The organism is Sulfuriferula plumbiphila, from assembly GCF_009938015.1.
Classification (GTDB): domain Bacteria; phylum Pseudomonadota; class Gammaproteobacteria; order Burkholderiales; family Sulfuriferulaceae; genus Sulfuriferula; species Sulfuriferula plumbiphila.
The window spans coordinates 2,565,165-2,622,835 of sequence record NZ_AP021884.1 but is presented as its reverse complement, the minus strand read 5'-3'; the positions used below and the strand labels follow the sequence as shown (position 1 = coordinate 2,622,835).

The 57,671-nt window shown below is 60.7% G+C and carries 44 protein-coding genes, 2 pseudogenes and 1 riboswitch (2 of these 47 cut by a window edge); of the genes and pseudogenes, 43 read left to right on the top strand and 3 right to left on the bottom strand.

Annotation, left to right across the window (positions count from 1 at the left end; all coding sequences use genetic code 11):
- The 4 genes and pseudogenes from GZH91_RS13520 to GZH91_RS13510 all read left to right on the top strand — a co-directional run.
- Positions 1-602: the 3' portion of a thioredoxin family protein gene (locus GZH91_RS13520; protein ID WP_147072244.1), read on the top strand. 256 nt of this gene lie to the left of the window's left edge; the window shows 602 of its 858 coding nt (coding positions 257-858); the start codon falls outside the window, past its left edge; it ends in the stop codon at positions 600-602.
- 157 nt (positions 603-759) lie between these two features.
- Positions 760-912: a hypothetical protein gene (locus GZH91_RS18125; RefSeq protein WP_161984229.1), complete on the top strand. Its 153-nt coding sequence runs from the start codon at positions 760-762 to the stop codon at positions 910-912.
- Positions 881-1,390 (top strand): annotated as a pseudogene (locus tag GZH91_RS13515) (IS110 family RNA-guided transposase); the annotation flags it as partial. The gene GZH91_RS18125 and the pseudogene GZH91_RS13515, both read left to right, overlap by 32 nt.
- A gap of 289 nt (positions 1,391-1,679) precedes the next feature.
- Positions 1,680-2,426 (top strand): GAF domain-containing protein, encoded by a 747-nt coding sequence (locus GZH91_RS13510; RefSeq protein WP_161984276.1) that lies wholly within the window; start codon positions 1,680-1,682, stop codon positions 2,424-2,426.
- A gap of 145 nt (positions 2,427-2,571) precedes the next feature.
- Here GZH91_RS13510 and GZH91_RS13505 read toward each other — a convergent pair whose 3' ends face one another.
- Complete coding sequence (locus tag GZH91_RS13505) at positions 2,572-3,279, bottom strand: Crp/Fnr family transcriptional regulator (protein ID WP_147074065.1); 708 nt, start codon at positions 3,277-3,279, stop codon at positions 2,572-2,574.
- 220 nt (positions 3,280-3,499) lie between these two features.
- On the bottom strand, positions 3,500-3,820 hold the full coding sequence (locus GZH91_RS13500) for a collagen-like protein (RefSeq protein WP_147074067.1): 321 nt from the start codon (positions 3,818-3,820) through the stop codon (positions 3,500-3,502).
- Between the two features lie 501 nt (positions 3,821-4,321).
- On the opposite strand from GZH91_RS13500, the gene GZH91_RS13495 reads away from it, so the two are divergent.
- The 38 genes from GZH91_RS13495 (at position 4,322) to GZH91_RS18510 (ending at position 54,023) form a co-directional block, all read left to right on the top strand.
- Complete coding sequence (locus tag GZH91_RS13495; protein WP_147074068.1) at positions 4,322-5,185, top strand: YihY/virulence factor BrkB family protein; 864 nt, start codon at positions 4,322-4,324, stop codon at positions 5,183-5,185.
- Positions 5,186-5,476: 291 nt separating this feature from the next.
- On the top strand, positions 5,477-14,386 hold the full coding sequence (locus tag GZH91_RS13490) for a GH36-type glycosyl hydrolase domain-containing protein (protein WP_147074070.1): 8,910 nt from the start codon (positions 5,477-5,479) through the stop codon (positions 14,384-14,386).
- A 68-nt stretch (positions 14,387-14,454) separates the two neighbouring features.
- A complete protein-coding gene (locus GZH91_RS13485; RefSeq protein WP_161984275.1) occupies positions 14,455-14,679 on the top strand; it encodes a hypothetical protein in 225 nt (74 codons plus the stop codon).
- 22 nt (positions 14,680-14,701) lie between these two features.
- Positions 14,702-14,878 (top strand): hypothetical protein, encoded by a 177-nt coding sequence (locus tag GZH91_RS13480; RefSeq protein ID WP_161984274.1) that lies wholly within the window; start codon positions 14,702-14,704, stop codon positions 14,876-14,878.
- On the top strand, positions 14,871-16,331 hold the full coding sequence (locus tag GZH91_RS13475; RefSeq protein WP_147074074.1) for an ATPase domain-containing protein: 1,461 nt from the start codon (positions 14,871-14,873) through the stop codon (positions 16,329-16,331). The genes GZH91_RS13480 and GZH91_RS13475 overlap by 8 nt, the downstream gene beginning before the upstream one ends.
- Positions 16,332-16,356: 25 nt before the next feature.
- Positions 16,357-18,120: a putative bifunctional diguanylate cyclase/phosphodiesterase gene (locus GZH91_RS13470; RefSeq protein WP_147074076.1), complete on the top strand. Its 1,764-nt coding sequence runs from the start codon at positions 16,357-16,359 to the stop codon at positions 18,118-18,120.
- A 459-nt stretch (positions 18,121-18,579) separates the two neighbouring features.
- The gene (locus tag GZH91_RS13465) at positions 18,580-20,661 is read left to right on the top strand and encodes a PAS domain-containing hybrid sensor histidine kinase/response regulator (RefSeq protein WP_147074078.1); all 2,082 of its coding nucleotides are present in this window, start codon (positions 18,580-18,582) and stop codon (positions 20,659-20,661) included.
- A 16-nt stretch (positions 20,662-20,677) separates the two neighbouring features.
- Positions 20,678-22,612 carry a GGDEF/EAL domain-containing response regulator gene (locus GZH91_RS13460; protein ID WP_147074080.1) on the top strand — a complete coding sequence of 645 codons (1,935 nt, stop codon included), beginning with the start codon at positions 20,678-20,680 and terminating at the stop codon, positions 22,610-22,612.
- A gap of 434 nt (positions 22,613-23,046) precedes the next feature.
- Entirely contained in the window at positions 23,047-23,259 is a 213-nt protein-coding gene (locus GZH91_RS13455) for a CsbD family protein (protein WP_198415317.1), read from the top strand.
- A 22-nt stretch (positions 23,260-23,281) separates the two neighbouring features.
- On the top strand, positions 23,282-24,583 hold the full coding sequence (locus GZH91_RS13450) for an NRAMP family divalent metal transporter (protein WP_147074084.1): 1,302 nt from the start codon (positions 23,282-23,284) through the stop codon (positions 24,581-24,583).
- 81 nt (positions 24,584-24,664) lie between these two features.
- Positions 24,665-25,699 (top strand): nicotinate-nucleotide--dimethylbenzimidazole phosphoribosyltransferase, encoded by a 1,035-nt coding sequence (cobT, locus tag GZH91_RS13445; protein WP_147074086.1) that lies wholly within the window; start codon positions 24,665-24,667, stop codon positions 25,697-25,699.
- Positions 25,700-25,757: 58 nt separating this feature from the next.
- Complete coding sequence (locus GZH91_RS13440; RefSeq protein ID WP_223264588.1) at positions 25,758-26,525, top strand: adenosylcobinamide-GDP ribazoletransferase; 768 nt, start codon at positions 25,758-25,760, stop codon at positions 26,523-26,525.
- Between the two features lie 10 nt (positions 26,526-26,535).
- Positions 26,536-27,090 carry a histidine phosphatase family protein gene (locus GZH91_RS13435; RefSeq protein ID WP_147074091.1) on the top strand — a complete coding sequence of 185 codons (555 nt, stop codon included), beginning with the start codon at positions 26,536-26,538 and terminating at the stop codon, positions 27,088-27,090.
- Between the two features lie 69 nt (positions 27,091-27,159).
- Positions 27,160-27,391, top strand: a riboswitch (cobalamin riboswitch).
- A gap of 76 nt (positions 27,392-27,467) precedes the next feature.
- Positions 27,468-27,761: a CbtB domain-containing protein gene (locus GZH91_RS13430; protein ID WP_198415316.1), complete on the top strand. Its 294-nt coding sequence runs from the start codon at positions 27,468-27,470 to the stop codon at positions 27,759-27,761.
- Between the two features lie 5 nt (positions 27,762-27,766).
- Positions 27,767-28,474: a CbtA family protein gene (locus GZH91_RS13425; protein WP_198415315.1), complete on the top strand. Its 708-nt coding sequence runs from the start codon at positions 27,767-27,769 to the stop codon at positions 28,472-28,474.
- Between the two features lie 102 nt (positions 28,475-28,576).
- A complete protein-coding gene (locus GZH91_RS13420; RefSeq protein WP_147074093.1) occupies positions 28,577-28,915 on the top strand; it encodes a (2Fe-2S) ferredoxin domain-containing protein in 339 nt (112 codons plus the stop codon).
- Positions 28,908-32,882, top strand: coding sequence for a cobaltochelatase subunit CobN (locus GZH91_RS13415; protein WP_147074095.1), 3,975 nt, complete (start codon positions 28,908-28,910; stop codon positions 32,880-32,882). The genes GZH91_RS13420 and GZH91_RS13415 overlap by 8 nt, the downstream gene beginning before the upstream one ends.
- Positions 32,883-32,892: 10 nt before the next feature.
- Positions 32,893-34,797, top strand: coding sequence for a putative cobaltochelatase (locus GZH91_RS13410; protein WP_174861860.1), 1,905 nt, complete (start codon positions 32,893-32,895; stop codon positions 34,795-34,797).
- A gap of 7 nt (positions 34,798-34,804) precedes the next feature.
- The gene (gene cobA / locus GZH91_RS13405; RefSeq protein WP_147074099.1) at positions 34,805-35,563 is read left to right on the top strand and encodes a uroporphyrinogen-III C-methyltransferase; all 759 of its coding nucleotides are present in this window, start codon (positions 34,805-34,807) and stop codon (positions 35,561-35,563) included.
- Complete coding sequence (locus tag GZH91_RS13400) at positions 35,560-36,264, top strand: cobalt-precorrin-7 (C(5))-methyltransferase (RefSeq protein WP_147074100.1); 705 nt, start codon at positions 35,560-35,562, stop codon at positions 36,262-36,264. Before cobA ends, GZH91_RS13400 begins: the two co-directional genes overlap by 4 nt.
- Positions 36,261-37,847, top strand: coding sequence for a precorrin-8X methylmutase (locus GZH91_RS13395; protein WP_147074102.1), 1,587 nt, complete (start codon positions 36,261-36,263; stop codon positions 37,845-37,847). The genes GZH91_RS13400 and GZH91_RS13395 overlap by 4 nt, the downstream gene beginning before the upstream one ends.
- Positions 37,834-38,982, top strand: coding sequence for a cobalt-precorrin-5B (C(1))-methyltransferase CbiD (gene cbiD, locus GZH91_RS13390; protein ID WP_174861861.1), 1,149 nt, complete (start codon positions 37,834-37,836; stop codon positions 38,980-38,982). The genes GZH91_RS13395 and cbiD overlap by 14 nt, the downstream gene beginning before the upstream one ends.
- Complete coding sequence (gene cobI / locus GZH91_RS13385; protein ID WP_223264589.1) at positions 38,979-39,722, top strand: precorrin-2 C(20)-methyltransferase; 744 nt, start codon at positions 38,979-38,981, stop codon at positions 39,720-39,722. The genes cbiD and cobI overlap by 4 nt, the downstream gene beginning before the upstream one ends.
- A complete protein-coding gene (cobM, locus tag GZH91_RS13380; protein WP_147074108.1) occupies positions 39,719-40,519 on the top strand; it encodes a precorrin-4 C(11)-methyltransferase in 801 nt (266 codons plus the stop codon). The genes cobI and cobM overlap by 4 nt, the downstream gene beginning before the upstream one ends.
- Positions 40,516-41,271 carry a cobalamin biosynthesis protein gene (locus tag GZH91_RS13375; protein WP_147074110.1) on the top strand — a complete coding sequence of 252 codons (756 nt, stop codon included), beginning with the start codon at positions 40,516-40,518 and terminating at the stop codon, positions 41,269-41,271. Before cobM ends, GZH91_RS13375 begins: the two co-directional genes overlap by 4 nt.
- Complete coding sequence (gene cobJ / locus GZH91_RS13370; protein WP_147074112.1) at positions 41,268-42,827, top strand: precorrin-3B C(17)-methyltransferase; 1,560 nt, start codon at positions 41,268-41,270, stop codon at positions 42,825-42,827. The genes GZH91_RS13375 and cobJ overlap by 4 nt, the downstream gene beginning before the upstream one ends.
- On the top strand, positions 42,824-43,930 hold the full coding sequence (locus GZH91_RS13365) for a CobW family GTP-binding protein (protein ID WP_147074114.1): 1,107 nt from the start codon (positions 42,824-42,826) through the stop codon (positions 43,928-43,930). The genes cobJ and GZH91_RS13365 overlap by 4 nt, the downstream gene beginning before the upstream one ends.
- A 1-nt stretch (position 43,931) precedes the next feature.
- Entirely contained in the window at positions 43,932-44,534 is a 603-nt protein-coding gene (gene cobO / locus GZH91_RS13360) for a cob(I)yrinic acid a,c-diamide adenosyltransferase (protein ID WP_147074115.1), read from the top strand.
- A 1-nt stretch (position 44,535) separates the two neighbouring features.
- Positions 44,536-45,828 (top strand): cobyrinate a,c-diamide synthase, encoded by a 1,293-nt coding sequence (locus GZH91_RS13355; RefSeq protein WP_147074117.1) that lies wholly within the window; start codon positions 44,536-44,538, stop codon positions 45,826-45,828.
- On the top strand, positions 45,825-46,490 hold the full coding sequence (gene bluB, locus GZH91_RS13350; protein ID WP_147074119.1) for a 5,6-dimethylbenzimidazole synthase: 666 nt from the start codon (positions 45,825-45,827) through the stop codon (positions 46,488-46,490). The genes GZH91_RS13355 and bluB overlap by 4 nt, the downstream gene beginning before the upstream one ends.
- A gap of 91 nt (positions 46,491-46,581) precedes the next feature.
- Complete coding sequence (gene cobU, locus GZH91_RS13345; protein WP_147074121.1) at positions 46,582-47,130, top strand: bifunctional adenosylcobinamide kinase/adenosylcobinamide-phosphate guanylyltransferase; 549 nt, start codon at positions 46,582-46,584, stop codon at positions 47,128-47,130.
- Positions 47,131-47,132: 2 nt separating this feature from the next.
- Positions 47,133-48,083 carry an adenosylcobinamide-phosphate synthase CbiB gene (gene cbiB, locus GZH91_RS13340; RefSeq protein ID WP_147074123.1) on the top strand — a complete coding sequence of 317 codons (951 nt, stop codon included), beginning with the start codon at positions 47,133-47,135 and terminating at the stop codon, positions 48,081-48,083.
- 3 nt (positions 48,084-48,086) lie between these two features.
- Entirely contained in the window at positions 48,087-49,130 is a 1,044-nt protein-coding gene (gene cobD, locus GZH91_RS13335) for a threonine-phosphate decarboxylase CobD (RefSeq protein WP_147074124.1), read from the top strand.
- 20 nt (positions 49,131-49,150) lie between these two features.
- Complete coding sequence (locus GZH91_RS13330) at positions 49,151-50,632, top strand: cobyric acid synthase (RefSeq protein WP_198415493.1); 1,482 nt, start codon at positions 49,151-49,153, stop codon at positions 50,630-50,632.
- 151 nt (positions 50,633-50,783) lie between these two features.
- A complete protein-coding gene (locus GZH91_RS13325) occupies positions 50,784-51,155 on the top strand; it encodes an IS30 family transposase (protein WP_147074128.1) in 372 nt (123 codons plus the stop codon).
- Positions 51,156-51,404: 249 nt separating this feature from the next.
- Positions 51,405-52,343, top strand: coding sequence for a LysR family transcriptional regulator (locus tag GZH91_RS13320; protein WP_147074130.1), 939 nt, complete (start codon positions 51,405-51,407; stop codon positions 52,341-52,343).
- A 140-nt stretch (positions 52,344-52,483) separates the two neighbouring features.
- A complete protein-coding gene (locus GZH91_RS13315; RefSeq protein ID WP_147074132.1) occupies positions 52,484-53,683 on the top strand; it encodes an NAD-dependent formate dehydrogenase in 1,200 nt (399 codons plus the stop codon).
- Positions 53,684-53,804: 121 nt separating this feature from the next.
- Positions 53,805-54,023, top strand: a complete 219-nt coding sequence (locus GZH91_RS18510; protein ID WP_147074153.1) for an HPP family protein — start codon at positions 53,805-53,807, stop codon at positions 54,021-54,023.
- A gap of 19 nt (positions 54,024-54,042) precedes the next feature.
- On the opposite strand, the pseudogene GZH91_RS13305 reads toward GZH91_RS18510, so the two are convergent.
- Positions 54,043-54,328 (bottom strand): annotated as a pseudogene (locus GZH91_RS13305) (integrase core domain-containing protein); the annotation flags it as partial.
- 732 nt (positions 54,329-55,060) lie between these two features.
- On the opposite strand from GZH91_RS13305, the gene GZH91_RS13300 reads away from it, so the two are divergent.
- Positions 55,061-57,671, top strand: the 5' portion of a protein-coding gene (locus tag GZH91_RS13300; RefSeq protein WP_161984273.1) for a bifunctional diguanylate cyclase/phosphodiesterase. The gene runs 323 nt beyond the window's last position; only the first 2,611 of its 2,934 coding nucleotides appear in the window; its start codon is at positions 55,061-55,063; its stop codon lies off the right edge, out of view.

Genomic DNA, 57,671 nt, shown 5'->3' with positions numbered 1-57,671 from the left:
GCGGGGAAATGGTGGACGAGTTCTCCGGCGCCATCCCCGAGCCTGCCGCGCGCGAATTCATCGAGCGCCTGCTGCCTTCCCCGGCGGACGATGCACGGCTGGCGGCGATGCGGGTATTCGCCGACGGCGACGCCGCGCGTGCACTGCAAATGCTGGCCGAGGCGAGCAAGCTCGACCCGCAGAACGAGCGTGTGCGACTGGATGCGGCCGAGGTCATGCTTGCGCTCAATGAATTGGACGAAGTGGGCAGGCTGCTCGAGTCGCTTTCTGCGCAAACGGCAGGTGAAGCGCGTGCCATGCAGCTCATGGCGCGCCTCCAGTTCGCGCGTCAGGCGGAAAACGGCGACGACGAGGCCAGCCTGGTCGCCGCCATCACCGCCAGCCCCAAAGACCAGGCAGCGCGTCTCAAGCTGGCGAACCTGCTGGTCGCCCAGCAGCGTTACCCGGAGGCGATGGACGAACTGCTGGAAATGATGCAGCGTGACAAAACCTGGCAGGACGGCATCGCCCGCAAAACCATGCTCAACATCTTCAATTTGCTGGGCGGTAGCGGCGAACTGGTCACCGCCTACCGGCGCAAAATGGCCACGGCGCTCAATTAGCGCTTCCCTGGGAGAATGGTATGGACGCTTGCCCCCGGCGACGGGCTACTGAGGTGGCGTAGGGTGGGGCGAAGGTGGATCCTCATGGGCCGACGGCATCTAAGTGCCAAATCGGGAGGAACATGAAGTTCTTCACAGGCAAACCCGAGGATCCATCATGAAGCATGGCGTAGTCGGCATTGATATTGCAAAACGGGTATTTCAACTGCATTGGGTTGATATTGAGACGGGAGAGATCGTGAGTTTGCAGCTCAAACGCGAGAAGTTTCTGGAGCATTTTGCCAGGCATCGTGATCGAAGCCCTGCGTGATCAGTGGCAGCGCATTACGGAGCTGGATATGCAAATCGCGGGAATTGAGCTCAAGCTTAAAAGCTGGTTAAAGGTGGACAAGGCGGCCCGCGCCATTGCTGACATTCCCGGTGTGGGCCTGTTGACCGCCACCGCTGCGGTGGCCACGATGGGCGATGCCAAAGCCTTCAAGTCAGGCCGTGAGTTTGCGGCTTGGGTGGGCTTGGTGCCTGGGCAAACCGGCACGGGCGGGAAGACGAGGCTACTGGGCATCAGCAAGCGTGGTGACACCTATTTGCGAACCCTGCTCATCCACGGCGCCCGCTCGGTATTGGTACACGCCAAGCAACCTGGGGCGTGGGTTGACGAATTAGGCAAGCGCAGGCCATCCAATGTGGTGGTGGTCGCGCTGGCCAACAAGATGGCGCGAATGATCTGGGCGATGCTGGCCCATGACCGGGCGTACCAGGGCGACTGGGTCAGCATCAGGCCAGCATAGGGCCATGCACTGGGCAGTCAAAGAATAACGAACACAGGAGTGAATGCTGAAAGGTTGCGATAGGTAATTGTGTGTGATGGCAAGCAGGTCAGACCGTGGCTTGCTAAACCTGAATGATGAGCTGGACATCAATAGTCCGCCAGGAGAATGAGGGGCAAGTCAGCGAATTCCATCGGGGCCCGCAGGGAAATAGCCTGCAACAAGGCCGGATATAGAACTGCAGCCTTGTCTTGTTTACCAAAACACAGCAAAAACCCTTGGCAATCGGGAAGCGTCCATATAGCCCATCATGATCGGCAACCCGCTCGACAAGCTGCACGGCCTGGCCGGATTTCTTGAAGCGCAGGGCAGCCTGGAACACAGCCTGGCGCAGCTTGCCACGCTTGCCGCCGATACGCTGGATGCGGCGCGTTGTTCCATCATGTTGTTTATCGAAGGTGACGGCGAGGCGATGCGATTGCGGGTGTGTGCCGCGCATGGCGCGCTGCCGGAGGCTGCCTTTACGCAGACCGTAGCGCGCGGTGAAGGCATCGCCGGGCACGTGGCTGCCAGCGGCGTGGCGCTGCTGGTCGAGGATATTGAGCAGTCGGATTTTGCCAGCTGCGCGCGCCGCCCGGGAGTGGGCACGCACAGCCTGATGACAGCGCCGATCAGCGTCAACCGCAAGCCCATTGGGGTCATCAACCTGTCCGAGCCAAACAGCGCTACGCCATTTACTCAGGCCGATCTCGCCTTGCTGGAGATCGTGGCATTGTTTGTTGGAAAATCCATCCAGGCGGTGCAATTGCAGAACCTGCTCAACTCGCGTTTTGCCCAGATCGCGCTGGTACAGGATGCGGAAAAAGCCATTGGCGGGGTGATGTTGTCCAGCGCTTACGATACCGACAAGATGGCGAAGATTGTGGCGAAATCGTTTTTCCGTGAAATGACCCAGGCGGGTTTTGGCTCCAGCCAGATTATCCAGGCCGCTTCGGAGATTATCTCGCAGCTGTCCAGCAGTTTGCACAAGCACAGCAAGCGTCTGGATAAATCATAATCCTGAAAAAGGTACTCACCACGGGCACGGAGAACACGGGGAAAAATAAGAAGGCAAAAGGCAAAAGGCAAAAGGCAAGACCCTTCCATGGGCTTGATTTTTGCCTTAATTATTTTCCCCGTGGTTAACTGTTTTTTTCAGAACGTTAGCCCAGAACACGCTCGTACATGGATCGTTCTGCCGCGTAGCATTCGCATGAAGCCGCCTCCAGACCGTTACGGTCAAGAATCGTAATGTCGCCCCGGCTGTAGCTGATCAGATTTTGCCTGTGCAGCGCAGTTGCTGCCTTGGTAACGCCCACACGGCGCACGCCCAGCATGTGTGCCATGGCTTCATGGGTCAGATGGAAATGATTGGCGCGTGCGCGATCCTGGATCATCAACAGCAACCGGGCAAGTCGCTGTTCCACCACATGGAAGCGGGTGCAGGCGGCCATGCGCGCGAACTGGTTCTTCAACACATAGGTATAGCCCTGCAGCCGTTTATGCAACGCAGCGCTATGTTCGAGTTCGCGGGAGAAGGCCGCAGTAGCTATGCGCAGCGCGGACCCTGCGCCTTGCACTACTGCGTAAAACGACGCAACCTTGATGCCAAACATGAGGGGTGTTCCCAACATGCCCTCGCAGCCGATTAATCCAACCTCCAGGCGCGAGTGGTCATCGATCACCATCACCAGGGAAATGAAACTGTCGGTGGGGAAATAAACATGCTCGATAGGCATCCCCGGCGCGCCCAGCTCATCCGCAACGGTCAGGTGCACGGATTCGCAGCGCGCCAGAAAATGTTCGAGATCCTTGCGCGGCAGCCTGGCGAGCAGGTGATTTTCTGAAGTGATGGGTTGCGTGGATGGCATTGAAATGCTCCGCTGACGTTGGGGAAACCCGACCCGCGGCACAAGGAGAGTTGATAATGCAATCCTGATCCCGGAAGGCGGCATGCGATAACCAGAAATGCGCCTGCATACAACTGCAACGCCTTCCGCGCAGACGCCTGTCCAGCATCAGGATCAAGGTTTAACCCGCTTGTGCGGGAGCATGGCCACCTGTACGAGGCCATGCCTCACTCCATCTGGACTAATTCGTCCCGGCTGGGGCAGGAGGCGGAACAATCACCGTGGTGTAGCCGCCAGCCGCGCCTGTGTCACCGGTCGCGCCCTTGGCACCGTCATAGCCCGCAGCGCCTTGCGAGCCGGCAGCACCTGGATCGCCGGTGGCCCCTTGTGTGCCGGCAGCCCCCGAACTGCCAGTGGCGCCCTGAGGACCGGCAGGACCCGGAACGACAACGGTCGGTCCGGGGGTTTGAGCGGGCGGAGGGTTAACGACTACGGGCTGTTTTTCGCAAGCGCTCAGTGCAAAGGCTGCGACGAGTGCGGCAGATAGCAATGAATATTTCATGATCTTATTTCCTCTGTGTGTGGAAAAACCAGATGTTTCCTGTATGCATTTGAAAAATTGAAATCAGTTCCGATAACAATTGCGGTAAGCCAATCAGGGGGCCGGCTCCCGGGATCAGGATATCTGTGCCTCAAACAACCGTAAAACAGCCCGTGGACGGATACGCAGTTCCCTGAAATCGATGCGCCTGAATTGCCTTGCCTCGGAGCAGAATAGGCTCAGGCACGGGTTAGTTCTGTGCGTTAGCGAACGTAGCGCAAAATTTCTGCCGTTTCGAAAGCGTAGCCGGATTGAGCCGGCGTGCCCGGGGTGAAACGGGAATAGCTTATGTACGATATCGCACAGACCGGCCAGTCAAATTGACTTAATCTGAACGGATGCGGTAAGGCGAAGCGGGCAGCGGCATGCAGGGTGAACCAGCGCAACAACCCGCGTTGCTGTAATCGCAGCGTTCCGGCAGTCGGAAGAAAAATGCGACGCACATTACGATGAAATCGTTAGATGAAGAGAATACTGCTCGAATCACTGAAGGCCTGGATTGATCACCGCGCCGCCAGCAAAGGTGCGGCGCTTGCATTTTACACGTTGTTTTCCATGACCCCCATCCTGATGCTGGCCATCGCGGTCGCTGGTTATTTCTTTGGTGTGCAAGCGGCACAGGGCGAGATTATTGGCCAGATCCAGGGCCTGGTTGGGCCGAATGGTGCACAGGCGATTCAGGCATTGCTGGCCGCCGCGCGCAATCCCGTCTCCGGGCTGATGGCAACTATCAGCGCCATTGTCCTGCTGCTGGTTGGTGCGACCAGCGTATTTGCCGAGTTAAAAGATAGCCTGGATGAAATGTGGGGCGTAGCGCGGCCCCGGCATTCCGCTTTTCTTATCCTGCTTAGAACCCGGTTCCTGTCTTTCAGCCTGGTACTGGTTCTTGCATTCCTGCTACTCATTTCCCTGGTCATTAGTGCTGCGCTTGCCGTGCTGGAACATTATGCAGGCAATATATGGAGCAGCTCGCTGGTGGTTCTCTCCAGTGTTTCCTCAATCATTTCGTTCGGCGTCATCGCCTGTCTGTTCGCGGTAATCTACAAGATGCTGCCAGATGCGCCATTGTCATGGCGCGATGTCTGGATCGGTGCCGTGTTCACGGCAATATTATTCAGCCTGGGAAAATATGTGATCGGCCTGTATCTGGGTAACAGCGGTGTGGCGTCCAGCTTTGGTGCCGCCGGGTCGATGATTGCATTGCTGCTCTGGGTTTATTACTCGGCGCAGATTTTCTTTCTCGGAGCCGAGTTCACCCGCCAGTACGCACTGTGGTACGGCAGCCTTCAGTACCAGAGGGAACGCCTGCTGGGGCAGGCGGAATAAAAACCCTCGCACTGATGGAATCCCCGATAGGTTAAGCGTAACGGCGCCCCCGGATCTGAAGACAGGCGTCCCGGCAGCGTCTGTGCGACAGCGCACAGACGCTGCCGGGCTTTGCAGCTATCATCGCGCTACCCTTTCATCCTGAGCGTGAAGCCTCGGGCTGATCTTGCCCATCAGGAGTATCGACTCATCCTGGGTCAAAACCTGCTCCGAAAACTGGGGGGCTTATAACGCTGTACCCTCTACCGAGAGGCATTGGGTTCTGCTGCAAAAATCAAGGGTATTCCAAAATTGAAGACAAGTAGCAGTGTTCTCTCCGGTGTCCTGCTTCAAATAAAGACGCTTCTGGGCGAACGTGACACGCCACGAACCTATCCCAACGAGGAACCCCCGCTGCGCTCGGAATTGTTCAGCGCCGATCAGCTGGAGCAGCATGGCAAAAATCTTGCAGCTACGCACCAGCTGACGTCGGCACGTGCCCCGAACCCATTGCTGACACGACTCGCAGCGAACGAAGAGGTGCTGGTCAGCGTGAGCCATCTGCTGACAGCGGCGGTCGCGGCGCAGCGCCGCATTACGCCCGCCGGGGAATGGCTGCTGGATAACTTTTATTTGATCGAAGAACAGATCCGCACGGCCAAGCGACATTTGCCAAAGGGCTACAGCCGGGAACTGCCGCGTCTGGTCCAAGGCGCGGCAACCGGGCTGCCGCGCGTATATGCCATCGCGCTGGAGGCGATTGCGCACGGCGATGGCCGGGTAGACAGGGGAGGCTTCAGCCGTTTTGTAGCCGCTTACCAGACGGTCGCGCCACTTAACCTGGGTGAGTTGTGGGCAATTCCGATCATGCTGAGGCTGGCGTTGATCGAGAATTTGCGGCGCGTCGCCGTGCGCATCGCCGCCGGCAGGGTCGAGCGCAATCTGGCCGACGCCTGGGTAGACCAGATGATGGTGATTGCGGAGACGGATCCCAAAAGCCTCATTCTGCTGACTGCCGACATGGCGCGATCCGATCCGCCCATGACCACGCCGTTCGTTTCGGAATTTGCACGCCGCCTGCAGGGTCAGGGTGCCGCGCTGGCGTTGCCGCTGACCTGGATTGAGCAGCGACTGGCTGAATCGAATCTGACCATAGAACAGCTCATCCAGTCGGGGAACCAGCAACAGGCCGCTGACCAGGTGTCGATCAGTAACAGCATCGGCAGCCTGCGCTTCCTCGGCGCAGCGGACTGGCGCACGTTTGTCGAATCGATGAGCGTGGTTGAGCAGACACTGTGCACCGATCCGGGCGCGGCGTACGCCGGGATGGATTTCGCGACCCGCGACCGCTATCGCCATCAGGTCGAGAAAATCGCCAGGCGCTGCGCCCTGTCCGAGGGCGAGGTGGCACAGCAGGCGATCCGGTTGGCAGCAGCAGCGGCAAGCAAAGGCAGCGATGATCGTGGCGCGCATGTGGGGTTTTACCTGATCGACCAGGGCTGTGCAGAACTCGAGGGGAAGATAGCGCTGCGCCCTTCCACATTGGAGCTGCTGCGCAGAATTGGACGACGTTTCCCGTTGCCCCTGTATCTCGGGTCAATCGCACTGATCTCGCTGCTGCTCGCCGGGGGGCTGGCGCTGGTAGCCTACGCCAGCGGCATGCCCGCATGGCTGCTGGTGCTGGTTAATATCGCGGCGCTGATATCCGCCAGCCAGATGGCGGTGGCGCTGGTGAACTGGATGGCGACCTTGCTGGCGTCGCCCGCGCCATTGCCCAGAATGGATTTTTCCACGGGTATCCCCCCTGCATTCCGCACCCTGGTCATCGTTCCCACGCTGCTTACCAGCGAGCATAACATCGAGGCTTTAATCGAAGCGCTGGAAGTCCGCTTCCTGGCCAATCGGGACGGTAACCTGCAGTTTGGTCTGCTGACCGATTTTCGCGATGCGCAGCGGGAAACCTTGCCGGAAGATGCGCCGCTGCTGCAGCGGGCGCAGACAAGAATTGACGAACTGAATCAAAAATACGGCAGCGCAGCGGATGAATCGGGCGCTGACACGTTCTACCTGTTCCACCGTCCGCGCCGCTGGAATCCCCAGGAGAAGCTGTGGATGGGCTATGAGCGCAAGCGCGGCAAACTGGCGGAACTGAATGCGCTGCTGCGCGGGGGGGCTGCGGATTGCTTTGCGCTTGTCGTCGGTCAGCTAGCAGCCCTGTCTGATGTGCGTTATGTCATCACCCTGGACACGGATACGGAACTCCCGCGCGATGCCGCCCGCCAGTTGGTGGGCGCCATGGCGCACCCGCTGAATCGCCCGCGTTACGATGAACGCAAACAGCGCGTCACAACGGGATACGGCATTATGCAGCCGCGTGTGAGCGTGAGCCTGCCGGGTGCGAACCGCTCGCGCTATGCCCGCTTGCATGGTGGTGAAGCAGGCATCGACCCTTATACGCGCGCGGTTTCCGACGTTTACCAGGATGTGTTCCACGAGGGGTCTTTCATCGGCAAGGGAATTTACGATGTGGATGCCTTCGAGCGCTCACTGAGTGGCCGCTTCCCGGAAAACAGGATACTCAGCCACGACCTGCTGGAAGGATGCTACGCGCGCTCCGGGCTGTTGAGCGATGTGCAGTTGTACGAGGACTACCCGGCGCGCTACAGCGCGGATATGGAGCGCCGTCATCGCTGGATTCGCGGCGACTGGCAGCTGCTTGAGTGGCTGTTGCCGAGCGTGCCGGGAGTTGGCGCACGTCGCCAGAAAAATCCGCTGTCCTGGCTGTCGCAGTGGAAGCTGTTCGACAACCTGCGGCGCAGTCTCGCGCCTGCCGCATTGACCCTGTTGCTGCTGCTCGGCTGGACGCTTGTTGCACCGGCCTGGTTATGGACCGTGGCGGTGATCGGCATCCTCCTCATTCCGTCCCTGAGCGCTGCCATTGTGGAGATGTTTCGCAAGCCGGCGGACGTGTTGCTGGGGCAACATCTCAGGGCCGCAAGTCGTTCCATGAGTGGACATCTGGTTCAGGCGCTGTTTACCCTCGCCTGGCTGCCGTATGAGGCGTTTATAAGTCTTGATGCGATCATACGCACGCTCTGGCGCATGCTGGTGACGCAGCGGCGGCGTCTCGAATGGACGCCGTCTGGCGATCCGGCGTGCGCTGGTCGCACGGACTTGGCTACCCAATACCGTGCGATGTGGGTTGCTCCGCTGCTTGCCGCTGCTGGCGCGACCTGGCTGGCGCTGGTGTCACCGGACGTGCTGGTTGTTGCGGGACCGATCCTGTTGCTGTGGTTTGCTTCGCCAGCGATCGCCTGGTGGATCAGCACGCCACTTGCGCGTCGCGAAGCGAGACTGACGGCCGAGCAGACGCGCTTTCTCAAGAAAATAGCGCGCAAGACCTGGGCGTTCTTCGAGACCTTTGTCGGGCCGGAAGACCATTGGCTGCCGCCGGATAACTATCAGGAGTATCGCGGTGCCGCGGTGGCGCATCGCACCTCGCCGACCAACATGGGGCTGGCACTGCTGGCGAATCTGACGGCGTACGACTTCGGCTACCTCCCGGCCGGAATGCTCATCGAGCGCACGGCGAACACGCTGCGCACCATGCAGGGCATGGAACGGCACCGCGGGCATTTCTATAACTGGTACGACACGCTGTCGCTGCACCCGCTGCACCCCATCTACATTTCGACGGTGGACAGCGGCAATCTTGCCGGTCATCTAATGACCTTGCGACCGGGTCTGCTCGCGCTCCCTGACGAAAGGATAGTGGGAACGCGCTGGTTTGACGGGCTCCACGACACGCTGGGGATTCTGGTGGATGCTGCGCGCGGCGTTACTTCGGCCGCGCTCGCCCGGTTTCAGGCCGATATCGAGTCTGCATGCGATTCCCGGCCAGCCACGCTGGCAGCAGTGCAGTCGCGCCTTGAGGGGCTGGTGGCAAGTGCCGAGTCGGTTGTCGCCAGCTCCGATGCCGACTTGTCTCAAAATGATGGCCAGGTGGCAGCAGCCGCGGCACGGTGGCGCGCAGGAACGGGCGTGTACATAGAAGCACTGGAGAGTTCCGTGCACTACCCCGCCCTGGATCACGCCAGCGCAGTCATTTCCGAGACGGATTCAGAAAGCGATGCGAATTGGTGGGCATGCACGCTGGTCCGGCAATGCCGCGCCGCCCTCGATGAATTGACGTTTCTTGCCCCCTGGTTATTACAGCCTGCTGCGCCGGGTGGGCTCAGCGACTTGCCCGGTATCAGCGGGATACCCACGCTGCGAGAGCTGTCAGGACTCAAGCAGCGCTTGCAGCCGGTCATTGAGCAACGGCTCAGTGCCGCTGCCACGGCCGGGGAACGCGAGTGGTTGGAAGCGCTGCGCCGCAGTATTACACAAGCCGGTCAGCGCGCCGATGAGCGGATTGCGGCCGTCGAGCGCCTGGCACTGCAATCCGGTGAACTCGCGCGCATGGAGTATGACTTCCTGTATGACAGGCCGCGCCGTTTGCTGGCCATCGGCTACAACGTGGATGAATTGCGGCGCGACACGAGTTACTACGATCTGCTGGCATCGGAAGCGCGCTTGTGTAATTTCGTCGCGATTGCGCAGGGACAACTGCCGCAGGAAAGCTGGTTTGCGCTGGGGCGCCTGCTCACCACCGCCGGTGGCGAACCGATTCTGCTGTCGTGGAGCGGCTCGATGTTCGAGTATCTGATGCCGCTGCTGGTGATGCCCACCTTTGATAACACGCTGATCGATCAGACCTATAAGGCCGCAGTGGAGAGACAGATCGATTACGGGAGGCAGCGCGGGGTGCCGTGGGGTATGTCGGAGTCCGGCTACAACACGGTCGACGTTCATCTCAATTACCAGTACCGCGTATTTGGTGTGCCCGGTCTGGGGCTCAAACGCGGACTCGCCGCGGATCTGGTGGTGGCGCCGTATGCCTCGGCACTCGCGTTGATGGTGGCGCCGGAAGCGGCGTGCCTGAATCTGCAGCGGCTCGCAGCAGCCGGGCTGGAAGGAAAATTCGGCTTTTATGAAGCCATCGACTACACCGCATCCCGTCAGCGGCGCGGAGAATCAAGCGCGCTGGTGCGGTCGTTCATGGCGCATCACCAGGGAATGAGCTTTTTGTCTCTGGCCTATCTGCTGCTGAACCGTCCGATGCAGCGCCGATTCGAATCTGATCCGCTGTTCCAGGCGACCATGCTGTTGCTGCAGGAGCGTATTCCAAAGGAAACGGCCCTCTTTTCCCACGCCGGGCTGCTCTCCGACGTCCCCACGGCTGTCAAGGAACTGGAGATGCCGATGCGTGTTCTCGGCACCCCGGATACGCCGATACCGGAAGTACAGCTGTTGTCCAATGGCCGCTACCACGTCATGGTCACCAATGCCGGTGCGGGCTCCAGCCGCTGGAAGGATCTCGCGGTCACGCGCTGGCGCGAGGACAGCACGCGCGATAACTGGGGTAGCTTCTGCTACATCCGCGATGTGGAAAGCGGTGATTTATGGTCAGCAGCCCATCAGCCGACACTCAAGCCTGCGCAAAAATATGAAGCGATCTTCTCCGAAGGTCGCGCCGAATTTCGCCGCCGCGACCAGGGGATCGATACGCATACGGAAATCGCGGTTTCGCCGGAAGACGATATCGAACTGCGCCGCGTCAGCATTACCAACCGCTCGCGCATCCGCAGAACGATCGAGGTGACCAGCTATGCGGAAGTGGTGCTGGCCGCGCCCGCTGCGGATGCGACGCATCCGGCGTTCAGCAATCTGTTTGTGCAGACCGAAATACTCGCCGAGCGCAGGGCAATCCTGTGCACGCGCCGTGCGCGTTCCCGCGATGAGCAAGTGCCCTGGATGTTGCACTTGATGAAAGTGCACGGCGCCGTCAGCGGAGCCGTTTCTTATGAAACGGATCGCATGCGCTTCATCGGCCGCGGCAATACGGTGGTCAATCCTCAATCCCTGGGCGGCCCGGATGCAACAAATGGGCAGGTGGCGGATCTGTCGGGCAGTTGCGGCTCCGTGCTGGATCCGATTGTCGCCATCCGCTGTCGTATCACGCTTGATCCGGATCAGACGGCGGCCATCGATATCGTGTCCGGTGTCGGTGAAAGCCATGCAACGGCAGTCGGCCTGATCGAGAAATACCAGGACCGGCGGCTCGCCGATCGTGCTTTCGATCTGGCCTGGACCCATAGCCAGGTCGTGCTGCGCCAGATCAATGCCAGCGAGGCAGACGCGCAACTGTATGGCCGTCTTGCCAGTTCGGTGATTTATGCCAATGCCGCGTTGCGCGCCGACGCGAATGTGTTGCTGAGGAACCACCGCGGCCAATCCGGCCTGTGGGGTTATGCCATTTCCGGTGATTTCCCCATCGTCCTGCTGCAGATCGCTGATGCGGCCAATATCGATCTGGTTCGACAACTGGTTCAGGCGCATGCGTACTGGCGCCTGAAGGGACTGGTGGTGGATCTGGTGATCTGGAACGAAGATCGCGCCGGTTACCGGCAATTGCTGCAGGACCAAATCATGGGGCTGGTGGCCGCGGGCATCGAAGCCCACGTCATGGATCGGCCGGGCGGCATCTTTGTGCGTTCCGCAGACCAGATATCGGACGAGGATCGCATCCTGTTCCAGTCGGTTGCGCGTGCCATTATCAGTGATGGCCGGGGAACGCTCGAGAATCAGCTCAATCGTCTTGCGGTCAAGGAAACCTATGTTCCACGCCTTGTTCCCAGCAAAACTCATCGACCGGCGGTATCCATGGCGGACTTGCCGCAACGCGATTTGATCCTGTTCAACGGACTGGGCGGGTTCACCCCCGATGGCAGGGAATATGTCATCACCACCACGCGCGAGCGCGTGACGCCGGCGCCATGGGTAAACGTGCTGGCGAATCCCGGTTTCGGCACGGTCATTTCTGAAAACGGCATGGCCTACACCTGGGGCGAGAATGCCCACGAGTTTCGTCTCACACCCTGGCAAAATGATCCGGTGAGCGATGCCAGCGGCGAAGCCTTCTATCTGCGTGACGAGGAAAGCGGCCACTTCTGGTCGCCAACACCGCTGCCCGCCCGCGGCACGGGTTCCTACGTCAGCCGTCACGGATTCGGTTACAGCGTGTTCGAGTATGTCGAGGATGGTATTTATTCAGAGCTCACGGTCTATGTGGCGCTGGATGCGTCGGTCAAGTTCTCCGTGCTGAAACTGCACAACCAGTCGGGGCGGTCACGCCGGCTGTCGGCGACGGGTTATGCGGAGTGGGTGCTGGGCGACCTGCGGGCGAAGTCGGTGATGCACGTAACCACTGAAATTGCCCGCAATAACGGTGCGCTATACGCCAGAAACCCGTACAACACGGAGTTCCCCGACCGGGTCGCGTTTTTCGATGTGGATGCGGACGGCGCGAGCCTGACGCTCAGCGGCGACCGTGCCGAGTTCCTCGGGCGCAATGGCACGCTGGCAAGTCCGGCTGCGATGGAGCGCGCGCGCCTGTCCGGCAAGGTCGGCGCTGGCCTCGATCCGTGCGCAGCCATTCAGGTTCAATTCGAGCTGGGTGACGGGCAAACGCGCGAGATGGTGTTCAGGCTGGGGGTTGCGCCCAATACCGATGATGCCCATGCGCTGGTGTCCCGCTTCCGTGGTGCCAGCGCGGTGCGGGCAGCGCGTGAAGCCATGCAGCAGCACTGGCAGCACACCCTCGGCGCGGTGCAGATCGAGACGCCGGATCAATCTCTCGACGTGCTCACCAACGGCTGGCTTTTGTATCAGACCATCGCCTGTCGCCTGTGGGCGCGTACCGGCTACTACCAGTCCGGCGGCGCCTTTGGTTTCCGCGACCAGTTGCAGGATGTCATGGCGTTGATCCACACCCGGCCGCAACTGGTGCGCGAGCAGCTGCTGTTATGTGGATCACGCCAGTTCCCGGAAGGCGATGTGCAGCATTGGTGGCATCCGCCCGTGGGCCGGGGCGTGCGCACGCATTGTTCGGATGATTACCTGTGGTTGCCCCTGGTCACGTGTCGTTACGTTCTGGGTACCGGCGATGCTGCAGTGCTGGATGAGTCGCTGCATTTCCTCGAAGGCCGGCCGGTGAACCCCGGCGACGACTCCTACTACGATCTGCCCGGCCAATCCGCAGACGCCGCCAGTCTGTACCAGCATTGCGTGCGTGCCATTCGGCACGGGCTCAGATTCGGCGATCGCGGCCTGCCGCTGATGGGCTCCGGTGACTGGAACGACGGCATGAACCTGGTCGGGCTGCAAGGCAAGGGCCAAAGCGTCTGGCTGGGATTTTTCCTGTGCGATGTACTGAAACAGTTTGCCAGGGTCGCGCGCCTGTACGGCGACCCCGACTTCGCCGCGCTGTGCGACGCAGAGGGCAGCAAGCTCAGCCAGAACATCGAGGAAAATGCCTGGGATGGCGAGTGGTATCGCCGCGCCTACTTCGACGATGGCACGCCGCTGGGTTCGGCCAGCAATGCCGAGTGCCAGATTGATTCCATCTCGCAAAGCTGGGCCGTGCTGTCCGGTGCAGGCGATGCCAGGCGCTCGCGCACCGCCATGGATGCGGTGTTCGAGCGCCTGGTGCGGCGCGACCATGGCTTGATCCAGTTGCTGGATCCGCCCTTCGATAATTCCGAACTGGACCCCGGCTATATCAGAGGCTACGTGCCGGGCGTGCGCGAAAACGGCGGCCAGTATACCCATGGCGCGATCTGGACTGCAATGGCGTTTGCTGCGCTGGGCGACAGCAGCCGGGCATGGGCGCTGGCCACCATGATCAACCCCCTGAACCACGCCCGGGATGCGGCTGGGGTGGCGACCTACAAGGTTGAACCCTATGTGATCGCAGCCGACGTTTACTCGGTGTCGCCCCATGTCGGCCGCGGTGGATGGAGCTGGTACACGGGATCGGCGGGATGGATGTACCGGCTGATCGTGGAATCGCTGCTGGGCCTGAGGCTGGCCGTGGACAAGCTGTATTTCGCCCCGTGCCTGCCTGCGGCGTGGCAGACGTTCAAGATGCACTACCGCTATCGTGAAACGGTCTACCACATCGAAGTCTTGCAAACGCGCGACGGGATGGGCGCAATGAGCGTGACGGTGGATGGCGTCATGCAACACGACAGTGCCGTCCCGCTGATCGACGATCACCAGGAACACAGGGTCGAAGTGAAAGTATATGCCGTGCCTGATCAGGCGAATGCCCTATACTGATAGCGGATTGAAACAGCGGCTGTCTTCCGTCAACGTCGTTATATCGACCGATTATTGAGATATTTCTTATGGAAACCAGGGACTTGCTGCGGCACCAGATAATTAAAAGTCGCATGGCACAGCACACTGAAAAAGTTGCGGATGCCGCGATTAACTTATGGGAACAGATGGCGATCCAAATCATTTCTATCGTCGGTGAAGGGGGATTCAATTCACTTTACGCGAGAAGTGTCTTCACTTACCCAGTCAAGCTTTCCCTGGCTTGCGGCCAGCTCACCGTCAGCCCGCACTGATCACCGGTTCGCGGAATTAAAAATGAGCCTTGCAGGGCAAACGCCTGGGCAGGCCAGCACAGCAAACAGTCTGCTACTGATCACTTTCACCGACATTCTGGCCGGGTTAATCGGCGAGCAGTTAACGACCCGTATTTTACGTTCGGCTTGGGGCAATGATGCTTCGGATAGGGCCGGCAAGGAGTTCAAAAATGAGTAACAAGGTAAGCATACGTCGTCTGACAACGGGCGTACCTGGTCTGGACAACCTGTTGGGCGGAGGCCTGCCGGAATTCTCGTTTAACCTGATTGCGGGCACGCCGGGAAGCGGAAAAACAACGCTCGCCCACCAGATCATGTTCGCGCTGGCAAACCCGTATAACCGGGCACTGTTCTTCACGGTACTCGGGGAACCCGCTTTGAAGATGCTCCGTTATCAGCAGCAATTTCCGTTTTTTGATATCAATAAAGTCAATCAATCGATCCGCTTCGTCAACCTGTCTGAAGACCTGCTGGAGGGAGATTTTGACCGCGTATTGTCACGCATTGCCGAAGAAGTGAAAGACTATGCGCCCAGCCTGGTATTTGTTGATTCGTTTCGATCAGTCGTGCAGTCAGCGAGGCAGGAGGAACAGGGGGCGTCCGAGCTGCAGCGCTTCGTGCAGCAACTGGGCATGCAAATGACGAGCTGGCAGGCAACCACATTCTTGATCGGTGAATATCTGCTGCCGGAATCAGAGTCCAGCCCTGTCTTTACAGTGGCGGATGGCATCCTGTGGCTTTCGCAAAATTTGCAGCGCAACTCCATGGTGCGCAAGATGCAAGTGGTCAAAATGCGTGGCCAGGCCCAGGCACCCGGTTTGCATACGTTCCGTATTAATGATGAAGGCATTCAGGTTTTCCCGCGTGCGATTATCCAACAGGGCACAGCGGTTGAGTCCGCAATCAAGGTAGCCAGGGGAGAGGAACGTGTTCCGATGGGAATACCTGGCCTGGATGAAATGCTGGGCGGCGGCTTGCCGGTTGGCTATTCGCTGCTCGTGGTCGGGCCATCCGGTTCCGGAAAAACCATATTGGCGACGGAATTTCTCGCCGAAGGTGTACGCAGGGGCGAACCCGGTGTGATTGCGGCGTTTGAGAAGAGCCCCAGCCAGCTGCTCAGCAATAAGCTGTATGCGCTGGTCAAGGCTGGACAAGTGGGGGTGGTCGACACGCGTTCCCTGGATTTGTCGATTGATGAAACCTTGCATGATTTGATCGAAATGATTCATCGAATGCAGGCAAAGCGCCTCGTCATTGACTCCCTGTCTGGATTTGAGCTGGCACTGGCACCCGAGTTCAGCGAAGATTTTCGCGGATCGCTGTACCGGATGATTGCCGAGCTGACCGCCATGGGCGTGACCATATTGATGACCTCGGAACTGGAAGACCGCTACACCGATTTGCGCTTCAGCCCGTTTGGAAGTGCTTTTCTCGCTGACGCAATTATTGTGCAGCGCTATATCGAAATCGTGGGCCAGTTCAAACGCGTCTTCTCGGTCGTCAAGGTACGTGGCAGTGAGCACAGCAAGGACATTCGACTGTTTGACATTAACGACGATGGCATCATTGTTGGCGAGACCTTGTCGGAGTATGCCGGAATCATGTCGGGCCGGCCCACGGTCACCCCGTAGCCAGCCCGGATGATGGAGGGCGGTAATGACCAGAAATGACAATGACGGCGCTGCTGATACCGATGACCCAAGTCAACCGGGCGTGTCAAGCCGGCACAAAGACCGCTTGCCAGCTGTCCTCGAAAAAGATGTCACGCGCAGGGAAAGCGCCGTCATTGACGATGAAGCGGCCGTTCTAAGCCGCGAGAAATCGGCCGCGGCACGAGAAGATGCCGCGCATTTGCGTGAAAATGCTGCCGACTTGCGTGAAAATGCTGCCCATCTGCGCGAGGGGGCGGCGCAGGCACGGGAAGGAGAAGCCCATGTGCGCGAAGGGGCGGCCACCTCGCGCGAGCGGGAAATTCGCGCGGCAGAGACGATACAGGCAGCGTCCGACGATCATATGATTATGTTGCAGCAAGCCAATGCACACCTGGTCATCGCTACCATTGAAGCACACAAACTGGCCGAACAAGTCCAAACGGCTAAAGATCAGCTGGATCATTTGGCCCATCACGATGTGCTCACCGGTTTGCCGAATCGAATACTGCTGCAAGACCGGCTTGGCCAGGCGATTGAGTTGGCCCGTCGTCAAGGCAGGCAACTTGCGGTGATGTTTATGGACCTGGATCGGTTCAAACACATCAACGACTCCCTGGGGCATGCGGTTGGCGACCAGCTGCTGCAGTCGGTAGCCCAACGCCTGGTGGGTTGTGTGCGTCACTCGGACACCATCAGCCGCCAGGGCGGGGATGAATTCGTGCTGCTGCTTCCCCATATCGAGCACGCAGAAGACGCGGCGCTGTCTGCGCAAAAGATGCTCGCGGCGCTTGCGCTGTCTCACCGCATCGACCGGCACGATCTCCATATCAGCGTGAGTATCGGTATCAGCGTCTACCCCGACGATGGTCAGGATGCGGAAACCCTGATCAAGAATGCGGACACCGCGATGTACCATGCCAAGGAAAACGGGCGCAACAATTACAAATTCTTCGAACAGAGCATGAATGTCCGGGCGGTCCAGCGGCAGTCTGTCGAAGCCAGCCTGCGCCGCGCGCTGGAACGGCACGAATTCGTGTTGCACTATCAGCCGAAAATAAACCTTCACAGCGGCACGATCGTCGGCGTCGAGGCGCTGATCCGCTGGCAGCATCCGCAACGCGGGCTGCTGGCGCCGGCGCAGTTCGTGACCATCGCCGAAGACTGTGGCCTGATCCTGCCGATTGGCCGCTGGGTGCTGCGCGAAGCCTGTCTCCAGGCCCGGGCCTGGAGACAGGCTGGCTTGCCGCCGATCACCGTCGCCGTCAACACTTCCGCGCTCGAGTTCCGCGCCAAGGATTTTCTCGAAAATATACGCGCGACCCTCGCGGATACGCGTTTGGAGCCGCGTTATCTGGAACTCGAACTGACCGAAAGCGTGCTCATGCGGGATGCCGCCTCTACCGATTCCGTGCTGCATGCGCTCGCAGACCTGGGCGTAAAGCTTGCAGTCGATGACTTCGGCACCGGCTATTCCAGCCTGAGTTATCTGAGGCAGTTTCCGATCGATACCCTGAAGATCGACCAGTCGTTCGTGAACCAGATGACCAGCAACCCGGACGACGCCACCATCGTCAGTGCCGTGATCAGCATGGGTAAAAGCCTCAAGCAACGCGTCATTGCGGAGGGCGTGGAAACACCAGAGCAGTACGCATTTCTTCTGGCCCAGCATTGCGACGAGGGCCAGGGCTACTATTTCGGCCGTCCGGTGGTGGCAGGGGCGCTCGCCACCTTGCTGCAAACTGGCGTATCACCCACCCTTCCCCATTGATGCCCCCGGCTTTCCCATGCCGACCGGATTGCGGCGTGCAGTGTTCCTGGCATGCCATCCTGCGGAATCTTGGCCATAAAGACCTGACGACACGGCGCATGATGCAGGGTATCCTTGCCCATCGAAGGCAAATGGGTCGACGCGGCAGCGGAGCCGTTTGCATGGCTTCCCGGTGTTTCGATAATCCTGAAAAGAGTCGCAGCCACAGGGAATACACTGGCCATGGAGTGGGCGCGAGTTGTGGGGGGAACTGTTTTTTCTGCTGATGGGCGAGCCTGGAAAAGCCGCCAATACCCTGTTTCCACTCTGTGCTCTCTGTGGCCAGGGCCGTTTTCAGGGTGATAGTGCTGGAGATTATGTAATTCCTTGTATGTACCCAGGCACTGCCCAGGCAGGTTTGGGTTACACCACTTCGGAAAGCCGCCGGTCTTAATGTGCCGCTGATAAGCAGGTAAGCCCATGTCTGAAAAACCACTCGATTCACTCATTCCCAACGGCCAAGCTGCCACGACGGATGGCATCACCGAGCGCCGCCGCCAAGAGGCGCTGCTTAAAACCGGGGCGTTGCAGAACGCGATATTCAACAGCGCCAACTTTTCGAGTATTGCCACCGACGAGAAGGGCGTCATTCAATTGTTCAACGTCGGCGCTGAGCACATGCTGGGCTACGCGGCGGCCGAAGTGGTGAACAGGATCACCCCGGCCGACATTTCCGATCCGCAGGAGCTGATCGCGCGCGCCATCGCGTTGGGGCTGGAGCTCGCCACCCCCATTACCCCGGGCTTCGAGGCGCTGGCCTTCAAGGCCTCGCGCGGGATTGCGGATATCTATGAATTGACCTACATCCGCAAGGACGGCAGCCGTTTTCCGGCGGTGGTGTCGGTCACGGCGCTGCGCAACGATCTGGATGGAATCATCGGCTATCTGTTGATCGGCACCGACAACACCGCGCGCAAACTGGTGGAAGAGAAACTGCGCTGGACCGAGGAGAGCTTCCGCCTGATGGTAGAGAGCGTGACCGACTACGCCATTGTCATGCTTGATCCGGAGGGGCGCGTGGTGAGCTGGAATGCCGGGGCGGAGCGGATCAAGGGCTACCATGAGGAAGATATCGTCGGCCAGCACTTCTCGCGGTTTTATCTTGGGGAAGACGTCAACAACGGCAAGCCCCGGCGTGACCTGGAGGCGGTGATGGCCAACGGCCGCTTCGAGGACGAAGGCTGGCGGGTGCGCAAGGACGGGTCGCGCTTCTGGGCCAACGTGGTGTACACGGCGATTCGGGATCAACTCGGCAATCTGCGCGGTTTCGCCAAATTAACCCGTGACCTGACCGAACGCAGGCAGGTTGAGGCCGCGCTGACCGACGCCAAGTCCGCTGCGGAAAAGGCCAACCTGGCGAAATCGGATTTCCTGTCCAGCATGAGCCATGAGCTGCGCAGCCCGCTCAATGCGATCCTTGGTTTCGCCCAGTTGATGGAGTCCGATTCGCCGCCGCCAACATCCTCGCAGCAGGCGAGCATAGAGCAGATTCTCAAGGGAGGCTGGTATCTGCTGGAGCTGATCAACGAAATCCTCGATCTCGCGGTGATCGAGTCCGGCAGGCTGTCGCTGTCGCTGGAACCGGTGTTGCTGGCCGAAGTCATGCTCGAATGCCAGGCCATGATCGAACCGCAGGGGCAAAAACGGGGCATCCGGATGAGCTTCCCCCGGTTCGACATCCCTTGCTTTGTCAAGGCCGACCGAACCCGGGTCAAGCAGGTTCTCATTAACCTGCTTTCCAATGCGATCAAATACAACCAGGCAGGCGGAACCGTCGTCGTGGCGTGCAGCGCAAGCGCGCCGGAGCGCATTCGTATCAGCGTCGCCGACACCGGCGCGGGCTTGCCTGCGGAAAAGCTGGCGCAACTGTTCCAGCCGTTCAACCGTCTCGGCCAGGAAGCCAGTGCCGAGGAAGGCACCGGCATCGGCCTGGTGGTGACCAAGCGGCTGGTCGAACTGATGGGGGGCGTAATCGGCGTGGAAAGCACCATCGGGATGGGGAGCGTGTTCTGGATCGAACTGATCGCGGCCGCCACACCCCAAATTGTGGCTGGCATCGCCGAATCCACGCCAGTTGCCCAGGCGCAAGTTCACAACGCCGCAGCGTTGCGCACGCTGCTCTATGTAGAGGACAACCAGGCCAACCTGAAGCTGGTCGAGCAACTGATTGCGCGCCGCTCCGATCTGCGCCTGTTGAGTGCAGCGGACGGACATCTCGGCATCGAAATTGCCCGTGCCTTTCAGCCGGAGGTGATCCTGATGGATATCAATCTGCCCGGCATCAACGGTATCGAAGCACTGAAAATACTGCGCGAAGATCCGGCGACGGCGCACATCCCCGTGGTGGCCCTGAGTGCCAACGCTATTCCGCGCGACATCGTAAAGGGCCTGGAGGCGGGATTCTTCCGCTATCTCACCAAACCGATCAAGGTCAATGGGTTCCTGGACACGCTGGACGAAGCGCTGGAGTTTGCAGAAAAAGGGATCAGTCAGTGCAAATAAGGCAGTACAAATAATTATGCTCAGTGCGTCCGACATTTTTAACGCCAGCATCCTGATCATTGACGACAAGGAGGCCAATGTCCTTCTGCTCGAGCGTATGCTGCACGGTGCCGGCTACACTTCCATCACGTCTACGATGGATCCGCATGCGGTGTATGAGCTGCATCGCAAAAATCGTTACGACCTCATCCTGCTTGATCTGCAGATGCCTGTAATGGATGGATTCCAGGTGATGGAAGGCCTGAAGGAAATCGAACTGGGCGGTTACCTTCCGGTACTGGTGATCACCGCCCAACCGGAACACAAGCTGCGCGCACTGCAAGTCGGTGCAAAAGATTTCATCACCAAGCCGTTTGATCGGGTCGAAGTGCTGACGCGCATCCACAACATGCTGGAAGTACGCCTGTTGCACAGGGAATCGAAGCGCAACAGCCTGGTGCTGGAACAGACGGTGCAGGAGCTGCGCGAAGCAGAGTCTGGATTCCGCACCACTGAAGTGGCGTTGTCCAAAGAGAAGGCTGCGCTCGACGATCACGTACTTCAATTGCAGCAGGCGAACGAACGCCTGGTCGTCGCTACGATTGAAGCACACGAACTGGCCGAAGAAATCGACAAGGCTAAAGTCCGGATGGCCCATCTGGCCCAACACGACCCTCTCACCGATTTGCCTAACCGCATTCTGCTGAACGACCGGCTTGCCCAGGCGATTGCACTGGCGCGCCGTCAGGGCAAGCAGCTCGCGGTGATGTTTCTGGATCTGGACCGCTTTAAACACATCAACGACTCGCTCGGGCATGCGGTTGGCGACCAACTGCTGCAATCGGTGGCGAAACGCTTGACGGCGGGTGTGCGCAGTTCGGACACCGTATGCCGCCAGGGTGGGGATGAATTCGTCATACTGCTTGCCGATGTCGAGCACGCAAAAGATACCGCGCTCAGTGCACAAAAAATACTTGCTGTGCTAACTGTTCCATACCGCATCGATCAGCTCGAACTCCACGTCACCGTGAGCATCGGCATCAGTATCTACCCTGAGGATGGCCATGACGCGGATACCCTGATCAAAAGTGCGGATACCGCGATGTACCACGCCAAGGAAAACGGGCGCAATAATTACCAGTTCTTCGAGCAGGACATGAACGTCCTGGCCGTCGAGCGGCACTCCATCGAGGGTGGGCTGCGCCGCGCCCTGGAACGGCAGGAATTCATGCTGCATTACCAGCCGAAGATCAATCTTGAAACCGGAACCATCTCTGGCGTCGAGGCACTGGTACGCTGGCAGCATCCGCAGCGCGGACTGATCCTGCCCGAGCAGTTTGTCTGGATCGCCGAAGACTGCGGCCTCATCGTACCCATGGGCGCGTGGGTGCTGCGCGAAGCCTGCCGGCAAGCCCAGGCCTGGCAGGATGCGGGCTTGCCGCCCATACCGGTGGCGGTCAACATCTCTGCCATGCAGTTCAGGCACAAGGATTTTCTGGAAAGTCTGACGGGTATCCTGAAAGATACCGGTCTGGCGCCGCGCTATCTCGAACTCGAGCTGACCGAAAGCGTGCTCATGCATGATGCAGACTCTACTGCCTGCATACTCAAGGTGCTCAAAGCCATGGGCGTGCGGCTTGCCATTGATGACTTCGGTACCGGTTATTCCAGCTTGAGCTATCTGAAACGTTTTCCGATTGACACCCTGAAGATCGACCAGTCGTTCATGCGTGACATCACACACGCCACGGCCGATTCGGACGATGCCGCGATCGTAGCCGCAGTCGTCAGCATGGGAAAAAGCCTCAATCAGCGCGTCATCGCCGAGGGCGTGGAGACACGCGAACAGCTGGCATTCCTGCAGGCCCAGGGTTGTGGCGAAGGGCAGGGCTTTTATTTCAGCCGGCCGGTGACCGCAGAGGAGTTGGTCACCTTGCTTCGAACGGGCATCGCTGCAAGCATTTTCATTTAATGAGTCGTCGCTCAGGCTTGAGCTGGCAGACAGGGTCTGACCAGCCCGGCGCGCATGCCATCCTGACGGCCTTGGCCACAGAGAGCACAGAAAACAAGGTGCTGGCGGCTTTTCCAGACTCACCCATCAGCAGAAAAACACTTCTCCTCAAAGCCCGCGCCCAGTCCATGGCCTCTGTGTTCCCTGTGGCTTCAACTGTCGTGGTAGCGGTTTGGTTCGGGTTCCCGTGAGGACGTTTACAGCCCTTCTTTCAGTGCCCGCGTAACACAGCGGCATCTCAAATATGCGCAACAGTAACCTGCCTGTGCAGCGCCCTGACAGGCAAATTCGCCATGTGCCAGCACAGCACAGGCACCCAAACGAAAAATTCATGATCTGTGCCCGCCCGCACATACCACGAGAAAGCTTACCTATATCGTTATTGCTGAACCGGCATGAGCATGTCTTGGCGGTCAATGCCGGTAGTCAATTTACAGGAGATGGTCAGGAACAAGGATCAAGTCAGCCGAGTTAAAGAAACCGAAGGCAAGGCCAGGGAAGTTGCTGGCAAGCTTGGCGGCAGCAAAAAACAGGAAGATAAGGGTAAAGCCGAAAAAAACCTGGCAAGGTTCAGACGGGTAAACGATCAACGTGGCCGTAATTGTTAATATCACTTTTTAAGATGAACCCATGCCACAGCGAACATCGTCAAAATCAGCCCCTGTTCCCGAAGGCGGCCAAAAATCATGGCTCGCAAGACTCGGACCAGGTTTAATTACCGGGGCGGCTGATGACGATCCTGGCGGGATTGCGACCTACTCGCAGGCTGGGGCGCAATTCGGTTTTAGCATGTTATGGACAGTTCTGTTTACCTATCCATTAATGGTGGGTATCCAGCTGATCAGTGCCAGAATCGGCAGGGTAAGCGGTCGTGGACTGGCCAGCAATATGCGGCGCCACTATCCACCATGGCTCTTGTATGGCATCGTCGGGCTTTTATTGGTCGCCAATACGATCAATATCGCTACCGATATCTCTGCCATGGGCACAGCATTGAAATTAATTATTGGCGGACGTGCCCAATTGTACGCAGTAGGCTTCGGCATCGTGTCGTTACTGCTGCAGGTTTTCATTCCTTATAGGCGCTATGTACGCATTCTTAAATGGCTCACGCTCGCATTGCTGGCCTACGTTGCTACAGCATTTGTGATTCATGTTCCCTGGTCGGAGGTCTTGGCAAGAACATTAGCACCGCATTTGTCCTGGAAGCCTGAATACGTCACGACAGTTGTAGCGGTGTTCGGCACAACTATCAGCCCTTATTTGTTTTTCTGGCAGGCGTCAGAAGAAGTGGAAGACCTGCGAGCTAATCCGCAGGCCCAGCCCTTGATAAAAAAGCCTGATCAAGCAAAAGCAAGCCTTGGAGATATCAGAATAGATACTTTTATTGGCATGGGATTTTCAAATCTGGTTGCCTTCTTTATTATTTTAATCACGGCGGTGACACTTAACCTGCATGGGATAACTGATATTCAAACTTCCGCCCAGGCGGCAACCGCCCTGCGTCCGATTGCCGGAAATTTTGCTTTTCTGCTATTTGGCGCCGGCATCATCGGTACCGGTTTGCTGGCGATTCCTGTGTTGGCAGGTGCTTCTGCCTACGCCATGTCCGGCGCTTTTAAATGGAAAAACAGCCTTGAATATACGCCGCTGAGGGCGAAAGGATTCTATGGGATCATTGTTCTTTCTACTGTGATTGGCGTTTCACTGGGTTTTACATCGATAAACCCGATCAAGGCGCTGTATTGGAGCGCTGTCATCAATGGTGTTGTCTCTGTACCCATCATGGTCGTGATGATGTTAATGGCAGTTCGGCCGGAAATCATGGGGCGCTTTGTCCTTACCCGCAGGCTCAAGGTATTAGGCTGGTTAGCTACGCTGATGATGGCACTTGCAGTGGGCGCGATGTTCTGGACCATGCATAACAAATAGGATACGTGGCATTATGGTTTCTTTATTCGATTCACTACCACCTGGCAGGGACCATGCGCGCGTTAGCGACGTGGTGAGTACATGATCATTCCCAGTATCGAACCGACGCAAGATTCTGCGCTATCGGCAGCCCTGGATGCGGCCATTAATAACAAAACCAAACCGCCAGGCAGTCTGGGCATTCTGGAAGATGTCGCCAAACAGGTTGGCCTGATCCAGAAAACGACGCAACCGCGAGTGACTCAGCCTTCGATCCTTGTATTCGCAGGAGATCATGGCATCGTCGCGGAAAATATTTCCGCTTATCCGCAGAGTGTTACTTGGCAGATGGTAGAGAATTTTCTGGCGCAAGGTGCGGCGATCAACGTGTTCGCGCGCCAGCATAAATGTGCATTGCATGTCATTGATGCCGGTGTGAATCATGACTTCGGAACGCGTCCCGGTTTGATTGACAGAAAAGTGGGCTCCGGCACGCGCAATTTTGCGCAAAAGCCGGCAATGACAGCCGGAGAATGTGCCGCAGCCATGCAGCATGGCATGGCGCTGGTGGCTTCGCTCGACGGCAATGTGATCGGTTTCGGCGAAATGGGTATTGGTAACACGACCGCCGCTGCGGCGATCATGCATAAGGCGACAGGGATACCTGTCGCCGATTGTGTCGGTGCCGGAACAGGACTGTCTGTCGACGGTATCCGGCGCAAGCAAGGCGTGATCGAACAGGCTGTCGCGCATCACGCCACCGTGATTGCCCCGCTGGATATTCTGTCCACGTTCGGGGGATTTGAAATCGCCATGATGGCCGGTGCAATGCTGAAAGCGGCCGAGCAACGCATGGTGCTGTTAATCGACGGTTTTATCGTGACCAGTGCGCTATTGCTGGCGTCGCGGCTGCAACCCGCTATTCTCGATTACTGTGTTTTTTCCCATTGCTCGGATGAGAACGGACACAGGCAAATGCTGAACTTCCTTGACGCGCGCCCATTGCTGCAGCTCGGCTTGCGGTTAGGGGAGGGAACCGGCTGCGCATTGGCGCTGCCGCTGTTGCAGGCCGCCGTGAATTTTCTGTGTGAGATGGCGACATTTGAGTCCGCCCAGGTCAGTGAGAAAGCCGGATAGCTGAGTCCTCGATATGTCGTCAACCGCTCATCCGTCTGCCCGCTTGATCAATCGATGTGTGCATCAGCTACGCCTCTTTTTCATCGCACTTCAATTCTTTACGCGCCTGCCTGTCCCGCGCTGGGTTGGGTTTGAGCCGGACTGGCTGCGCCACGCAGCGCGTTATTTTCCGGCAGTCGGGATGGTCGTTGGCACTGTCACGGCGGGCGTCTATGTGCTGTCAATCCGGATTTGGCCGCAGCCGGTTGCGGTGCTGCTCTCGACGATTGCCGGGATTTACCTGACCGGCGCTTTTCATGAAGATGGGTTCGCGGATACCTGCGACGGATTGGGCGGGGGCAACACGCCGCAACGGGTACTGGAGATCATGAAAGATTCGCGCATGGGCGCCTACGGCGCCATCGGCATCGGCCTGATGCTGGCGTTGAAATTCGTCGTGCTCTCCAGCTTGCCGATATACGCGGCAGCAATGGCGTTGCTGGCGGCACATCCGTTGTCGCGCCTGGCTTCGACCGCGCTGATCTGGCGTCTGTCTTACGCAAAGGCGGACGGCAAAGCCAAGCCGCTGGCGCAACCCATGTCGACGCTGGAATTCTGCATTGCTACGGTCACGGCGTCATTGCCTGTCGTTGCGATATGCGTCGCCGATCGGCTTTCCTGGCAAGCCATCGTCACCGGCAGCATCGCGATGGTGGTGGCCACGCTGTGGTTGGCCGGCATTTTCTTGCGGCGCATCGGCGGCTACACCGGCGATTGTCTGGGCGCGCTGCAGCAGGTCGCGGAAGTGGTGTTCTATCTGGGTCTGCTGGCGGTTATCAGACACTGAGCACAGCATCGTGCGTCTTTATCTAGTCCGCCATCCGCAGCCGCTCGTTGCGGCAGATACTTGTTACGGCTACACCGACCTGGCGGTATCGGCAGAAGAGCACGCGCGAGTGCTGTCCTCACTGCGCGCTACTTTGCCTGGACGGGAGCCGGTATTTTGCAGCCCGCTGCAGCGTTGTGCAGCGCTGGCGGATAGTCTTGCCGGCGCACTCCATAGCGAACCGGCTATCCATGATGCGCGCCTGGCGGAAATGAATTTCGGCAGCTGGGAAATGCGTGTCTGGAACGATATCCCGCGCGCTGAAATCGATGCCTGGAGCGACGACCTGGTGCACTACAGGCCAGGCGGCGGCGAAAATGTCCTGCAGGCAGCACAACGGGTACGCGCATTTCATGACGACTTGACGTATTCACGGCGGGAATGCGCCATCGTGATTTGCCATGCAGGGACGATACGCTTGCTGCTGGCCTGTCAACGCGGTTTGCCGCCCGCTGAAATGGCACTGCATGCCGCCCGCCTGCCGCACACCATAGGCTATGGCGAATGGATTGTACTGGATTGCTGACCGAGATAGCGGACTGCTGCGGCGCTTGTTTGCCCGGCTTGCAAGTTTTTTCGTCGGCGCATATAGTGTTCGGGTAGCATTGCTTCAGGTATTCCCCAAACAGTCGTTTGGGGAATGAAATGGGAAGTCGGTGAGTTGTCTGAATGGGCGAACTAACCCGACGCTGCCCCCGCAACGGTAATCGAGTAAAAAGGTTGGCAGTATGCCACTGTGCATTGCATGGGAAGGCGCTGACCTAGGGAAACCCGCAAGGGAATCCCGGCTCGTGAGCCCGGAGACCAGCCTGAAGTTATTATAGAGTTTGTATCGCGGAGGGCGATTCAGATGGATTGCCCTGCTGCGCACCCGTCTTTCACTTCCTTCTTCAGGTACAGGCTTTGTCACGCGTTTTGCGCGATGCCCGGCAATGGGGATGTCATCTCAGTGCCTGTTGTCATCATGTCTTGAGTGCTCTCTTTAAGAAGGAACATCACATGTCGTCAATACCTGGTTTACTTGACAGCATCGATTCGCCGCCCCATTCGGCTACATGGAAAGAAAAAATACTGCCGGTAATGCTTGCCGCAGGTCTTGGGGTGGTGCTGCTTTATGGCGCGGCTTTCGCCGGGACGGCAGCATTGCATAATGCTGCGCATGATGGCCGCCATTCCGCCGGTTTTCCCTGCCACTGACTGGCATGGCAGGGATGTTTAACCTGGCGGCGTTCAGGCGGATCGTTTCCGCAGCGGCCTTGGCGGGTATGCTGGCGGGCCTGCTGTTGACTGTGGTTCAGCAAATCCAGGTGAGCCGGATCATACTCAAGGCTGAAGTGTATGAGAACGCGGCGGTTTCGCAACCTGCCCATGCATATTCTTCTGTCGGGCATGGGCATCGCGAGGATGCAGCCTGGCAACCTGCGAACGGTATAGAGCGGACTTTGTTCACGGCCCTGGCGAATATCAGTCTGGCCGTTGGCTTCGGGCTGTTGCTGGGAGCCGCCATCTGTCTCCATGATGAAGTCAGCGGTTGGCGTGCCGGGCTGTTGTGGGGTTTGGCGGGGTACGTGGTTTTTTTCGTGGCCCCTTCCCTGGGCTTGCCCCCGGAAGTTCCCGGCACCGCAGCGGCTCCGCTGGATGATCGGCAGCTATGGTGGCTCATCACGGTGATCATGACTGCAAGCGGACTATCGCTGCTGGTTTTTGCTCGAACCTGGCAGGTCAAAATACTGGGCGCAGTCCTGCTCGGCGTTCCACACCTGGCCGGTGCGCCGCAGCCGCAAGTTCACACTAGCGCAGCACCTATCGAATTGGCGCACGCTTTCATATACGCCACGGCTGTTGCCAATGCCGTATTCTGGCTCGCACTTGGCAGTTTGACGGGATGCTTTTACAGGAAGTTCGCCTAACCATCGTACCTGGCAGGGTGTGCCGGGTTGGTGGGGGGGCGCGGGCAGTTTGCGGGCAGCCCCATGTGCTTAAGTTGAGCGCTCCGGCGTGAAGAAAAGGTTATGAGAACTCACACCCGACATGTATTCATGTGCGTCGGCCCGCGTTGCACCGAAGATGGCATACAGGCGCAGGCGATGTTCGAATTGATGGGAGAGAAGATTGATGCCCGTCCGGACCTGCGGATCAAGCGCACCAGAACGCACTGCATGGTCGCGTGCCGGAATCAGGGGCCGATCCTCGTGGTGTATCCCGAAGGCGTATGGTATCGCTGCGTTGACGAGGCGGCACTGGAACGGATTGTCGTCGAACATCTGGTCGGCGGGCGTGAAGTGGACGAATTGATCTTCCATCGCCTGGGTGAAGGCGACACCTGCCCACTGGAAAACGAAGATGCATGAAATGAACGCGGCGGGTGCGCACATCGCGCTGTTGACGCACGCACCGAACGACCTGACGGTGCTGCACAGCGCGCTGGCCCAGATGCCGCAGGAATTCCCGCCGGTTACAGGTGTCAACCTGCAGGCACTTGAAAGTGAAGCGCAGATGGCGGCGCTGCTGGCGCGCGAACTCGGCGCGGCACGGATCATTGTCTTGCGCGTGCTGGGCCGCCCCGGCAGCGTACCGGGCTTTGCCGAACTGGTGAGCCGGGCCCGGAGTCAGGGGCGGCATTTGATCGCGATCAGCGGTACCGGCGAACCCGACCCGGAACTGGCCGCGGTATCCACCGTTTCGCCCGGCGTGTTGCAGCAGGCGCTGGCGTATTTCCAGGCAGGCGGCAGCGTCAATCTGGCGCAACTGCTGCGCTACTTGTCCGACCATTTTTTGTTGACCGGCTTCGGCTTCGAGCCGGCGCTGGCCTTGCCCGAGCATGGGCTGTATCACCCCGACCTGCCCCAGGGCGCCGGCATCGATGACTGGCTGGCCCAGCGCATGCCGCAGCGGCCCAGCGTTGGTCTCGTTTTCTACCGCGCCCACTGGATGAGCGGCAATACGCGCTTCGTCGATGCGCTGGTCGACGCGCTGGAAAAACGCGGCATGAATGTGCTGCCGGTATTCACCTCGTCACTCCGTGCCGGAGGCGATGGCGGCGCGCAGCTGCCGACTGCGCTGCGCTATTTCAGCGGCGCGCAGGGCGTGCATATCGACGTGCTGATCAACACCACCTCGTTCGCCATGGGTGAAATCACGCCCGGCGGGCCGACTCCGGCCGGCTGGTCGGTCGGGGTGCTGGAACGGCTCAATGTGCCGGTGCTGCAAGCCATGACCAGCGGCATGATGCTGGGGCAGTGGCAGCAATCGGCGCGCGGCATGAACCCGCTCGATGCGGCGATGAATGTGGTGCTGCCGGAGTTCGACGGGCGTATCATCAGCGTCCCTGTGTCGTTCAAGACGCGCGCCGCCGGCATGTCCGGCGAGACGGTCGAATACGAACCGCTGCCCGATCGCGTGGCGCGCGTGGCCGGGATTGCGGCGCGCTTCGCGCGGCTGAAACGGATGCGCAATGCGGACAAGCGCGTGGCCTTTATCTTTACCAATGCCAACAGCAAGGCATCGCAAATCGGCAATGCGGTCGGCCTCGACGCGCCGGCATCCCTGATGCATATCCTGCGCGCCATGCGCGACGCCGGTTATCAGATAGCCCAGTTGCCCGAGGACGGCACCGCGCTGATCCATGCGCTGATCGACCGCTGCGCTTACGACAATACCTGGCTCAGCGCCGAGCAGTTGACGCATGCGGCCGGACGCGTGGCGGCGGCGCAATACGCGGCGTGGTTTGGCGATTTGCCGCCCGATATGCAGGAGAAGATGGCGGCGCAATGGGGAGCGCCGCCGGGCGCGGCCTATGTGCATGACGATCATCTGGCGCTGGCGGGCATCGAGCTGGGCAATGCTTTCGTGGCGCTGCAACCGCCGCGCGGCTACGGTATGGATCCGGATGCGATCTATCACCAGCCCGATCTGCCGCCGACCCACCATTACTACGCGCTGTATCGCTGGTTGCGCGACGAGTGGCGCGCCGACGCCATCGTCCACGTCGGCAAGCACGGCACGCTCGAATGGCTGCCGGGCAAGGGCGTGGGCCTGTCCGAAAATTGTTTTCCGGATGCGCTGCTGGCGGATATCCCCCTGTTTTATCCTTTCATCATCAACGACCCCGGTGAGGGGGCGCAGGCCAAGCGCCGCGCCCATGCGGTCGTGGTCGATCACCTGACGCCGCCAATGACCAGCGCCGACACCTATGGCGCGCTGGCCCAGCTGACGCAACTGGTGGACGAGTATTATCAGGTGGAGATTCTCGATCCGGCCAAGCTGCCGCTGTTGCAGCAGCAGATATGGGAGCTGGTGAAAGAGACCAATCTGGATGCGGATCTGCAGGCCAGGCTGCTGCACCATGACCATGACCACGACCACGACCACGACCACGACCATGACCATGACCATGACCATGACCACGATGACCATGACCACGATGACCATGACCATCTTCATGGACACAATCACGACGACCACGACGAAGCGCTTCCCGCAGCGCTGGCAAACATGGGCGGGGTCGATGTCGCCCATCTGATCGAGGACCTCGACGGCTATTTGTGCGAGTTAGGGGCGGCGCAGATCCGCGACGGCTTGCACATTCTCGGGCAGCCGCCGCAAAACGAACAACTGGTGGACATGCTGGTGTCCCTCACCCGCCTGCCGAATCAGGATATTCCTGGTTTGCCGGCGGAAGTGGCACGCCTGTTTGGCTTGAAAATCGAGATGCTGCTGGAGCACAAGGGGCGCCGCTTGAATGTGGCCACCGCTCTGGGGCGCCTGGCCGAGCGGCCGGTCGTTACACGCGCCGATGCGCTCGAAGCGATTGATGTGCTGTGTCGCAGGCTGTTCGTCGAACTGCAGGCGCGCGGCTATCCTGCCTGGTGTATAGACGAAGTGCTGGAGCTGACTTTTCGTGGTCTTGACGCCGATGGCCGCTACGACGGGTTGCGCCGGGTGCTGGGTTTCGCCTGTCGCGAGCTGGTGCCGAACCTGGCGCGCGCTTCCGACGAGATCGACAACCTGCTGAGCGGGCTGGCCGGCGGTTACGTACCGGCGGGACCGAGCGGCTCGCCGACCCGTGGCATGGCGCACATCCTGCCGACCGGGCGCAATTTCTACTCGGTGGATCCGCGCAGCGTACCTTCGCAGTCGGCCTGGCGCGTCGGCCAGCAGCTCGCGCACCAGGTGCTGGCGCGCCATGTGCGCGAAACCGGCGACTACCCGGAAAGCGTCGCCATCAGCATCTGGGGCACCAGCGCGATGCGCACCCACGGCGACGACGTGGCGCAGATTCTGGCGCTGCTCGGTGTGCGTCCGCTGTGGCGGCCGGAGAACCGCCAGCTGAGCGGGGTCGAAGTGATTCCGCCGGCGGAACTGAAACGCCCGCGCATCGATGTGACGGTCCGCATCAGCGGCTTCTTCCGCGATGCGTTCCCGCAATTGATCGACCTGATCGATGACGCGGTCAATGCCGTCATCAGGCTGGACGAGCCGCTGTCGCAGAACTTCGTGCGCAAGCATTATCTCGCCGAATTGGGCGAATGGATCGGCAAGGGGCTGCCGCAAGACGAGGCGTCGCGCCGCGCCGGGTATCGCATTTTCGGCGCCAGGCCCGGCAGTTACGGCGCCGGCATTCTGGCGCTGATCCAGGAAAAGAACTGGCAGGCCGATGCCGACTTCGCCGAGGCCTATGTCAACTGGGGCGGCTATGCGTATGCGCGCAATACGCAGGGAGTGGACGAACGCGATGCGTTCCGGGTCCGCCTGTCGGGGGTGCAGGTGGCGCTGCACAACCAGGACAATCGCGAGCACGACATTTTCGACAGCGACGATTACCTGCAGTTTCACGGCGGCATGATCGCCACCATCCGTGCCCTGACCGGGCAGCAGCCGCGACACTATTTCGGCGACAGCCATGATCCGGCGCGGGCCCAGGTGCGCGATCTCAAGGAAGAGACGTTGCGGGTATTCCGCTCGCGCGTCGTCAATCCCAAGTGGCTGGCGAGCATTCAGCGTCATGGTTACAAGGGCGGGCTGGAACTGACGGCGACGGTCGATTACCTGTTCGGTTACGACGCCACTGCCCAGGTGATGGACGACTGGATGTACGAGCAAGTGGCAAGCGCCTATGCCTTCGATCCCGGGATGCAGCGCTTCCTGCAGGAAGCCAATCCGTGGGCGCAGAACGCGATTGCCGAGCGCCTGCTTGAAGCGGCCAGCCGCGGCATGTGGGCCGGGCCGCGGCAGCAGACGCTGGAAGCGCTGCGCGAACTGTATCTACGCAGTGAAACCTTGCTGGAGGCGCGTGGCGAGACGCCGCGCGGCATATAAAGTGACACGCATGAATTTTCCATTTTCCGCCATCGTCGGACAGGAGCAGTTGAAGACCGCGCTGCTGCTGTGCGCGGTCGATCCGACGCTGGGCGGCGTGCTGATCCGGGGCGACAAGGGGACGGCCAAAAGCACCGCGGCGCGGGCGCTGACCGATATCCTGCCGCTGATCGAGCGTATCGCTGGCTGTGCGTTCAACTGTTCGCCCGGCACGCCCTGTGAACACTGCGCGATCTGTTGCGACGCGAGTGCGACGGCGCAGGCGGCCACGGTGCCTTTCGTCACGCTGCCGCTCGGTGCGACCGAAGACCGGGTGCTCGGCAGCCTCGATCTGGAACGCGCACTGCAGGGCGTCAGGCGCGCCTTTCAGCCCGGCCTGCTGGCGGCAGCGCACCGCGGCATTCTCTATATCGATGAAGTTAACCTGCTGCCCGATCACCTGGTGGATGTCCTGCTGGACGTGGCGGCGATGGGTGTCAACTCGGTGCAGCGGGAAGGCTTGTCGATCACGCACCCGGCGCGTTTCACGCTGATCGGCACGATGAACCTGGAAGAGGGCGACCTGCGTCCGCAACTGCTCGACCGCTTCGGCTTGATGGTCGAAGTGACGGCGCCGCGCGAAAAAACATTGCGCGCCGAGGTGGTACGCCGGCGTATCGCTTTCGAGGCCGACCCGGCCGGCTACGCCATCACCTGGGACCGGCAGCAGGATGCGCTACGCCATCAGCTTGCCAGCGCGCAGCGCCGGCTGCCGGAGGTGGTGCTGGACGACGCGTTGCTCGATCTGATCAGCCATCTGTGCTGCGAATTCGACGTCGCCAGCCTGCGTGCCGACATCGTGATGCACAAGGCGTCACGCGCGCTGGCGGCACTCGAGGAGCGCCAGCGGGTGACGCCTGAGGATGTGCGCGGTGCGGCGGAACTGGTGCTGCCGCACCGGCGGCGGCGCAAACCGTTCGAGCAGCCGGGCCTGGATCGCGCGCGCCTCGACGAATTGATGCAACAGGCCGTCCGGCAGCCGGAACGGAATGATGAATCCGGCGCTGCCCCGCAGGAGGAGGGCGCAGAGAGCGCAGCAGGCGACGCTGAACAGGAGGATAAGCAGCAGGTGTTTGCCGCTGCCTCCACCGCTACCGTACGCCGGATCGCGGTGGATACCACCCCGGCCCGCAGCATGGCGGGGCGGCGCAGCGAGGCACTGGATGCGCCGCGCGGACGCGTGGTGCGTGCGGTACCGCATGACAATCCGAGCAGCCTTGCTGTCGGCGCGACGCTGCGTAGCGCCGCATTGCGCAATCCAGCGGAATTCCAGGTAAGCAAAAGCGATCTGCACCAGCAGATTCGCGTGAGTAAAAGCGCCAACCTGATCCTGTTGGTGGTGGATGCCTCCGGTTCCATGGCAGCGCAGCGCCGTATGGAGGCGGTCAAGGGCGCGGTGCTGGCGCTGCTGACCGATGCCTACCAGCGGCGCGACGCAGTGGCTGTCATCGCCTTTCGCGGCGAGGCGGCGGCGTTGTTGCTGGCGCCCACCCGCAGCGTCGACCGCGCCGAGCAGGGGCTGCGCGAACTGCCCACCGGTGGCCGTACGCCATTGCCGCACGCGCTGCAGCTGGCGTTGCAAACCCTGCAGCAGGCGGAGGCAGGCGCGTCGCCGCTGCTGGTATTGCTGACCGACGGCAAGGCAAACGTTGCGTTAAGCGATGGCGGCGACCCATGGCGTGAGACGCTGGCGCTGGCAGAGCTGCTGGCCGGGCGTAGTGTGCCGGCATTGGTGCTCGATACCGAAAGCGGTTACCTCCGTCTGGGGCGGGCCGGCCAGCTGGCGCAGGCGCTGGGCGCCGAATGCCTGACGCTGGAGCAGTTATCGGCAGAGAATTTGGCGCTCACGATACGTGCGCGGTTGAACACAGCATGAAAATCAAATGAAACCCGGAAAAGTTTATCTGATCGGTGCCGGTCCCGGCGATGTCGAACTCATGACGCTCAAAGCAGTGCGTTTGCTGGGCGAGGCCGACGTGGTGCTGCTGGACGACCTGGTCAATCGCGAGGTCCTGCGTTTCGCCGCGCCGGATGCGGAAGTCATTGAGGTAGGCAAGCGCGGCGGCTGTAAATCGACGACGCAAGTGTCCATTCACGAGCAAATGCTCGAGCATGTACGGGCCGGTAGCATTGTGGCGCGACTCAAGGGCGGCGACCCCTTCGTATTCGGTCGCGGTGGTGAGGAAATGCAATGTCTCGTTGCGGCCGGGGTGGAGGTCGAGGTGGTGAGCGGGGTGACTGCCGGCGTGGCCGTTCCGGCGGCGCTGGGCATTCCGCTGACGCACCGCGATTGCGCTCGCAGCATCACCTTTGTCACCGGGCATGCCTGCAATGATGGAGCGGTGAACTGGCGCGGGCTGGCGGGGACCGGTGGCACGCTGGTGATCTACATGGGCATCGCCAACCTGGCGCAGATCGTCGCGCAACTGCTGGCGGCGGATTTGCCACCGGCACTGCCAGCCGCAGTGATCCAGCACGGCACCTTGCCACAGCAGCGCAGCGTGGTGACTACGCTGGCAGAACTTCCTGCTGCAGTGCAGGCGCAAGGCATTGGCAGCCCGGCTATCGTGATTGTCGGCGATGTGGTTGGGATCGCGGGCAGCCTGTCGACAAGTATCGAGATTTTTGAGGGGCGGTTATGATCATCTGTATCGGCGCAGGGCCGGGTGACATCGGCTACCTGACGCAGCGCGGTGCGGAATTGATCCGCGATGCCGACGTGGTCGCCGGATTCGACGCGGTGGTCAATGTGGTGCGCAGCCTGATCCCGCCCGGAGCAGAAATCGTTACCATGGGCTATCGCAATCAGGTCGAGAGGCTGGCGCAGGTGGCGTTGGCGCACCATGCCGGCAAGCGCTGCGTGGTGGTATTCATGGGTGACATCCACTTCAGCGGCTTCCAGTACCTGGAGCGGGTCGAGCGCGCCTGCGGCCACGAGGTAGAAACGCTGCCGGGGATATCCTCGGCGCAAATTCTCGCTTCGCGTGCCAAAGTATGTTTCGACGAAACTACCTTCATCACCTTTCACCGCCGTGGCGATCTCGATCCTTTCAAGCGTCATCTGGTGCATGTGCTCCAGGATGCGCGCAACGCCATCGTGATTCCCTGTCCGTGGGACGAGGCACGCTCATTCATGCCGCGCCACATCGCCGCTTACCTGCTGGAGAATGGGGTGTCGCCCGAGCATCCGACCGAGGTGTGGGAGAACCTGACGCGCGGCGAGGCGGAATGGCACGGCACGCTCGCCGGATGCGTCGATCGCGAGTTTACTGACATGAGCATCATGCTGATCCGTACCCGCCGTCCGATGCCCAGCCAGATCGAACCGCCGGAGGGAAAATGACACAGGCCGGCCAGTGCGACCAGTTCGGCATCGTGATTGCCGGTCACGGCAGCCGCGATCCCGACGCTGTTCGCGAGTTCGAGGCGCTGGTCGAGTTGATTCGGGCACGTGCCCCGCAGCATGTGGTCAGCCACGGCTACCTGGAGTTCGCCAGCCCGACCATCGGGCAGGCGGTGGCAGCCAATCTCGCCGCGGGTGTGCGGCAGGTGGCCGTGGTGCCGGGCGTGCTGCTGGCAGCGCGGCACGCCAAGAACGACATGCCGAGCGAGTTGCTGGCGCTGGCGCGCGCGTATCCCGCCATCGACTTCCATTTTGGGGCGCCGCTCAACTTGCATCCGCAACTGTTGCAGCTCGCCCGGGAACGCATCGTCGCAGCCGAGTCGACTTCCCCGAACACCGTGCGGCGCACTGACACTTGCCTGGTGCTGGTCGGTCGCGGCACCACCGATCCCGATGCCAATGGCGAAGTCGCCAAGCTCGCGCGCATGCTGGAGGAAGGCATGGGTTTCGGCGCGGCGTATGGTTGTTATTCGGGCACCACCAGGCCGCTGGTCGCCGATGGCCTGCGCGCTGCAGCGCGACTGGGATTCGCGCGGCTCGTCGTGTTGCCGTTCTTTTTGTTCGACGGCGTGCTGGTCAAGCGCATTTATGCGGCGGCCGACGCATTGCAGGAGCGTGAGCCGGAACTGGAAGTGCTCAAGGCCGGCTATTTCGGCGTGCATCCGTACGTGGCCGACGTGATGATCGAGCGCGCCCGCGAAGCGGTGGCCGGACGCGCCGCGATGAACTGTTCGCTGTGCAAATACCGGGCGCAGATCGTCGGCTTCGAGGAGCAGGTTGGTGAACCGCAGCGGGCGCATCACCTGCGCGTGCGAGGATTGCTGGAGAAGGAGCGGACAGACGGGCCGCTGCCGACCGGAGTCAAACCTGAATTCTTGGCTTACCAGCCGCATCCGATCGAAGCCGAGAGTTTTCGCATCATCGCCGCCGGGCGCGACTGGTCGGGCTTCCCGCAGGCGCACTTGACGGTGCTGCAGCGGCTGGTGCATACCAGCGGCGACTTCGATGCGGTCGACGATATTTACTTTTCACCGGGGGCGGTCGAGACCGGCATCCGCGCGCTGTTGCGCTGCAAGCGCGTGGTGGCCGACGTCAGCATGGTGCAGGCCGGTTTGAAGCGCGCGCTGCTCGAACAGCTCGGGATCGAAACCTGGTGCGGGGTGCACGACCGCGAGACGTACCTGATGGCACAGGCGCACGGCATTACACGCTCGGCGGCCGGTATCCGGCGCGCCTGGGAAAAATTCGGCAACGACGTCGTGCTCGCGATCGGCGATGCGCCGACTGCGATCGTCGAGGCGACGCGCCTGATCCGCGAGCACGGCTGGCGGCCGCAACTGGTGATCGGCTTGCCGGTCGGCTTCGTCGGCACCCGTGAAAGCAAGGATGGCTTGCGGCGCTGCCTGCAGGTGCCGCGTATTACCAATAGCGGCACGCGCGGCGGCTCGCCGTGGGCGGCCAGCGTGGTCAATGCGCTGATGATCGACGCGGTCAATCAGCTTGCAGGGTATGAGCGAACTTGAACGTGCAGAATTCGATTTGCTGGTGCTGGCGCCGAACGGCCTGCGGCGCGGGCGCACTACGGGTAGTTGCGCCACGGCGGCGGTCAAGGCAGCGCTTTGCTTGCTGCTGCGTGACGAGCGACGTGAACGTGTAGAGGTGACGCTGCCGGACGGCGCGCATTATCTGGTGGTGCCGATTCAGGATGTGTGTTGGCTCGATCAGCAAAGCGTGCGTGCAGAAGTGAAGAAGGAGGGTGGCGATGACCCGGACAACACCCACGGCGCGACTATCTTCGCCGAGGTGCGGCGCAACGCCACGGGACAGATTCGCTTCTTCGCCGGCAGCGGCGTCGGCACCGCGACCCAGCCGGGTTTGCGGGTGGAGGTGGGGGAACCGGCGATTAATCCGGTGCCGCGGCGGATGATGCGCCAGGCGGCCGCCGAGGTGCTGGCGGAAGGATTGCCGGAGGAGCGGGAAGCCGGCTTTGATCTGACAATCGGCTGTGAAAATGGGGAGGCGATCGCGAGGAAAACGTTCAACCCGCGGCTCGGCATTGTCGGTGGCATTTCCATCCTCGGCACTTCGGGCATCGTTGAACCGATGTCGATGGCGTCGTGGATCGCCTCGATCGAGGTTTATGTGCGTGTCGCGCTCGGCGGCGGCGCGCAGAGTGTGGCGTACCTGCCGGGCAAGACGGGGCGCACTTATGCCAGGGATGTATTGGGGTTGCCTGAGAAGCGCACGGTGCAGATCGCCAATTTTCTGGGCGCTGCGCTCGACTTCACGCAGAAGGCGCTGGACGAAGAGGGACGCCGCCTCGATGTGCTGTGGCTGGCCGGGCACCCGGGCAAGCTGGCGAAAGTGCTCGACGGCGTGTGGGACACGCATTCGAGCAAGAGCAGCATGGCGATGGGCTGTGTGGCGCGGGTGGCGGCGCAACGCGGGTTCGCGCGGCATCTGGTGCAAGAAATAGAAAACGCAAATACAGTGGAAGCAGCGATGGAACGATTGAAGCGTGAACCCGGCGCACAGGCATTATGGATCGACATCGAGCGCCGCATCGGCGTGCTGGTGCATGCGCGCGTGCCGGCAGTGGAGAAGGTCGAAGTGCGCTTGTTCGACTTGCACGGCAATGCGCTGGGAGAGGATGCGTGAGCGTGACACCGCAACTTGGCACATTCTGGGGCATCGGCGTCGGCCCGGGACCGGCCGGCTACCTGCCGCTTGCGGCGCTCGATGCGCTGCGCCAGGCCGATGTCGTGTTCGCGCCACGGGCGCGCAGCGCGGAAATCTCGGTCGCGCTGCAATGCCTGGCCGGTATCGACATCCCGCCGCAGCGGCTGCGGGAAATCGAGTTCAACATGGACCCGGACCGGACCGTGTTGCGCGCGCATTACGCGCAACTGGCCGACGCGATTGCTGTCGATCTATGCGCCGGGCGCAACGTGGCTTACCTGACGATCGGCGATACGCTGACATACTCCACTTACGGTTATGTGCTGGCCGCGCTGCGCGAGCGACTGCCCGGATTGCCGCACCGTACCTTTCCCGGCATCACCAGCTACGCGGCCGCGGCGTCGGCTCTGGACTGGCCGCTCGGGGAGGGCAAGGAACGCACGCTGATCCTGCCGTGTCCGGACGATCCTGTCGCGCTGCGGCGCGACATCGAAACGCATGACGTCGTGGTGTTGATGAAGGTCGGCGCACGCCTGGCCTGGGTACTCGATCTGCTGCGCGACATGGGCATTGCCGGACAGTGCGCGTTTGCGCGCCGCATCGGCTTGCCGGGTGAAATGCTGGCCGCCGATGTCGGCAATTTATGTGCGACCGAGGCGATGGGGTATCTCGCCACGTTGCTGATCCGCAAGACCCCGAGAGAGAAAAGATCATCATGAAGGTTTATTTCATCGGCGCCGGTCCCGGTGCTTCCGACCTGATCACGCTGCGTGGCGCCAACATCCTGGGCCGGGTCGATATGGTGCTGTACGCCGGTTCGCTGGTGCCGGCCGGGATGCTGCAGCATTGCCGCCCGGATGCCGAGTTGATCGATACCGCCCGGCTCGACCTCGAACAACAGGAAGCCTGTTATCGGCGTGCCCAGGCGGACGGCCGCGACGTGGCGCGCCTGCACTCGGGTGATCCGGCAATCTATGGTGCGACCGCCGAGCAGATGCGGCGGCTCGATGCGCTCGGCATCGAATACGAGGTGGTGCCGGGCGTGTCGTCGTTCAGTGCCGCCGCCGCCGCGGTCAAGGCCGAGCTGACCAGGCCGGAAGTATCGCAGACCATCATCCTGACCCGCGTTTCCGGGCGCGCCTCGGCGGTGCCGGAATCCGAATCCATCGCCAGGCTGGCTGAACACCGCGCGACCATGTGCATCTTCCTGTCGGGGCCGCATCTGAAAAAAATCGTGACCGACCTGCGTCTGCATTATCCGGAGGACACGCCGGTGACCCTGGTTTATCGGGCTAGCTGGCCCGAGCAGCGCATCTATCAGGGAACCCTCGGCACCGTATTGAAAGAGACCAGGCGCGGCGCCTGGAACCTGACCACCATGCTGCTGGTCGGTGCGGCGCTGGGTCGTGGCGAGCAGGTGGAGTCACGCTTGTACTCGAAGGATTTCAAACATCTGTTCCGGGCTGTGAAAAAGTCGAAACAAAAAGTCGAAAAGATCGACAAGGCGACAGCATGAGCGAATCACTCGGCATCTGGCTGGTGCGCTCAGAAAGCGCAGCGCTCGCCGCTGTTTTGCAAGCGCAGCTCGGCGGCACGCTGTACCGGCCCTGGTTGAATTCGGCCGTGGCGCAGAAGCAGCAGTTCGCTGCGGTGTATCGGCAGCATGCGCAGTGGCTGATGGTGGCAGCCAGTGGCATCGCGGTGCGCTTTCTCGATGGCCTGGCGCAGGACAAGCACAACGATCCGGCGCTGGTGGTGCTGGACGAAGCGGGTCGTTACGCGGTGTCGCTGCTGGCCGGTCACGAGGGCGGCGCCAACCGTTTGGCTTATCGCGTCGCCAATGTGGTCGGCGCGGTGCCGGTGATCACCACGGCGACCGAGGCCTTGAAGCCGCTGGTGGTCGGCATTGGCTGCCGCAAGGGCGTGTCTGTCGAGCGGATTGCCGTGGCGGTACGCAGGGCGCTTGGCACGCGTCGCTTGGACGAAGTGCGCGAGGTGGCGACCATCGACCTGAAGGCGGATGAGCCGGGATTGATCGAATTCTGCGCGCGGCATGGTTTGCCGCTGCGCGTGTTTGCGCATGCAACGGTGGCGGCGCGGGCGTGGGTGACGCAGCCATCGGATTGGGTGAACAGGAATGTGGGCGTGGATGGCGTATGCGAACCGTGCGCCTTGATCGCCTGTATGCGCGGGCAACTGGTGGTGCCGAAAATGGCTTTGGATGGTGTTGCCGTGGCAGTGGTGGAAGATAAACGGGTGGAAGCATGAGCGGGGTACTGCATCTGGTTTCGGTCGGGCCCGGATTTGACGACTTGATCGTCCCGCGTGCCGAAGCGGCGCTGCGTGACAGCGACGTGATCGTGGCCTACGAGTTGTATTTGCGCTGGATAGCGCCGTGGCTGGCGGGCAAGGAAATCCACACCCCGCCGCTGACGCAGGAGCGCGAGCGCGCCTTGCTGGCAATAGAAAAAGCCCGAGCCGGGCATAAGGTCGCATTGGTTTCCAGCGGCGACATCGGCATCTACGCAATGGCCGCGCTGGCGTTCGAGGAAATGCGCGAAGACGATACCTACGCGGTCAACGTGGTGCCCGGCATCACCTCGGCCAACGCCTGCGCGTCGTTGCTGGGTTCGCCGCTGTCGCACGACTTCGCCACGCTCAGCCTGTCCGATCTGCTGTGCCCCTGGGAGTGGATCGAAAACCGCGCACGGCACATCGCTGAAGCCGACCTGGCCTGCGTGCTGTACAACGTGCAGAGCGCCGGCCGGCAGCAGGGTGTCTACCGCATCCTCAACCTCATGCTTGAATCCAAGACGCCGCATACCTTGTGCGGCGTGGTGAAGAATGCCTATCGGCCGGGGCAGCAGGTCGGCATCCACCGCCTGGACGAATTGCCGGCGTTGCAGTTCGATATGTTCACCACCATCGTGATCGGCAACCGCTTTACCGAGCGCAGGCGCGACTGGATTTTCACGCCGCGCGGCTACAACGACTGGGCAGCGCCGGATGTTGCGCCAGCCATGCAGCCGGAAGAGCAGGCATTGCCTGATCATGCCGTCTGGGTTTTTTCCGGCACCAGCGACGGCAATGCGCTGGCGACCCGGTTGGCAGCAGGGCAGAGCTGCCCGGTGATCGTATCGGCGGCAACCGAATATGGTGGCGAGGTGGCCATCAAGGACTGTCCTGGCGTGTCGGTCCGGGCTGGCCGTCAAGGCGTAGAGGCACGCCGACAGGCGCTCACGCGCAGCCATGCGCGCGCGCTGGTCGATGCGACCCATCCCTATGCCAGTATCATTTCCGAACAGTTGATCGGCCTGTCGCGCGAGCTTGGCATCCCTTACTTGCGCTACGAACGGCCCAGTGTGCCTGCGCCGGAGTGCGGTGAGTTGTGCGAATCGATGGCACAGGCAGCTGCGCGCGCCATCGCGCTCGGCCAACGTATTTTTCTGGCGACCGGTTCCAAGGATCTGGCGAGGTTTCTGCAAGCGCCCGGTGCAAGTGCGCGTGAGTGGTTTGTGCGCGTCACGGCGGAGCCGGAATTCATTCAGCGCGCGGTCGATCTGGGCGTGCCGCGCAGCCATATCTGCGCGATGCAAGGTCCGTTCTCGCAAGCGTTCAATACGGCGCTGTGGCGTGATTGGCAAATCGATTGCGTGGTGACCAAGGATTCCGGCGACGCCGGTGGCTATCGCGCCAAAGCGGCGGCGGCGCAGGCGCTGGGTATCCCGTTGCTGGTGATTCAGCGGCCGAAGCTGGCATACCCGCTGGCCGCCTCGACGTTCGAGGCCGTGTTGCAGCAACTGGCAGCGTGGAAAATAGCATGAATCAGTTGATCCCGGTCACCATCGTCACCGGTTTTCTGGGCTCGGGTAAAACCACTGTGCTTCGCGGCCTGATTAACCGCAGGCAAACCAGCCGCCTCGCGCTATTGATCAATGAGTTCGGCGAGGTCTCCATTGATGGCGCGCTGCTTCGGGGTGGCGTTGACGGTAACGACCAGATCCGGATTCACGATTTTCCGTACGGCCTGATTGCCTATGGCGATGACGAACTTTTTATCCCCGTCATGCGCGCGATCGCCGAGCGCCGCGCCCATGTCGATCATGTGCTGATCGAAACCTCCGGCCTGGCGCTGCCGACGGCGGTAATGGAAATGCTGCAGGGACCCGGGCTGGCCGGAGATTTTATTCTGGATGCGACACTGGCAGTGGTGGATACGCCCTTGTTATTGGCCGATCAATTCGAACCCGACAATGCGGCCCATAGCCCGCAAGCTGCGGTCGCCAGCCTGTTTGAACAGCAGCTCGAATATGCCGATGTCGTGGTGCTGAACAAGATCGACCTGCTTGATGAAAAGGCGCTGCTACTGGCCGAGACGCGCGTGCGACAACGCGCGCCGAACGTGCGCTTTCTTGAACTTGCCTACCATGCGCAGCTCGATATCCGGCTCGCTCTGGGCCTGCGCCTGCACCAGCCGACGCTGGTTGCGCACAACCACCGTTACACGCCGATGCCGGGTCCCGATGCTTCTCCGCCCGGCAATCAAGACCGCCTGAACGGTCATGCGCATTCCGGTTTGAGTGCCCATAGCCATGGGCTCGCAACGCACAGGCATTTTCATGAGCAGGATCCGGGCTGGCTGTCGTTTGTGCTGCGCAGCCAGGCGCCGCAGCAAACAGAAACATTGAGATCCGCGCTGATCGAAGCGGCCAGGGCGGAGCCGATATTGCGCAGCAAGGGTTTTATTCGTACCCGCGATTCGGAGCGTGCGGTGCTGGTGCAGGGCGTGCGCTCGCGCGTGGTGATCAGTGTCGATGCGGCAAAACCGGCCGTTCAGAAATCGGAACTGGTTTTCATCGGCTACCACCTGAGCCGCGCCAATATCGCAGCGTTATTGACCGAAATGACAGGAACCCTCTGGAAATGATATGAAAACCGATCCCGAATCCCACAAACGCATGACCCAGCGCCACAAGGAAGGCTTCGAAAAAAAGAAGGCCGCCGCGCAAAAGGAAAAAGGCCTGCTGATCGTCTACACCGGCACCGGCAAAGGCAAATCCACCGCCGCATTCGGCATGGGGTTGCGCATACTCGGCCATCAGATGAAGCTGGGTGTGGTGCAATTCATCAAGGGCGCATTGCACAGCGCAGAACGCCAGGTGCTGGGCAGTAACCCCAATTGTGATTTCCATGTGGTCGGCGCCGGCTACACCTGGGATACCCAGGATCGCGCAGCCGACATGAAAACTGCCGCCAACGGCTGGGCCGAAGCGGTCAGGATGATCAACGATCCTTCCTACGACATGGTGATTCTGGATGAACTCAATATCGTGCTCAAGTATCAATATCTCGATCTGGCCGAAGTCATCGAGGTGTTCGGCAAACGACGCGAGATGCTGCACATTGTCGTCACCGGCCGCCATGCGCCGGAGGGATTGATCGCACTGGCCGATCTCGTCAGCGATATTCGTCCGGTCAAACATCCGTATCAGGAACAGGGCATCAAGGCGCAAAAAGGCGTGGAGTTTTAACGTGCAAACGCGACGCTGCCCGGCGCTATTCATCAGCGCACCCGGTTCCCATCACGGCAAGACGACCGTCACTGCCGCGCTCGCCCGCTTCCATGCCGATCAAGGCCGCAAGGTCAGGGTGTTCAAGACCGGACCGGATTTTCTCGACCCGATGATACTCGAGCGCGCCTGCGGCCAGCCGGTATACCAGCTCGATCTCTGGCTGGCGGGCGAAACAGCATGCCGGCGCCTGGTGTACGAGGCGGCCCAGGAAGCCGATCTGATTCTGGTCGAAGGCGTGATGGGCCTGTTCGACGGCACGCCGAGCAGCGCCGACCTGGCGCAATTGCTCGGCGTGCCGGTGCTGGCGGTGATCGACGCTACCGGCACCGCGCAAACGCTGGGCGCGATCGCGTATGGGCTTGCCCATTTTCGTTCCGAGCTGGCGTTCGCCGGTGTCCTGGCCAATGCGGTGGCCAGCGCCCGTCATGCAGAAATGATGGTGCAGGGCATGCCGCCAGGGATGCGTTATTTTGGCGGGCTGCCGCGTGCATCGCAATTCACTTTGCCGGAACGGCATCTGGGCCTGGTTCAGGCCGCAGAGATTGTCGACCTCGAAGCGCGCCTGGCGGCGATCGCAGCGTCGATTGCTTCGACCGCCCTGGCCGCATTGCCGGCAGCAGTGGAATTCACCTGTGCCAGTGCAGAACCGCTGCCGCAACTGCTGGCCGGGACACGCATCGGCATTGCACGCGATGCGGCGTTTTCGTTTATCTATCCGGCCAACCTGGATGTGTTGCGGGCGCTGGGCGCCGAGCTGGTTTTCTTTTCGCCGCTCGCCGACCAGGCGCTGCCGCAGGTCGACAGCCTTTACCTGCCGGGCGGTTATCCGGAACTGCATTTGCAGCAATTGCAGGATAACGCGCCAATGAAAGCCGCGCTGCACAGCCACTTCCGGCAGGGGAAACCGATTTACGCGGAATGCGGCGGCATGCTGTACCTGTTCGAATCGCTCACCGACAAAGCCGGACAGCGCGCCGCGATGACGGGTCTGTTGCCGGGACACGCCGTCATGCAGGCGCGCCGGCAAGGCCTGGGTTATCAATCCGCGCCGATGCCTGGCGGCGTGCTGCGCAGTCATGCCTTTCACCATTCGGTGATTGACACGCCGCTGGTTCCGGTCGCATCCGGCGAGCGTTTGTACAATACTTCGCAAGGGGAAAGGATCTTTCGACTGGCGCGGCTGACGGCAACTTACCTGCACTGTTATTTTCCTTCCAATCCAAGCGTGGCCGCCCGGTTGTTCCTGCCATGAACCGATTCAGCAACGAAGAAATCGCCGCAGTTTACAAGGTGATTGCCGAACGGCGCGATATCCGCCATTTTCTTCCTGACCCTATCGAGCCGGAGTTGCTGGCGCGCCTGCTGAATGCCGCGCATCTGGCCCCCAGCGTCGGTTTCATGCAGCCATGGCGGTTTATCCGGATTGCCGACCCGGGCCTGCGTAGCACCATTCACCAGATGGTCGAGCAAGAGCGCATCCACACCGCACATGCCTTGCACGAGCGCGAAGACGAATTCATGCGGCTGAAAGTGGAAGGGGTGCGCGAATGCGGCGAACTGCTGGTGGTGGCGTTGATGGATCGGCGCGAGGCGCATATTTTCGGACGCCGCACGCTGCCGGAAATGGACCTCGCCTCGGTCGCCTGCGCGATTCAGAATATCTGGCTGGCAGCTCGTGCCGAAGGCATCGGCATGGGCTGGGTGTCGCTGTTCGATCCGCAACAGCTTGCCCTGCTGCTGGGCATGCCCGCCGGCGCCAAGCCGATTGCAATACTGTGCCTTGGCCATGTGGAAGCCTTTTATCCGAAGCCGATGCTCGAAATCGAAGGCTGGGCGGAGCGGCAGAAGCTGCAGGACATGGTGTATGAGAATACGTGGCGCAATCAGGCCGAGAGTCATGGCGAACCTGAATGAACCAGAATCGATTGCCACCATTTAAATGGCGCTGCATCGTGAACCGCAGCTTTCATCTGTGTAGCGCATGAATTTTTTAAGATCAACAGACATGATTCGTACGCTGGTATTGGGTGGCGCACGCTCCGGCAAAAGCGCCTATGCCGAACAGCTCGCTGCGGCTACCGGCAAGGCGGTGATCTATGTCGCGACCGCGCAAGAGGGCGATGCCGAAATGGCGGCGCGCATTGCCTGCCATCGGCAGCGGCGCGATCGCGCCTGGATGACCGTTGAAGAACCGCTGGCCCTGGGTGCTGCCATCGCAAAATGGAGCGGGCCGGAACGCTTGGTCCTGATCGATTGCCTGACCGCCTGGCTTTCCAATTTACTGTTCGCACAGACGCAGATTTTTCCCGAGGTGGGCGAGATTATTCCGCCCGCGTGCTTTCGCGAGGAACGCGAGCGCTTCCTGCAAGCGCTGGAGCAAGCCGCCGGCGATGTGATCCTGGTATCCAATGAAGTCGGCATGGGCGTGATCCCGCAAGGCGCGCTATCGCGCTGGTTTGTCGATGAAGCGGGCCGCTTGAATCAGGCGGTGGCGGCAGGCTGCGAGCGTGCGGTGTGGGTCGCCGCCGGCTTGCCGCTGATGCTGAAAGGCTGACCATGCTGATGGCGCTGAACGTAACGATGATCGCGCTGCTGGTCATCATCGGCGTGGTACTCGATCTGATTCTTGGCGAGGTGCGGCGCTGGCATCCGCTGGTGGGGTTTGGCCGGCTGGCCAATGGACTGGAACGCAGGCTGAATCAGGGCGAACGCAAATACTGGACGGGTGCGTTGGCCTGGCTGTTGGCGGTATTGCCGTTGGTGCTGCTCGCGTATTGGAGCATCCGCTGGAGCGCGGTCCTGGGAATATGGGCGAGCGCCGGCATACACGCGGTGCTGCTTTATTTCAGCCTCGGGCTGCGCAGTTTGCGCGACCATGCGCTGCCGATCGAACGGGCGCTGGCACAGAACGACCTGGCCCGGGCGCGCCGGCTAACCGCGCGCATCGTCAGTCGCGACACGGCGCAGGCCGATGCCTCCAGTCTGGCCAGAGCTGGCGTGGAGTCCCTGCTGGAAAACGGCAACGATGCCGTGTTCGGCACGCTGTTCTGGTTCATGGTTGCGGGTGGGCCGGGTGCCGTATTGTTCCGGCTGGCGAATACGCTGGATGCGATGTGGGGATACCGTACCCCGCGCCATCATGCCTTCGGGTGCGTGGCTGCCCGCATCGACGATGCATTGAACTGGATTCCGGCAAGGCTCACCGCATTGTCTTACGCCTTGCTGGGCAATACCCGGCAAGCGTTGCGTTGCTGGCATACGCAGGCGCCAGACTGGTCCAGTCCCAATGCCGGTCCGGTCATGGCGGCGGGTGCCGGCGCCCTGGGCCTCGCACTCGGTGGCGCAGCCGTTTACGATGGGGTGATTGAGAACAGGCCAGCGCTGGGGAGCGGCTGCGCCGCACGCGCGACCGATATCGGACGCGCATGGCGGCTGGTCGCTGGCACAACCGCGCTATGGATGGTCATGCTGAGCATCGCGGCATGCATATCTTTCCTGAAAGGGTGATGCATGCTTGAACATGGCGGCAACCTGCACGATGCCATCGCCCGCTTCGGCCGGCCGCGCGAAGAGTGGATCGATCTTTCTACCGGCATCAATCCGCAGCCGTATCCTGTCCCTCCTTTGGCTGCGGATGCGTGGCATCGCCTGCCGGAGGCCAGTCCGGCACTGGCCGCCGCCGCGGCGGCCTATTACGGCGCGCCACGGGTATTGCCGGTGGCGGGCACGCAAGCCGCGATTCAGGCACTGCCGCGCTTGCGCGCGCCGGCGCGGGTAGTGGTGGCTGCGCCCGCTTATGCCGAACATGCGCATCGCTGGGCGCAAGCAGGCCATGCGGTGCGTGAAGTAGGCCATGACGAACTGGGTTCCGCCGTGGCGGATTGCGAGGTGATGGTGATCTGCAATCCGAACAATCCGACCGGCGCCACCATTGCACCTGAAATACTGCTGGCCTGGGCCGGGCAGCTGGCATTGCGCAACGGCTGGCTGGTGGTCGATGAAGCATTTGGCGATACCGTGCCGCAGTTGAGCGTAGCGGCCTGGTCTGATCGTCCGGGCCTGATTGTGCTGCGCTCGGTGGGCAAGTTTTTCGGCCTGGCGGGACTGCGGCTGGGTTTCGTGGCGGCACAGCCTGCGCTGTTATCAGCGTTGTCGGATGTTCTCGGCCCGTGGTCGGTGAGTGGCCCGGCACACGACATCGGCTGCGCTGCCCTGGCCGATCGTTCCTGGCAGCAGGCGATGCGCAAACATTTGCTGAGCGCTGGCGAGCGTTTACATGGGCTGCTGGCCAGTCACGCGATCAGCGCGAGCGGCGGCGCCCTGTATCAATGGTGGTCCGAGCCGCACGCCGAAGCATTTTGGCAGCACATGGCGCAACGTGGCATTTGGGTGCGCTGGTTCACGCGCGGTGCGCGTGGCATACGGCTTGGGTTGCCGCTGGACGAGGCTGGCTGGCAGCGTCTGGAGCAGGCGCTTGCGGCATGGACTGCAGCGCAAACAGGGCTGTGCGAAAAACCGCAGCAAGCACGCAAACACAGAGGAGAGTGTCCATGAATTTTCCGTATCCCACCTTGATGGTGCAAGGCACGACCTCCGATGCCGGCAAAAGCACCGTGGTGGCGGCGCTATGCCGTTTATTGGCCAGGCAAGGCATCAGGGTGGTTCCTTTCAAGCCGCAGAATATGGCGCTCAATAGCGCAGTGACCGCGGACGGGGGAGAGATCGGACGGGCGCAGGCATTGCAGGCGCAGGCGGCCGGACTGGCGCCGCATACCGACATGAATCCGGTGTTGCTCAAGCCATCCAGCGATACCGGCGCGCAAGTCATCATCCACGGCAAAGTGCGGGCCGACATGAACGCGCGCGATTACCACCAATACAAGACGGTCGCGATGCAGGCGGTGCTGGCCTCGTACCGGCGGCTTGCCGGGCAATATGAAGCCGTGATCGTGGAAGGCGCCGGCAGCCCGGCCGAAGTCAATCTGCGCGAGCGCGACATCGCCAACATGGGTTTCGCCGAAGCGGTTGATTGCCCGGTGATCCTGGTGGCCGATATTGATCGCGGCGGCGTGTTTGCGCACATCGTTGGCACCCTTGCATGCCTGTCCGGCAGCGAGCGACAACGCATTATCGGCTTCGTCATCAATCGCTTTCGCGGCGATATCGGCTTGCTGGAGCCGGGTCTGGAATGGCTGGAACGGCAAACCGGCAAACCGGTGCTGGCAGTGTTGCCGTATTTGCAGGGTTTGTTCCTGGATGCCGAAGATGCGATCCAGTCAGCGCAAACGGCGGGTGGAGGATTTCGTGTCGTGGTCCCGGTCTTGCCGAGGATCAGCAACCATACTGACTTTGACGCGCTGCGCGCCCACCCGGATGTGGATCTGAAATTCATCGGATCGGGGCAAGCGATTCCGCCAGCCGATCTCATCATCCTGCCCGGCAGTAAAAGTACCCGTGCAGACTTGGCCTGGCTGGTCGAACAAGGCTGGCAGGAAGCGTTGACCAAACACCTGCGTTATGGCGGCAAGGTCATTGGGATCTGCGGAGGATTCCAGATGCTGGGCAAGACAATCGCCGACCCGCACGGGGCAGAAGGTTTGCCGGGCGTATCGCAAGCGCTCGGCTTGCTCGACATCGATACCGAGCTGACACAGCACAAGCGCGTGATCCAGGTCCGTGGCCGTTGCGCTTTTGCCGATGCCGGAGTTGCCGGTTACGAAATTCATATGGGAACATCGCAGGGCGCGGCACTCACTAACCCCGCTTTTTATATTGACGACCGGCCCGAAGGAGCGCGCTCAGCCGATGGGCAGATCCTGGGCACCTATCTGCATGGTTTGTTCGATACGCCGCAAGCATCTGCTGCGTTGCTGCACTGGGCCGGACTCGCAAGCGCAACCGTGATTGACCTTGCCCTGTTGCGCGAGAAAAGTCTGGATCGGATAGCAGACGCTTCAGTGCCGCTATTCGAGGCACTTGCGGCCATCCGCCAAAACCTGGCGATACCTTCAAATTGGATCACACACGGAATCGACATCAATTTTCCGAGCAGATAGACGGCTCCAGTGATCGCGCTGCAGATCGAAATCATGCGTTGATTTCATATTCCATCGGGTAGGAGGTAGGGTCTCCCCTACCGTCCTCCCACACCACTGGACATGCGGTTCCGCATCCGGCGGTTCATAAAACACATAAAACACAAACCAGGTGTCGATTGAGAAGCGCCCGGCTATCGTCGACAGCCGCAAGCGTTTCGGCGGCTGGGAAGGCGACTTGGTCATTGGTGCCGGCCAGCAACAGACGCTCGTCACGCTCAACGAGCGCAAGTCTCGCTATTCCTTGATCGCCCATGTTCCGTTCAAGACCGCACAGGTTGTCTCGGATGCCATGATTTACCTGCTGATGCCTGTTGCGGCCTTTGTTCATACCGTGACAGCCGACTATGGGAAGAAGTTCGCTCAGCACGACCAGATCGCCAAGAAACCCGATGCCGGCTTCTTCTTCGTTCATCCCTATGCCTCCCGGGAGCGTGGTGCCAATGAGAACATGAACGGTCTGATCCGCCAGTTCTTCCCGTAAAAGATGCGCTACAACTCCATCACTGCCAAGGACATCGTCTTCGCTATGCACCACCTCAACCACCAACCCGGAAAATGCCCCGGCTTCAAAACACCCCTCGAGATTTTCATGAAGCAGTTACACTCTCGTCATAACCCCGTTGCACTTCAGGCTTGAATCCGGCAAGCATAATCCAGCTTGGATGCTGGGTTTTGCAAGAGGCTCGTATGTGTGCAAATTTCGGTAACTCGCTATTCAGAAAGAAAGGCAATGTTCATTCGTCAGCTTGACTACTTGGTAACGCTATCTCGTGAGAAGCACTTCGCTCGCGCAGCCAAGGCATGTTACGTATCGCAACCTGCGCTGTCTGCGGCGATCCGCCATCTGGAAGAGGAGCTGGGCGTGCCGATCGTCCAGCGCGGACAGCGATTTCAGGGGCTCACGCCGGAAGGCGAGCGCATTCTGAACTGGGCCAGGAAAACGCTCGCTGCCTGGGAGGGACTGCGTCAAGAAGCCTCGATTGCACGCACGCACCTGGCCGGCACACTTCGGCTCGGGGCTATCCCGACGACGATGCCCATCGTGTCCCTGTTGACTGGACCCTTTCGTGCCGCACACTCGGAAATGTGCCAACTGGTGCAATCCTTGAGCACCGAAGAGATTATCCGCCGGCTGGATAGCTTCGAACTGGACTTGGGGCTTACGTATCTCGAGGACCAGTGCCTGGAAGGGTTCCGTGTCCTGCCGCTGTATCGCGAACGTTACATGCTCCTCGCCCGCGATCCCGCATCCATTGGTGATTGCCAGGAAATGAGTTGGGCGAACGCTGCCGAACTGCCTCTGTGCCTGCTCACAAACAATATGCAGAACCGGCGCATCATCAACGCCGCGTTCCGCCGGGCCAACGCGCAACCGCGCGTGGTCGTGGAGACCGATTCGGTTTTCGCGCTCTATTCCCATGTGCGCTGCGCCGAGCTGTTCAGCATTGTGCCGCACAGCCTGCTGTGCCTGTTCGAGATGCGCGAGGAGTTGGCAGCCATCCCGCTCACGCCGGAGATTAATCGCGCGATCGGTCTGATTGCGCTTGACCACGATCCGCTTTCCCCCATGGTCGCAGCCGCTTGGGCGGTCACGCAAACGCTCGACCTGGAAGCGCGTTTCGACACCATGATAAGCGGCACCTATCAGCCCATCCGCGCAAACGACTAGACTGTCCTTCGCCTGACGCTCAGCATGCATAGCTCGGAGCATGCCATGTGCCAAGCCCGTAGCATGGGGGCAACGTGCTGACTTTACACATGCTGCGCCCTCCTTAATCCAACGCTGTTCATAGAAGATGGAGACACAATATGGCCAAAGTTCTGTGCGTGCTTTACGATGACCCCGTGGGCGGTTACCCCAAAGCGTATGCGCGCGACGCGATTCCCAAGATCGAGCGTTATGCCGATGGACAAACCACACCGACCCCCCAGGCGATCGATTTCAAGCCGGGTGCGCTGCTTGGCTGTGTGTCAGGGGAGTTGGGACTGCGCAAGTTCCTCGAGTCGCGCGGCCATAGCCTGTTCGTTACGTCCGATAAGGACGGACCCAACTCTGCGTTCGAGAAGGAACTGGTCGACGCGGAGATCGTCATCTCGCAGCCATTTTGGCCTGCCTATCTGACGGCAGAGCGTATTGCCAAGGCGCCCAAGCTCAAGCTTGCATTGACGGCCGGCATCGGATCGGACCATGTGGATTTGCAGGCAGCGATCGACCGCAAGATCACGGTGGCGGAAGTCACCTTCAGCAACAGCATCAGCGTGGCCGAGCATGTGGTGATGATGATCCTGGGCTTGGTGCGAAACTACATTCCATCCTATCAATGGGTCGTGAAAGGCGGCTGGAATATTGCCGATTGCGTTGAGCGCTCTTACGACGTGGAAGGCATGGAAGTCGGCACGGTAGCGGCGGGACGTATCGGGCTGGCCGTGCTGCGTCGGCTCAAGCCCTTTGACGTGAAGTTGCATTACACCGACCGCCATCGTCTGCCGGAAAGCGTGGAGAAGGAACTGAACCTGATCTATCACGCAGATGTGGAATCGATGGCCAAGGTCTGTGACGTGGTCACGATCAATTGTCCGTTGCATCCCGAGACAGAGCATCTGTTTAATGCTTCGCTGATCGCGAAGATGAAACGCGGTGCCTATATCATCAATACGGCTCGTGGCAAGATTTGTGATCGCGATGCCATTGCGAGTGCGCTGGAGAGTGGCCAATTGGCCGGTTATGCGGGTGATGTCTGGTTCCCCCAACCCGCACCGAAGGATCACCCTTGGCGCACCATGCCGCACCATGGCATGACTCCGCATATCTCGGGCAGTTCGCTGTCGGCGCAGGCGCGCTATGCGGCAGGCACGCGCGAGATACTTGAATGCTGGTTCGACGGAAAACCCATTCGCAACGAGTATCTCGTGGTCGATGGCGGCAAGCTTGCTGGTGTAGGTGCGCATTCCTACAGCGCAGGCAATGCCACAAAGGGCTCCGAAGAGGCAGCGAGGTTCAGGGGCTAATGATCTTGTTCATGTGACAGACCCAGGGTGCGATGCCCCGGGTCCATTTTCCTGGATCTCGATGAAAACGTATTTCAGGAAAATGCATGGCGGTGCCTGCCAGCGCACGTAGGCAAACAGTATTGCCTGGTCCTTTTTCGGTGGACTGGTTGCGATTGAGACGGTAGGTTACGTCTCAGCGGTAAGCGCAACGCCACTGGTGCTGGGATCCTTCGGCGCAAGCTGTGTACTACTCTTTGGGTTCCCGGAGAGTCCGTTCTCGCAACCCAGGAACGTCATTTCGGCGCTGACCGGACTGTTGTTTTTGTCCGTGTTTGGCGCGGTAATCCCCCGTTTTTAGAGGGTGTTAAAAGTAGAGGTTAAGCCGTTAGGGCCAACTTCTGTTTCGGGGTGATGCCGCCGATGGCCATGTTGGGGCGTTCGTGATTGTAGGACCATAGCCAATTCGTGGCAAAGTCCTGCATTTCCTCAATTGAATCGAACAAATGGTGCGCCAGCCAATCATAGCGGACCGTGCGGTTATAGCGCTCCACATAAGCATTCTGCTGCGGATTGCCAGGCTGAATAAAGTCGATGCGGATGCCGCGTTTTTTGCCCATGCCAGCGTACGGCGCTGATGTATTCCGGGCCGTTGTCGCAGCGGATTGCCATTTAAGAAAATTCTACTTTCAAACGCTTTTTTTGTGGGGGGATTACCTAGTACCGAAGACTGAAAAGCAACGCCCGGTTTCACCGGGCGCTAGATGGGTTTCGCTTGACGGGGAGGGGAAGTCCGTAGAGTTTGGTTAGCGGTGGAGCACGGTACACTGATGCTGGATTATTAATTGGAATGGGCTGTCGGCGCGCGCCATGCGCGCGCTCTTCACCAATGCCCGCCATCTTCCGCTTTTAAGTGTAATTCGAAAGGAGGCGGCAGGGAACTGGTAACGCATGGCTTTATAACCAGATTGCAGACGGCGCTGCGCGGCTGCGGTTTCGTCTCATCAGCCACGGATGGCGCCTGGCGGAGCGGGAGTTGCAGCGGGTATGTTGCGGGACGTTCCGCGTGTCACCGCCGGGCAATCGCATAATCCCTTAAAGAAAGCGCGCAATCCTCCGATATATCATGCATATCATCCGGTACATTGCCCCGGGCCGGGGCAGAACGCCAAGACTGAACAAGAACACGCGAAACCTGGACAGCTGAGATGGAAGAAATCTTGCGCAAGCAAGCAAGCAAGCAAGCCTGACCCCGCGTGCCGTGGGTGGTCGCATGGACAACCCTGGAGTCGGATCATAAAGCACCTGGATGAAGCCGTCGCCGCGCGGCCGCGCAAGATCGGGTTTGTTTTGGCGACTGGCCTGGCTCTTGTCATCGCGGGCGGAATCGGCCTCGTTTTGTGGCAAAGCTACCGCGCCATCGAGACGCGGGCTGATGCCGAGACGGCGGTCGTGGCGCGCACCGTGGCCGCCCAGCTGTCCGAGCGCTTCGCCCGCTACGATTATCTGCTCTCCCACGCCCAAGCGGACTTGCAGCAGGACCTCGCACAAGGCAAGCCGCTCTCCACTGCGCGGTTACAGCGCGAGTTGACCCTTTGGCAAGGCAGCGATCCGGAAATCGTTGCCGTGCGGGTCGCCGACGCAAGCGGCAGACTCATCGATCAGACCAGACCGGTCTCCATCGCTGACCAGGCCCATTTCCGCCTGCACCGCGACACTCCCGATCCGGGCCGCCTGATCACCGGGCCTGTCGTGGGCCGTGTGGCGGGTGATTGGGTGATGCTCATGAGCCGGCGCCTGAACGGCCCGGACGGGCGCTTTGCCGGCGTCGTTTTCCTGCCCCTCAAAGTCGAACACTTCGAACAGCGCTTCGCCCGCTATGGCCTGATGCCGGGTGCGGCCGTTGCGCTGTATGACAAGAACCTCATCCTCATGGCGCGCATCCCCCCGCTGCCGCACAGGCTCGGCAAGCCCCTGCAAGGCTCCCCCTTGATAGACAGGGTGCATGCCGGACAGCGCACGGGCCGGTACCGGCATGTCACCGTACAGGACGGCATCGAACGCTTTTACAGCTACACCTGGATCGAGGGCACGCCGCTCTTCGTCCTGGTCGGATTACCGGTGGCGGCACTGATGCAAGGGTGGTGGCAACTCTTCTGGACGGTGATCGGCCTGGGGGCGGTGGTGCTCGCATTGTTCTGGGGCCTCGTGTGGATATTCTTTCATGCCGAGGCGCGCGCGCAACAGCGGGCCGAGGAGCTGAGCGCGGCCTACGCGCAAACCACCCGGCGTCTCAAATCCCTGCTTGCCGCAACACCGGATAATGTCTGGTTCAAGGATGCTCAGGGGCGTTACATCGAGGTCAACCCGGCCTATGCGCAACTTGCCGGGCTGACCGAGGCCGAGATGCTGGGCAAGACCGCCGACGAAGTATGGCCGGTGCCCATCGCGCAACAGATCCGGCGCAGCGATGAGGAAGCGCGCGCAAGCGGGCGGGGGGTGCAGGACGAACTGGCCTTCGCGACGGCGGCAGGCGCGCGGGTGTTTGAAAATATGCGCGCGCCGGTGTTCGGCAGTGACGGTGCGTTTCTAGGCATGGCGGGAATAGGCCGCGATATTACGCGGCGCAAGGCGAACGAGGAGGGGCTGCGCCTTGCCGCCGTGATGTTCGATCAAAGCGCCGAGGCCGTGATGATTACGGACGCAGAGCAACATATTCTCAGGGTAAACCATGCTTTTAACCGGACAACGGGTTATGCCTGCGAGGAAGTGATCGGACAGACGCCGCGCATCCTGCAATCCGGACGGCACGATACGGTTTTTTATCGCGCCATGTGGGAGAGCATTCGAGAAACCGGGCACTGGCAGGGGGAAATATGGGAGCGGCGCAAAAGCGGGGAAATTTATCCCCAATGGCTGTCCATCTCCGGCGTGCACGACGGGCAAGGGGAGGTCACTCACTACATCAGCATCTTTACCGATATTACCGAGCAGAAGGCGCAAGCAACGCGCCTCGAACAGCTGGCCTTTTACGATCCCCTGACCGGGTTGCCCAACCGGGCGCTGTCCGCCGATCGCCTGAAACAGGCGCTCGGCGCTGCCCATCGGCATGGGCAGCGGGTGGCGCTGCTGTTTCTGGACCTCAACCGCTTCAAGGAAATCAATGACACCCAGGGGCATACCATTGGGGACGCGGTGCTCATTGAAGTCGCCCGCCGCTTTCAGTCCGTCTTGCGGCAGGAAGAAACGCTGGCCCGGCTCGGCGGCGACGAGTTCGTCGTCATCGTCGAGGAGGCCGAGCAGTCGGCTGTCGCCGTCATTGCTGAACGTTTTGAACAGGCCCTTTCAGAGCCCATCGTGGTCAGTGGGTACACGTATGCGCTGGGGGTCAGCATCGGCATTGCGTTGTATCCCGAGGATGGTGCCACGTGTCAAGAGTTGCTCAAGCAGGCCGACATCGCCATGTACCGTGCCAAGGCATCAGGCGGCGGCTATCGCTTCTACCGGCCGGAGATGAGCGCGGGGCTGACCGAGCGCATGGCCCTGGCCCGGGATCTCCAGCACACCCTGCGCGGGGAAGGAGGTAATCTGGAACTCTACTACCAGCCGCAGGTGGACCTGCAAACCCGGGCGCTGGTCGGCGCCGAGGCCCTGTTGCGCTGGCACCACCCGGAACGGGGCATGGTCAGTCCGGGCGTGTTCATTCCGATCGCCGAGGAGCGCAGCATGATGATCGACCTGGGCGATTGGGTGCTGCGCGAGGCCTGCCGCCAGATGAAAGCCTGGCAGGCGGCGGGGTTGAATTTCCCGGGCCGGCTCGCCGTCAATATCGCCGCCCAGCAGATCGAGGACACCGGCTTTGCCAGCAAGATACGGGCCATCGTGCGTGAGGCAGGCGTCGCCCCCGCTGACCTTGAGCTGGAACTCACCGAAAGCGGCCTGATGCGGAACATGGAGCAGGCGCTCGACATGATGACTATCCTGAAAGCGGCGGGCTTTGCACTCTCGA

Bases quoted from the DNA above. Each gene is read 5' to 3' on its own strand.
- GZH91_RS13505 (WP_147074065.1), bottom strand. From the start codon at position 3,279: ATGCCATCCACGCAACCCATCACTTCAGAAAATCACCTGCTCGCCAGG.
- GZH91_RS13495 (WP_147074068.1), top strand. From the start codon at position 4,322: ATGAAGAGAATACTGCTCGAATCACTGAAGGCCTGGATTGATCACCGC.
- GZH91_RS13460 (WP_147074080.1), top strand. From the start codon at position 20,678: ATGCTCAGTGCGTCCGACATTTTTAACGCCAGCATCCTGATCATTGAC.
- cobM (WP_147074108.1), top strand. From the start codon at position 39,719: ATGAAGGTTTATTTCATCGGCGCCGGTCCCGGTGCTTCCGACCTGATC.
- cobD (WP_147074124.1), top strand. From the start codon at position 48,087: ATGCTTGAACATGGCGGCAACCTGCACGATGCCATCGCCCGCTTCGGC.
- GZH91_RS13400 (WP_147074100.1), top strand. From the start codon at position 35,560: ATGATCATCTGTATCGGCGCAGGGCCGGGTGACATCGGCTACCTGACG.
- cobT (WP_147074086.1), top strand. From the start codon at position 24,665: ATGATCATTCCCAGTATCGAACCGACGCAAGATTCTGCGCTATCGGCA.
- cobU (WP_147074121.1), top strand. From the start codon at position 46,582: ATGATTCGTACGCTGGTATTGGGTGGCGCACGCTCCGGCAAAAGCGCC.
- GZH91_RS13420 (WP_147074093.1), top strand. From the start codon at position 28,577: ATGAGAACTCACACCCGACATGTATTCATGTGCGTCGGCCCGCGTTGC.
- GZH91_RS13475 (WP_147074074.1), top strand. From the start codon at position 14,871: ATGAGTAACAAGGTAAGCATACGTCGTCTGACAACGGGCGTACCTGGT.
- cobA (WP_147074099.1), top strand. From the start codon at position 34,805: ATGAAACCCGGAAAAGTTTATCTGATCGGTGCCGGTCCCGGCGATGTC.
- GZH91_RS13375 (WP_147074110.1), top strand. From the start codon at position 40,516: ATGAGCGAATCACTCGGCATCTGGCTGGTGCGCTCAGAAAGCGCAGCG.
- GZH91_RS13470 (WP_147074076.1), top strand. From the start codon at position 16,357: ATGACCAGAAATGACAATGACGGCGCTGCTGATACCGATGACCCAAGT.
- cbiD (WP_174861861.1), top strand. From the start codon at position 37,834: ATGAGCGAACTTGAACGTGCAGAATTCGATTTGCTGGTGCTGGCGCCG.
- GZH91_RS13395 (WP_147074102.1), top strand. From the start codon at position 36,261: ATGACACAGGCCGGCCAGTGCGACCAGTTCGGCATCGTGATTGCCGGT.
- bluB (WP_147074119.1), top strand. From the start codon at position 45,825: ATGAACCGATTCAGCAACGAAGAAATCGCCGCAGTTTACAAGGTGATT.
- cbiB (WP_147074123.1), top strand. From the start codon at position 47,133: ATGCTGATGGCGCTGAACGTAACGATGATCGCGCTGCTGGTCATCATC.
- GZH91_RS18125 (WP_161984229.1), top strand. From the start codon at position 760: ATGAAGCATGGCGTAGTCGGCATTGATATTGCAAAACGGGTATTTCAA.
- GZH91_RS13500 (WP_147074067.1), bottom strand. From the start codon at position 3,820: ATGAAATATTCATTGCTATCTGCCGCACTCGTCGCAGCCTTTGCACTG.
- GZH91_RS13485 (WP_161984275.1), top strand. From the start codon at position 14,455: ATGGAAACCAGGGACTTGCTGCGGCACCAGATAATTAAAAGTCGCATG.
- GZH91_RS13365 (WP_147074114.1), top strand. From the start codon at position 42,824: ATGAATCAGTTGATCCCGGTCACCATCGTCACCGGTTTTCTGGGCTCG.
- cobO (WP_147074115.1), top strand. From the start codon at position 43,932: ATGAAAACCGATCCCGAATCCCACAAACGCATGACCCAGCGCCACAAG.
- GZH91_RS13410 (WP_174861860.1), top strand. From the start codon at position 32,893: ATGAATTTTCCATTTTCCGCCATCGTCGGACAGGAGCAGTTGAAGACC.
- GZH91_RS13320 (WP_147074130.1), top strand. From the start codon at position 51,405: ATGTTCATTCGTCAGCTTGACTACTTGGTAACGCTATCTCGTGAGAAG.
- GZH91_RS13450 (WP_147074084.1), top strand. From the start codon at position 23,282: ATGCCACAGCGAACATCGTCAAAATCAGCCCCTGTTCCCGAAGGCGGC.
- GZH91_RS13415 (WP_147074095.1), top strand. From the start codon at position 28,908: ATGCATGAAATGAACGCGGCGGGTGCGCACATCGCGCTGTTGACGCAC.
- GZH91_RS13510 (WP_161984276.1), top strand. From the start codon at position 1,680: ATGATCGGCAACCCGCTCGACAAGCTGCACGGCCTGGCCGGATTTCTT.
- GZH91_RS13455 (WP_198415317.1), top strand. From the start codon at position 23,047: ATGAGCATGTCTTGGCGGTCAATGCCGGTAGTCAATTTACAGGAGATG.
- GZH91_RS13425 (WP_198415315.1), top strand. From the start codon at position 27,767: ATGGCAGGGATGTTTAACCTGGCGGCGTTCAGGCGGATCGTTTCCGCA.
- GZH91_RS13330 (WP_198415493.1), top strand. From the start codon at position 49,151: ATGGTGCAAGGCACGACCTCCGATGCCGGCAAAAGCACCGTGGTGGCG.
- GZH91_RS13315 (WP_147074132.1), top strand. From the start codon at position 52,484: ATGGCCAAAGTTCTGTGCGTGCTTTACGATGACCCCGTGGGCGGTTAC.
- GZH91_RS13465 (WP_147074078.1), top strand. From the start codon at position 18,580: ATGTCTGAAAAACCACTCGATTCACTCATTCCCAACGGCCAAGCTGCC.
- GZH91_RS13480 (WP_161984274.1), top strand. From the start codon at position 14,702: ATGAGCCTTGCAGGGCAAACGCCTGGGCAGGCCAGCACAGCAAACAGT.
- cobJ (WP_147074112.1), top strand. From the start codon at position 41,268: ATGAGCGGGGTACTGCATCTGGTTTCGGTCGGGCCCGGATTTGACGAC.